Genomic DNA, 57,671 nt, shown 5'->3' on the forward strand with positions numbered 1-57,671 from the left:
AAGTAATGTAAAATAGTTGTATTTTAGTGTTATTAAATATAAAGTCCTGGAAACGGGACTTTTTTATTTATCAGAAGTCTATTATAGAAGTAATAGAACCGGACTATAACCCTATCTTCATTATAGATTATTATAATAAAATAAAAAATAAAAATAAGAATCACTAATAGCGTTTTCACATATATATATTATCTTTACAAATTGATAGCAAACTACCCTTACTGCTTGTAATGGTGCTATATGGGGTTGATATTCAGTGCATATTAACATTTGCGAATGTTTGAGATATGTTAATTAGCCTCGCTAAGACAGAAGAAAGAAAAAACGATATAAAATGATTTACAAATGGAATTACGAAGCCCTAACAACCCAGCAAAAAGAGCAGAGAGATGATCTTGCTAAGAAATTAGGCATTAGCCCTGTTCTTTGTCAGCTCTTGATACAGAGAGGAATATCATCTACCGAAGATGCATATAAATTCTTTCATCCAAACCTGAAAGATTTACACGATCCTTTCCTTTTGCCCGATATGGACAAAGCTATCAAGAGAATTGAGAAGGCGTTGGGACAAAAGCAGCGTATATTGATATACGGTGACTATGATGTGGACGGAACAACTGCCGTCGCACTTGTGTATAAATTTCTGCGGAAATTCACAACTAACCTCGATTATTATATCCCCGATCGCTACGATGAAGGCTACGGAATATCGGAACAAGGGATAGATTACGCCGAAGAGACAGGTGTGAAACTCATTATTGCTCTCGATTGTGGTATTAAAGCCATTGAGAAGGTCGCCTATGCCAAAAGCAAAGGGATTGATTTTATAATCGGTGATCATCATATGCCGGACGAGATACTTCCCGACGCGGTTGCAGTTATTGATGCCAAACGTGTAGATTCGACTTACCCGTACGAACATCTTTCAGGATGCGGGGTAGGCTTCAAACTGGTGCAGGCATTGGCCCAGAATAATAAGATAGATTTTTCGGAACTGACCGATTTGCTCGATTTGGTAGCTGTTAGTGTAGCTTCGGATATTGTTCCCATCACGGGTGAAAACCGGATACTGACATATTTCGGTTTAAAGCAGATTAATTCCAATCCCAGTCTGGGTCTGAAAGGGATAATTGAGATCTGTGGACTTACTTACAAAAGTATCACCGTGAATGATATTATTTTCAAGATAGGTCCCCGTATTAATGCTTCGGGACGTATGATGAAAGGAAAAGAGGCGGTAGACTTACTGCTGGCCAATACGATAGAAGATGCACGGGAGAAGAGTGCTAATATAGACCATTATAACGACGACCGTCGCGAGCTGGATAAAAGGATAACAGACGAGGCGATACAATTTATCGACGGAACGGTGGATATGTCGAAAAAGAAGAGTCTGGTGATATATGATGAAACCTGGCACAAAGGCGTTATCGGTATTGTAGCATCACGTCTTACCGAAAAATATTTGCGCCCTGCTGTAGTACTGACCAAATCTCAGGGACTAATCACCGGGTCTGCCCGTTCGGTAATGGGTTTTGATGTCTATAAGGCCATAGAAGCCTGTAAAGATATCTTGGAAAATTTCGGAGGGCATACATATGCAGCGGGTTTATCGCTGAAAGAAGAAAATCTGGCCGAATTCCAGCGCCGGTTCGAGGCTTTATCACTTGAAATGATAGCACCCGAAATGATGCGCCCTCAGATTTGTATCGATGCCGAACTTTCATTCAAAGAGATTACGCCGAAATTTATAAGTGACCTGGCCGGTTTTGCGCCTTTTGGGCCGGAGAACCTGAACCCTATATTTGTTACATGGGATGTACAGGATTATGGTACAAGTAAACCTGTGGGAAAAGATAATGTACACCTGAAACTGGAAATGATAGATAAAACGACTACAATTCCGGTGAATGGTATCGCTTTTCGCCAAAGTGCCAATAGTGAGATGGTAAAAAACGACCAGCCGTTTGACATTTGCTATACACTGGAGGAAAATACGCACAATGGAAAGACCAATATCCAGCTTTATGTCAAGGATATAGATACAGGACAGCTTTCGGATTCACACTAAATGACAAGAATATGAAGAGATCTTTAGTATTATCATTAACAATCGCTTTATTTTCCTTTGTTGCCTGCGGGAAGAAGGCCAGTACGGCAAATGCCGGAGATAAAGCTACTGATACATTGAGTATGGAACAGGCGGAATATATAAAAGCTGACAGCTACGAAACGAGCAAAGGCCCGCTGAAAGTAACACTGGTAGGCCATGGCTCGGTTATGTTTGAATTTGCAGGAAAGGTTATTCAGGTAGACCCTTATTCTCAAGTCGCAGATTATTCCAGATTACCTAAGGCCGATCTGATTATCCTGACGCATGAGCATGGCGATCACCTTGATACAGCAGCTATCAACGCAGTAAAGAAGGCTGACACACACTATATAGTATCGAAGGTATGCAACGAAATACTTGGATATGGAAATGTGGTAAATAACGGTGATAAGACCGAATGGAGTGGAATAGCCATCGATGTCGTTCCTGCTTATAATATCGTAAATAAGAAACCTGACGGAGAAGCATACCATCCTAAAGGACGGGGCAATGGTTATATCTTTACATTTGGTGATAAAAAAGTATATGTCGCCGGCGATACCGAAAATATTCCGGAGATGGATAAACTGAAAGGTGTCATCGATATTGCTTTCATACCTAAGAACCTGCCATATACAATGACAGACGACATGTTTGTGGATGCAGCTAAAAAGGTGATGCCGAAAGTACTCTATCCGTATCATATGTCGGAATTCGATCAGGAGAAAATAGGTAAAGCCTTGGATGGTACTGATATTAAGATAGAGGTGCGTCCGATGAAAAATTAATATACTGATTGACTAATGTGCCAATATGCCAATTGAAAACAATCCGATATTGGCACATTGGCATATTAGTTAATTGGCACATAGAAGAATGGATACCTATCACAAAATACTCAAACAGTATTGGGGTTATGAAGAATTTCGCCCTTTACAGGAAGATATTATCCATTCCGTCAGCCAGGGAAAAGATACGCTGGGGCTGATGCCCACAGGCGGAGGAAAATCACTGACCTTTCAGGTGCCGGCAATGGCAATGGAAGGTCTTTGTCTTGTTGTCACTCCGCTTATCGCCCTGATGAAAGATCAGGTGGATAATCTGCGTCAGAGAAATATAAAATCATTGGCCGTATATTCGGGGATGACCCGGCAGGAGATTATCACTACGCTTGAAAACGCCATCTTCGGTGATTATAAATTCCTCTATGTGTCACCCGAACGACTGGCTACCCAACTATTCCTGAGTAAACTTCGCGATATGAATGTTTGTCTGCTGGTAGTGGACGAATCGCATTGTATATCCCAGTGGGGTTATGATTTCCGTCCATCCTATCTCAAGATAGCGGCTATTCGCGAGCATCTGCCCGGTGTGCCTGTTCTGGCTCTCACCGCGACAGCTACCCCGGAGGTGATAGATGATATTCAGGAACAATTGCATTTCAGTAAAAAGAATGTCTTCAGGAAAAGCTTTGAGCGTAAGAATCTGGCCTATATTGTCCGTAATACGGAAAATAAGCCGGAAGAACTTGTCCGGTTGCTTGAGAAAATAAAGGGTTCCACCATCATCTATGTGCGTAGCCGCCAGAAAACGAAGGAGATGTCGGATTTCCTTATACAACAAGGTTTTTCCGCCGATTTTTACCATGCCGGACTGAGCAGTGAAGATAAATCACGGAAGCAGAGCTGCTGGAAGAATAATGAAAAACGGATCATTGTTTGTACCAATGCTTTCGGTATGGGAATTGATAAACCGGATGTGCGGCTGGTAGTGCATACCGACCTGCCCAATTCGGTAGAAGAATACTTTCAGGAAGCAGGGCGCGCGGGACGCGATGGGGAAAAGGCTTTTGCTGTAATCTTATACCATAAGAACGATAGTGTAAAACTGAAAAAGCGTATAAGGGATGAGTTTCCCGAACGGGAATTTATCTCTCAGGTATATGATTCGCTCGCTTACTTTTTCCAGGTGGCCGAAGGTTTCGGGGTGGGTATGGTATATGATTTTAATATACAGCAGTTCTGTGCTACTTACAAATATCCTCTTCTGCCTACTCATAATGCACTCAGGATATTGGATCTGGCAGGCTATATAGAATACACCGACGAGATAGATAACCGTTCGCGGGTGATGTTTACAGTTTACAGAGATGATCTGTATCATTACGATTTTGAGCGGGAATATGAGCAACTTGTAAATACTATCCTTCGTCTTTACACAGGTTTATTTACCAATTATGTAACCATTAACGAGGCCGAAATAGGCCTGAAGACGGACAAAAGCCGGAAAGCTGTATATGAAATGCTGAAAATGCTGGATAAACGCAATATTATCGATTATATTCCTCATAAAAAAACGCCTCTGGTAGCATACACCCGTCAGCGGGTGGACAAGAAATACCTGATTATACCACGTCTTGTAAACGAAGACCGTAAAGACCGTTTCGAAAAGCGGATACTGGCGATGAGTCATTATGCAGAGCAGGATGAGCTGTGTCGCAGCCGTATTTTGTTATCTTACTTCAATGAGAAAGATATCAGCGATTGCGGACAATGTGATGTTTGCCTGGCCAAGAACGATTCGGGAATGACGAATGCAAAGTTCAATAAGATATCATTGGATATAAAAGAATTGCTTAAGGACGGGGAACGATCCATAGATGATATAACAGGTGTATTGTCTGATTACCAGGCGCAGGATGTGACCGGGGCCATCCGTTTTATGACGGATAGGGGAGTCCTTGAAATGCAATCGGGGAAGATAAGAATGAAAAACGAAAAATGAAAAATGAAGAATAACTTGTTTACTCGTATCTTGTATCTCGTTTACTTGTGACTTGTAACCGCCCATAGGGCAAAGTGAAAAGTATTTTGACCCGAAGTCAGACCAGACTCTTCTTAAAACGAACGACAGTTAGCAGATCTTTTACCTGTTCCTGGCTGCTTATATTAAAAATCATCGGGAGCAAACGGCCTGCCGGTTTTGTTATGGCAAATTCATCTTTAACCGTCTTGGCGATATCCAGAGCTGCAATTTTTTCAAGGTGCTTTTCAGTAAAATAGAAACTTGTTTTGAAATATCCTTCCCAGACCGAAAGCCACAATACCGTTTTTTTCTTATAAAGTACTTTGCCGAACCATGCTTTCCCATCATTATAGAACCGCCATTCAATAACCAGCGCATATTCTTCGTCTGTAATCGTTTCAAGGAAAGAAGCCAGCACATGATAGATGCTTTCTCCGAGCACGTTTTCTAGCACTTCTTCGGATGGGAAAATATCCGGGTCTCTCAATAGCATTTTTGGTTCCATGGTTTCAAGATTGGTTAGTTTGTTAACAAAGATATGTTTTTTTCTGATTTTCACAATTTTAGTTGCTGCTATTAAGTAAAATCTCAGATATTAATCTTTATTGTTATCAAAATCCAATTCATTTATCTATAGTAAAAAACGCTGTTAGCTATTGGCCGATAGCTATTCGTTTAATTTATTAATCAATGCCTTTTGTCGCCTCTCCTTTGAGGAAGACGGGAGGCTCAAACCTTTGACATTATGAAATATACCAACAAAACCGCCACACGTATCATTGAAATGATAGAACAAGACCTTTTCGGCGTATCCGAAATCTGTAAGATCGTCAATATCAATCCTAAGACTTTCTACCACTGGAAGAAAACCCGCCCCGAATTTAATGAAGCGGTGGATAATGCCATCACCCTCCGCGAAGAAACACTTGTCGCTTCTGCCCGTATTGGACTGAAACAATTACTGGAGGGTTATGTGCAGAAAATAATAGAACATTAAAAGATAACTACAGATTCGAATTTATAATTGATTTCCGTTACTTTCGTTACATTTTAACGATATATAGTTAATAAATGTAAAGTGTTCTATTTAATATTTATTTATATTTTCGCCGTTGTTTAATTCGTTTTTTGTTAAACGAATACACAATTATATTATCTTTGCACTATTATCATTCATATTAAAATATGGACATTTTCATATCGATTTTAATTACTCTTTTATTCGTATTTCTTAATGGTTTTTTTGTTGCGGCAGAATTCGCAATTGTAAAAGTTCGGTCTTCTCAACTAGAATTGAAAGCTCAGGCAGGCAGCCGTGCAGCTATTCTTTCAAAAAAAATAGTAACACACCTCGATTCCTATCTGGCTGCGACCCAGTTTGGTATTACCATAGCCAGTCTTGCTTTAGGTTGGATCGGTGAGCCTGTGGTATCCAAGATAATCAAAGAAGTAATCGGACTGTTCAATATTGAACTTGCCCCGTCTGTACTGTCTACAGTATCGCTGATTACCGCGTTTATTATAATCACTATATTGCATATTGTATTGGGAGAGTTGGCTCCTAAATCATTGGCTATCCAGCGTTCGGAGCAGACAACGCTTGCTGTTGCATATCCTTTGCATGGCTTTTATTGGATTTGCCGTCCTTTCATCTGGTTATTGAATGGCATTGCCAATCTCGTACTCAAGATGGTTGGGCTGCATACTGTTTCGGAACAGGAAGTATATAGTAGCGACGAGTTGCGCTATCTGGTAGATCAGGCGAAAGAAAGCGGGAAGGTAGACAGTACCGAATTTGATATCATCCAGAACGCATTTGATTTCTCGGAGCGTACCGCCCGCCAGATAATGGTTCCGCGTACACAAGTGGTGGCCATAGACGTGAACGATTACGATGAAAAGACATTGGAATTTGTAATAGAAGAAGGATATTCCCGTGTACCATGTTACGAAGATAATATCGACAATACCATTGGTGTAGTCCATTTGAAAGATATATTGAAAAAGATGCGTATCAGTAGTGGAGATGTGAATATACGCTCTATTATACGCCCTGTTTCATTTACGCCCGAGACAAAACGTATCGGGCAGCTCTTGAAAGAGTTTCAGGTAAAACATCAGCAAATAGCTATGGTGCTGAACGAATATGGTGGAGTAGAGGGTGTTATCTCAATGGAGGATATACTCGAAGAATTGGTTGGGGAAATACAGGACGAATATGATAATGAAATTCCTTTTGTAGAACAAACCGGAGAAAATACATACTCGGTAATAGCTACGGCTGCCATATCCGACATCAATGATGAGTTGCCGCACCCGATAGACAAAGATAAGCAGTATGATACCCTTGCCGGATATCTTATCGATAAATTCGGGCGTATTCCAAATACACATGATAAGCTGGAAGCAGAAGATTATCAGTTTACGGTAATAAAGAAAAATAAGACATCGATTGTTGTGGTTCAACTAAAAGACTTAATAGCAAAAGAGGAAGCAGATGATGCTGAACAATCAAAGACCACTCAAATCTGATTAGAACGGAATAATGGATTTTAAACTTCAATATACTGACGGGCAGACTAAAGCCAGAGCAGGACTTATAACAACCGATCACGGACAGATAGAGACCCCTATTTTTATGCCGGTGGGTACTCAGGGGGCGGTGAAAGCCGTACATATGACCGAACTGAAAAATGATATAGAAGCGCAGATCATTCTGGGGAATACATATCATCTGTATCTGCGTCCGGGCCTGGAAATACTTAAGCAAGCAGGTGGTTTGCATAAGTTTAACAGCTGGGATAAGCCTATACTGACCGACAGTGGCGGGTTTCAGGTATTTTCTTTAGCCGAAAACCGGAAACTGACAGAAGAAGGTGCTATATTCCGGTCTCATATAGATGGTTCGAAGCACTTTTTTACACCCGAATCCGTTATGGATATTCAGAGGGTGATAGGGGCGGATATCATTATGGCTTTCGATGAATGTACACCGGGAGATGCTGATTATGCATATGCAAAAAAGTCTCTTGATTTGACAGAACGATGGCTCGACCGATGCTTTACCCAGTTTAACGGCACTGAATGTGAGTATGGGTATAAGCAAGCCTTATTTCCTATTGTGCAGGGTTGTGTCTATCCTGACTTACGCCGCAGAGCCGCAGAAAATGTAGCTTCGAAAGGTGCAGACGGGAATGCTATCGGAGGATTGGCCGTGGGCGAACCTACCGAGAAAATGTACGAGATGATTGAAGTGGTAAACGAAATACTACCAGCCGATAAACCCCGTTATCTGATGGGAGTGGGCACACCGGCCAATATACTGGAAGCCATAGAGCGGGGTGTGGATATGTTCGATTGTATTATGCCTACCCGTAACGGACGCAATGGGCAACTGTTTACCCGTAATGGTATAATGAATATGCGTAACAAGAAATGGGCTGACGATTTTTCTCCGATCGAAGAAAATGGAGCGTCATTTGTTGATACTTTATATACAAAAGCATATCTTCGTCATCTGTTTATTACGAATGAAATATTAGGATTACAGATAGCTTCTATACATAATCTGGCTTTTTACTTGCAACTGGTTAAAGAAGCACGTGAGCATATTATTGCAGGAGATTTTTCCGGTTGGAAGAAAGAAATGGTAGAGAATGTTTCAAGAAGGATATAAATAATTAATTAAGAATTAAGAATTAAGAATTAAGAATTAAGAATTAAGAATAACTTGTCTACTTGTAACCGCCCATAGGGCAAAGTGATTGAAAATGAAAATACTTTCGATACTCGACAGATATATTATTAAGAAGTTTCTGGGGACTTATATATTCTCCATTATTCTTATTATATCCATTGCTGTCGTATTCGATATAAATGAAAAGCTGGATAAGTTTCTGGATAAAAAGGCTCCGTTGACAGCGATAATATTTGATTATTACGTCAACTTTGTGCCCTATTATACAAACCTGTTTAGTGCTTTGTTTGTATTTATAGCCGTTATATTTTTTACATCAAAACTGGCCGATAATTCTGAGATTATCGCCATGTTATCGAATGGGATGAGCTTCAAACGGCTGATGAAGCCATATATGATATCGGCCGGGATCATTGCGATATTTTCATTCGTTCTCAGTAGTTTTATAATCCCTCCAGCCAATGTGACCCGTATCAAGTTTCAGAATAAGTATGTAAGGGATAAGAGTGTGGAATACGCTTCAGGTATTCAGCTTCAGGTAGATAAAGGTGTTATTTTATATATAGAGCGGTTCGATAATAAGACGAAGGAAGGATACAACCTGTCTCTCGATAAAATTGAAGATAAGGAGCTTAAATCTCGTCTGACAGCTCAACGTATAAAATACGACACTGCATATCACTGGGAACTGTATAACTATAAGATACGTGAATTGCAGGGAATGAAAGAGATTATCAGCAACGGGGATAAGATAGATACTACATTGAATGTAGTGCCCAGCGATTTCCTGATATCTGTAAACGATTTTGAGCAAATGACTACCCCTGTATTATATAAATATATACAGCGGCAGAAAGATAAAGGTATTGCAACTGTGGGCGATGTGAGTATCACTCAGTTCGAGATTGAATTTCACAAACGCTTTGCTTCTGTTTTCTCTGCGTTTATCCTCACTATTATAGGAGCTTCTTTGTCGGCCCGTAAAGTAAAAGGTGGTATGGGGCTGAATATAGGTATAGGATTAGGGCTTAGTGTATCATATATTATGTTCCAGACGGTTAGTTCCTCATTTGCCGTATCGGGGACTATGCCTGCGTGGCTGGCTGTGTGGATTCCGAATCTGGTGTTTATGGCAATAGCTGCATATCTATATTCCAGAGCTCCGAATTAAGAGTTAAAATTTATACATATGAGTACTGTAAATTATGACCTTAGTAAGATTAAGGCATTTATATTTGATGTAGACGGGGTTTTGTCTCCCGATTCTATTCCCTTGTCTCCTGAGGGTGAGCCTATGCGTATGGTGAATATAAAAGACGGGTATGCCATTAACCTTGCAGTAAAACATGGATATGGCGTAGCGATCATTACAGGAGGCGATACGGAGGCTGTAAGGCTGCGTTTCTCCCGCTTGGGGATAAAAGATATCTATATGAAGTCGAAGATTAAGATACATGACTTCAACGACTATATTCAGCGGACAGGCTATAAGCCGGAAGAGATTATGTATGCCGGAGACGATATACCTGATTATCATGTAATGCAATCGGTAGGATTGTCTGTTGCCCCGGCTGATGCGGCACATGAAATAAGAAGCATGGCGCGGTATATTTCACATTGCAAAGGTGGGCATGGAGTCGCTCGCGATATAATCGAGCAGGTAATGAAAGTACATGGTAAATGGATGAGTGAGGAAGCTTTCGGTTGGTAGTAATATATTTGTCTATTGGCTCATTCTGTGAATATTTTCGCTTATTAGCTTATATATTTTCTTTATCTTCTCGTCCTCTATCATTTCCATATGCTTGTCAATGATATTCTTGTCGTAGCGGATGGCGGGACCGGTTTGTGCTTCACCCGGAGTTAATGAATGTACCTTTGATGCGGTTTCATCTATAAGTGGTAAGGCTACATCAAAGGGAAGGTTTACTTTCTTCAGGAACAGTTCGGACAGAGCGTACATATGATTGGTGAAGTTACAAGCAAATACCCCGGTCAGGTGTATATATTTCCTGTCTTCGGATGATAGTTCGGATACTTTACCGGATAGTTGGCTGGCAATAGCATGTAATATATTCAGACTTTTTGTATCGGATGCTTCTACAAAAACAGGAATATTATGCCAATCCACATTTCTGTCTTTACTGAATGTCTGGAATGGATAGATTACTCCATAGTTGTCTGTATATTTACTGAAGATATCCATCGGTACGCTTCCTGCAGTATGGATCCATGTACCATCGTTGTTTGGTAATTGAGAAGCTATACTATCCAGTACAGAATCTTTTACCGAAAAGATATACAAATCGGCATCATTGATTACCGAAGTGATGTCTGTAGTAGGGACAGCATGTACCTGTTCAGCTAAGACGAATGCAGACTCCAAAGTGCGGCTATAAACTTGTATAATATCAAAGGATTTTTTATACAGTTCTGTAGCCAGATGGGTTGCTACATTTCCGGCACCTATGAATACGACTTTCATCAGTTTTTCTTTGCGGTGAGTACCATTGCTACACCTGCTATGATCAGACCTAGTGGTACTATCAGATTGGAATAGTCACTTAGCCATCCGAAAAACAAGTCGGCATTGAGTATGATGCCTATCCCCAGAAATATCCAGCCAAGGATCTTTTTGGGTTGTGTAATCAGAAATACGATTCCTCCTATAAGGAAGAATACACCGACACTAATAAGTTTCTGCCCGTAAGGTATCTGTCTGAGAAACCCTAGCTTGTCTAATAAGAATAATACCCCGAAGATGAGGATGGTTATTCCGTAAGATAGGCGGTCGTTGGATGCTTTATTCGAACTTGTTGCCATAATTTATTCGGCTAATTGGTCTATATTAAATTTACCGATATGTATCTTCTCCCATTGCAGTTTTTCCTGATCGAATGGCGGACGCTCCTGAGCTTTGTGTCCTATTGCTATTACAGATAAGACCTGAAGTTGTAACGGGATATCGAATAGTTCCCTGATATATTCATCAGATGGAGTGTCGCTCATCGTATGTCGTTGGCGTATTTGTACCCAGCAGCTACCCAAGCCTAAGTCTTCGGCTTGTAACTGTATCATAATGGATGCTATAGAAGAGTCTTCTATCCAGACATCACTGGTCAGAGGATCGGCTAATACAACAATAGCCAAAGCGCATCCGGCAATCAGTCTGCTACTCGATTTTTTGCAATACGACAGTTTATCCAGCATTTCCTTATCTTCTACCAAAAGGAATTGCCACGGATTGGCACTTTTGGAAGCAGGGGACATTAATGCGGCCTTCATTATTGTTTCCACCTGTTCCGGGCTAAGCGGCTCGTCCGTAAATTTACGAGTGCTGCGCCGGCTTATTATTAATTGTTGAAAATCAGTCATAAGAGTATACATTTAGTGTCTGGTAAGACGTTCTATCTCATCACCAAGTTCTTCTACACTTTTAACTCCTTCCGTACTGTTGCTACGGAGTAATATATTCAGTGTCTGCATGATTAACTTTATGTCTAGAGCCAGAGAATAACCATTGATATACAACAAGTCATATTTTAATTTGTCCCTTACGGAAGTATTATATTTTCCCTGAACCTGAGCCAACCCTGTCAATCCGGCCTTTACTCTGTGGCGGAGATTATATTCAGGCATTTCTTCGCAAAACTGTTCAACAAAAAACGGACGTTCGGGACGTGGCCCAACAATACTCATATCCCCGATAAGGATATTAAATATCTGAGGAATTTCGTCCAGGCGTGTCGCTCTCAGTATATGTCCCAGTCTGGTGATACGTTTATCTACATCCTGAGCTAAGACAGGACCGGAAATGGCTTCGGCATTCTCAACCATCGTCCTGAATTTGTATATTTTGAATACCTTATTGTCTCGGGTAATTCTTTCCTGTACATAAAAAGCCGTGCCTCCTCCTATTTTTAGAGCCAGGTAAACAAATACAAATGGGATGAAAAATATAACGAGTGCTATGCTCCCTAACAGAACATCAATGATTCTTTTAGTCGTTTCACTTCCTTGCGAAAGACCGAATTCCCTGACATCTAATACTGGAGAGTCGTCTATTTGCAGGAAGTTGGCATTAAATTGTAGTATCTCCAGATTTTTTGGCTGATAGAGAACTGTATGGTCGTTTTCGACACAGTAAAGTATTATTTCTTGTTTCAACGATTCTTCTACATCTTCTGTAATGAATGTAATATCACATTCGTCGATGAGTTCGTACACTTTAGGATATGCCGGTGAACAAACATGCTTGATCTGAGACCACATTCCTCTCGATTCCAGTAGTTTATAGGCGAGGGCCTGAGATTTTTCATAACCAATGACCAGTACCGATTTTCCCTTGTTTACCCGGAAATACATGCGGCTGGCAAATAAATGCCAAAAGGTTATGACTACCACCTGAAAGATGGTCCCGGCCAAAAGGATACTTCGGGGGAATGCAAATTCCCGGATAAAGAAACTGATAGCCATTGTTGTAAACAAAAGTGATCCTACAGCCAATACAACAGTATAACCAACTCCAAAAAGAGTAAAGTCTTTAGGCTTGTCGAGTTCGAATATGTGGCTTAGAATAAGATAGCTGATGATAATGAATGGTATACTCGCTTTAAAAGCATTGTAGTTGAGCGTAAAATTATCCAGGGCATCTTTGAACAGATAAAAGGCTAAGATGTATGAGCCGTAAATCACAGCTAAATCTATCAGGGGAATTATAATTCTATATCCCCTATACCCAAATATCTTTTCTAAGATCTTATTCATTCAATGTGCTTTAATAATCTAAGAACAAACAGAGTTATTACCGCTTATTTCTTTTTCCCTTTTCCTTTAGTCTTAGTAGCTTTTTCTTCTGTAGAGTTTACTATCTTCATTGATGCTTCAAAGTCCAGACTCTCAGGTGCTGTGCCTTTCGGTATCTTGAAATTACTTTTCTTATATGCTATATAAGGGCCGTAACGGCCATTCAGTATTTGCAGGTCGGCATCTTCTGCAAAGGTCTTGATAACCTTTTCCGCATCTTTTTTCCGTTTGTCGGTAATCAGAGGAATTGCCATTTCAATATCTACTTCGAAAGGATCATAGCCTTTAGGTAGCGATATGAACTTACCATCATGCTTAATGTATGGACCAAACCGGCCTGTACCTACACTAACGTCTTTACCTTCGAACTCTCCTATTGAACGGGGAAGTTCAAATAATTTCAAGGCTTCTTCGAGCGTAATAGAGGCTATCGACTGAGTCTTCTGTAATCCTGCGAAAAGAGGTTTGTCTGTGTCTTCCTGCACACCGATCTGTGCCATAGGGCCAAAACGGCCTATCTTTACAGAAACCTGGCGACCCGATTTAGGATCGATACCCAGTATGCGCTCTCCAATTTTATGATCGGTTTGCATATTGGTAGCCGATTCTACTACAGGATGAAATACCTTGTAGAACTTATCTATCAGCTTAGTCCAGTTTTCTTCTCCTTCAGCCACCTGGTCAAACTCTTTTTCTACATTTGCAGTAAAATTATAGTCCAGTATGTCTGGGAAGTATTCTGTAAGGAAGTCATTGACTACCATGCCTGTATCGGTAGGGATCAATTTTCCTTTATCAGTCCCTGTTATCTCGGTCTTTTCAGAATCTGTTATTTTGTCTTTTCTCAGTGTCAATATGTTGTATTGACGCTCCGTACCTTCTATATTTGATTTTTCTACATACTCGCGGTTCTGGATTGTCGAGATAGTCGGTGCATATGTAGACGGGCGTCCGATACCAAGTTCTTCCAATTTACGAACTAGCGAAGCCTCGCTGTAGCGGCTGGGGCGTTGCGTGAAACGTTCAGTAGCAATGCTCTCCTTCATATCCATTGCTTCCTGAGGTTTTACAGGAGGCAACAGGCTGCTTTCACTGTCGATATTTTCATCGTCTGTTCCTTCAAGGTATACATGCAGGAATCCGTCAAATTTGATAACTTCGCCGACAGCTGTGAATTTAAACTCTTTATTATTGGATATGCCTATTGTAATAGTTGTTTTCTCCAATTCTGCATCTGCCATCTGAGATGCGATGGTACGTTTCCAAATGAGGTCGTATAATTTTTTTTCCTGAGCCGTACCGGATACAGTATGTTCCGACATGTATGTGGGGCGAATAGCCTCATGGGCTTCTTGTGCTCCTTTGCTTTTGGTAGAGAATTGACGTACTTTGGAATATTGTTTTCCGTAAACGGATTCTATTTCATTTTTTGCAGTATTGATAGCCAGTCCCGATAGGTTTACCGAGTCGGTACGCATGTAAGTAATCTTTCCGGATTCGTATAGTTTTTGTGCTACCATCATCGTTAGTGATACCGGAAAACCCAGTTTGCGGGATGCCTCCTGCTGTAAAGTTGATGTAGTAAAAGGTGCAGCCGGTGATTTTTTCATCGGTTTTGTTTCTACATCCTCTACTTTAAAACTGGCTTCTTTTAGTTTCTCAAGAAAGTCAAGCGCTTCTTTTTTTGTTTTCAGGCGTTTGCTTAATTCTGTCTTTATTTCTGTTTCTGATCCATTTTCTTTTTTTACAAAAACAGCCGTAACACGATAAGATGCTTCACTTTGAAAAGCCTGAATCTCACGTTCCCGTTCTACGATAAGTCTTACAGCGACAGATTGCACCCGTCCTGCCGATAAAGCAGGCTTTACTTTGCGCCAAAGTACAGGGGACAATTCGAAACCTACGATGCGGTCGAGTACCCGGCGCGCTTGTTGCGCATCTACAAGATTTATATCTATCTGTCGGGGATTTTCTATCGCATGAAGAATTGCATCTTTGGTTATTTCGTGAAATGCGATTCTTTTTGTTTTCTTTTCGTCAAGCTTCAATGTTTTGAATAAATGCCAGGATATAGCTTCTCCCTCCCGGTCTTCATCGGAAGCCAGCCATACTATATCGGCATCTTTTGCAGCCTTTTTTAGTTCATCTACCACCTTCTTTTTGTCTCCCGGAACTTCGTATAAAGGTGTATAGCCGTTCTCCAAGTCTATCCCCAAGTCTTTTTTCTTCAGGTCTCTGATATGTCCATAACTGGACATAACTTTAAAATCTTTGCCCAGAAACTTTTCTATGGTTTTGGCTTTAGCAGGAGACTCAACAATTACTAAATTTTTTTGCATATATTAAGGCTTATCTTGTATTATCAGGATGAATTAAATTATACCTATTCAGAAAGTTATTTTTTCTAATTGAACCGCAAAAGTAATGATTTTGTTTTAAAAAGCAGAATAAAAAGTTTTGAACCCTGACAAAGGCTTGAATATTTAAGTAGTGAAGGCTTATTTTAACTAAAAGATAACAATCTCTAACTTTTTCTGTTTTCTTATGCTGTAACAGTTGCTTTCTATTTTAGTACATAGATAATTCTTTTTTATGAAAATGCTCCGGTGAATTTATTCCCGGAGCATTTTTTTTAGTCAATTAAATATAAGGGGTTTAGTTTCGGCTGAAAAATCAGAGAATCCGGTTTCTTCAAGTTTATAGCCGGATAATATTTCTCTCACTATGGGTATGAAGGTTTCATAGTCGTATATAATGAAATCAATATATGAAAAATGAAAACCTGTAGCACCTCCCAAACTATTGGCTATACCATAAGGAATGGTAGCGGCTGCGATTTTATCTTCTATCTCACCTCTGAAATTAACAACATTCTCGCGGGGTATATTAATGTTTTCGAAGAAGAGAAAACCGAACACTACTCCGTTTTCTTCAGCTTCATCAGATCGTTTGCTTTCCCCGTTGTAGTAATCGTTTAATATCGGAGTACATGAGGTGTAACCCGAGAATATATCTTCACGTAGTTTCCAGTCCTCGCTTTCGGTCGGCTCCATCCTGTAACCGTTATATATTTCGCAGGGATTATCGAATTTTGGCCAGCCATGATCTTTAATAGTTTTGTCGATGAATGGTTTGAGATCGGATATTGTCGAAGACTTTTTGTTTTGTTTTTCTTCTACAAAGTCAATATATCCAATGTATTCCATTGTGTACAACTCTCCGATAAATTGATCGAGGTAAATGAAGAACATCGAATAACGATTGTTTTCATCCAATGTCATCAACTTAGGACTATACAATTCGATGTTTACTTTACTTTTGTCATTATCAATTTCAGGGTAGATGATTATATCGTCTTCTCCAATTCTGATATCGAACATATCTATTATAGCACCTGGTTTGCCGTGGGCTGGTTTTGTTGAATAAAAGTTCCAATGTTTCTGCAGATGTTGCGGTGCATATTGGAGCCAGTAATACAACAGCATCAATCGGGTACGATCCCCTTCAGGCGTTAAAATGAGTTCATACTTGCCTTCATTATTCATTCCCATTTCGAAATAAACTTTATTAAAAGCAATTTGTAAAATACTATCCACAAAATTGAGAAGAGTCTCTCCTTCAACTTTATTATCCATCATTTCCCTAATTTGGTATTCTTCTTCTGAAAAGGATTTCCAGAATTTAGTTACCCTGTTTTTAAAAGAATCTTGCATATTTGTGTCTATATAATGTTCTGAACCAATGGTCAAAGATAGGGATTATAATTGAATGTTAAAATATTTGTTAATTTTTTTTATTTGTTATACTATAACACTCGGTAACACTAAATAGCATAGAGGAAGCATTGAGTTTGTGTTCTTGCATTTACATTTGTAATATCAGACGTTAAAATATGGGTATGAAACAATTGTTATGGGTTTTGCTGTTTTTGATATCTCCATTGGCTTTATCTCAAAACTATTCATAGGGGGTATTCTACTGAATGAATCCAAACTGCCGGAATTCCGACTATACAAACAGGCTTTTTATGCAGGGTATGGATTAAGAGTAAATTAAATTTGTTAGTTGATAAAGGTAAAGTTTAGCAAGAATAAACAATACCTTCTCTTTCTGTTGAGACAAATCTAGTTTTCTTAAATTTTATACAATTCATTTCTGATTTATGGAAATCCGGTTTCTCTTTCTAAATAAATCACAATTATATATTGTAAGACGTAACACATAATTTATAACTCATAACTTTTTATTATCTTTGCCCTCAATTTTTTTAATGCATGTTTTATACACACTATGAGTAAGCAGTTTTCAGAATACAATCGGTTTAACTTGTCTGATATCAACAAAGAGATATTGGAAAAGTGGGATAAGGAGAACATATTCCAACAAAGTCTGGATGTACGCGCTGGAGCACCATCGTTTGTTTTTTACGAAGGGCCTCCATCGGCAAACGGAATGCCCGGTATTCACCATGTAATGGCACGTGCAGTAAAAGATATTTTCTGCAGGTATAAGACAATGAAAGGTTTTCTGGTCAACCGTAAGGCCGGATGGGATACTCATGGCCTACCTGTGGAGCTTTCTGTTGAAAAGAAATTGGGTATAACCAAAGAAGATATCGGTAAAAAAATATCGGTAGAAGAATATAACAACGCTTGCCGTAAGGAAGTAATGAAATATACAGGAGAGTGGGAAAACCTGACCCGCATTATGGGGTACTGGGTAGACATGAACGACCCTTATGTAACATACGACAGCCGCTATATAGAAACGCTTTGGTACTTGCTCAACGAATTATATAAGAAAGGATACCTTTATAAAGGATATACTATACAGCCTTATTCTCCTGCCGCAGGTACAGGACTCAGTACACACGAACTGAACCAGCCCGGAGCATATCGTGATGTGAAAGATACCACTTGTGTAGCGCAGTTTAAGATCAAATCACCTAAAACAGAGATGTCTCAGTTTGGCGATGCTTATTTCCTTGCATGGACCACTACTCCGTGGACATTGCCTTCGAATACGGCTTTAGCTGTAGGGCCGGATATCACATATGTTGCCGTTCAGAGCTACAACCCGTATACAGGTAATAAAATGACTGCTGTGCTTGCAAAATGGCTTATGTTCAGTATGTTCAATGAAAAGGCAAAAGACGTAGCATTGGAAGATTATAAGCAGGGAGATAAACTGATACCGTATAAGATAGTAGGAGAGTGGAAGGGTTCTGATCTTGTGGGTATGGAGTATGAGCAACTGATACCGTGGATGAATCCGGGTGAGGGTGCATTCCGTGTACTGGGAGGAGACTTTGTAACTACCGATGATGGTACAGGTATCGTGCACATAGCGCCTACTTTTGGAGCGGACGACGCCAAGGTTGCCAAAGAAAATGGAGTGCCGGCATTGTTGCTTTTGGATAAAGATGGTAATCAACGTCCGATGGTAGATCTTACAGGTAAGTACTTCCGCCTCGAAGACATCGATCCGGAATATTTGAAAACGAATGTAAACGTAGATTTATATAAGGAATACGCAGGCCGTTATGTGAAAAATGAATATGACGATACACTGCCTGCCGATGCCAATACACTCGATATAGACCTTAGTGTAATGCTCAAGCTGGCTAATCAGGCCTTTAAGATAGAACGTCAGGTGCATAATTATCCGCACTGCTGGCGTACGGACAAACCTGTGTTGTACTATCCGCTGGATAGCTGGTTTATACGCACAACAGCCAGTCGCGAACGCTTAATGGAGCTGAATGAAACTATCAACTGGAAGCCTCAGTCTACGGGTACAGGCCGTTTTGGTAAATGGCTGGAAAACCTGCAGGACTGGAATCTGAGCCGTAGCCGCTATTGGGGCACACCATTACCTATATGGAGGACAGAGGATGGCAAAGAGGAAAAATGTATAGGTTCCATAAAGGAACTCTATGCAGAAATGCAAAAGGCTGTTGATGCCGGATTTATGAAAGAAATACCTTGGAAGGGTTTTGAAATAGGAAATCTGGACAAGGCTAATTATGAGAAAATAGATCTGCACCGCCCATATGTGGATAATATAGTATTGGTTTCGGAGTCGGGCAAACCGATGAAACGTGAGGCTGATCTTATAGACGTATGGTTCGATTCGGGCGCTATGCCGTTTGCACAGGTGTTTTATCCGAATATAAGTGAAGAGAAGTTCTCGAAAGTTTATCCTGCCGATTTCATAGCAGAAGGGGTTGACCAGACCCGCGGATGGTTCTTCACACTGCATGCTATATCTACAATGGTAAAGGACAGTATATCATTCAAGAATGTCGTTTCCAATGGCCTTGTATTGGATAAGAATGGTAATAAAATGTCTAAAAGCCGTGGAAACGGAGTAGATCCGTTCTCTACAATCGAAAAATATGGCTCCGATCCGTTGCGCTGGTATATGATTACCAATGCTTCGCCTTGGGATAATCTGAAGTTCGATATAGAAGGGGTAGAAGAAGTACGCCGTAAATTTTTCGGAACATTATACAATACTTATTCGTTCTTTGCATTATATGCCAACGTGGATGGTTTCACTTTTAGCGAAAAGTTGATACCTGTAAACGAAAGACCGGAAATAGACCGCTGGATAATATCTCTGCTGAACACACTTGTAAAAGATGTGGATGAGTATTATGAAACATATGAGCCAACAAAGGCCGGACGTGCGATCTCTGATTTTGTGAATGACAATCTGAGTAACTGGTATGTCCGTCTGAACAGAAAACGTTTCTGGGGTGGCGAAATGACAAAAGATAAATTGTCTGCTTACCAGACGTTATATACATGTCTTGAGACAGTAGCAAAACTGATGGCTCCTATTTCTCCGTTTTACTCGGATAAACTGTTCTGTGACTTGATCGCAGTGACAGGAAAGGAAAAAGCACCATCGGTACATCTGTCGGATTATCCGGCATATGACGCTTCCGTTGTGGATAAGACTCTGGAAGAACGTATGCAGATAGCACAGGATATATCATCGGCAGTATTGGCTCTCCGTCGCAAAGAGAGTGTGAAGGTACGCCAGCCGCTTATGCAGATAATGATACCTATCCTCAACGATAAGCAGGAAAAGGATATAGAAGCCGTACGCGACCTTATATTGAATGAGGTGAATGTGAAAGAGCTTAAATATGTCGGTGGTTCGGAAGGTATTTTTGTGAAGAAAGTAAAACCGGATTTCAAGAAACTGGGGCCCCGTTATGGTAAGATAATGAAGCAACTGGCTGTTGAGGTGCAGAATATGCCACAGGATGCAATTGCCGCTTTCGAAAAAGACGGCAGCTATACTTTCGATGTGGAAGGCCAAGCAGCTACAATAGAACTGGCTGATGCAGAAATAATATCGGAAGATATACCCGGCTGGTTGGTAGCCAATGCAGGCAAGCTGACAGTAGCACTGGATGTAACCATAACCGAAGATTTGCGAAAGGAAGGTATTGCACGCGAATTGGTGAACCGGATACAAAATATCCGTAAATCGAGCGGTTTCGATATAACAGACCGGATAAATATAAAAATATCTGATCAGGAGCAGGTAAGGACTACAGTATCAGAATATAAGGCATATATAGCATCACAGGTGCTAGCTGATAATATAGAGCTTGGAAATGTGGAAAACGGTCAGGAAATTGACATGGATGATTATATTTTACAGGTGTCTGTAGATAAAGTCAGATAAAAGGATTATCTTTAATAAAATTAAAACAGGATGTTTAACTTTTAAAACGTAAAGTTATGGCAGAAAAGACAAGATACACAGACGAGGAATTGAACGAATTCCGTGATATTATCCTTGAAAAGCTAAATAAAGCTAAGAAAGAATACGAAGAATTGAGAGCGGCTATAACAAATGCCGATGGTAATGATGTTACCGATACTTCTCCTACATTTAAAGTGTTGGAAGAAGGAGCATCTACACTATCGAAGGAGGAAGCCGGCCGTTTGGCTCAACGCCAGATGAAGTTTATACAAAACTTGCAATCGGCACTTATCCGTATCGAAAATAAAACATATGGTATTTGCCGCGAAACAGGTAAGTTGATACCAAAAGAACGTTTACGTGCTGTTCCTCATGCTACTTTAAGTATCGAGGCTAAGAATAGCGGAGTAAAATAATAAGAAATAAGCAGTAGATGAAAAGGAAGAAAAAATAGATTTAACGATATTTCTGTTTTTTCTTCGTTTTCTTTACGGAACTAGTATATCAATTGTATGGATAATAAAAATCGGGGGCTGATCGCAATATTAGTTATTGCATTAATTATAATTATAGACCAGGCATCCAAAATCTGGGTAAAAACTCATATGTCTCTTTACGAGTCTATTGAGATTACCAGTTGGTTCAAGATTTATTTTGTGGAAAATCCCGGTATGGCTTTTGGCTGGAAGCTGGGAGGCAAATTATTCCTCTCCTTGTTTCGTATTGTGGCCATTTTCTTTATAGGCTATTATCTGTACAGATTAGTGAAGCAGGGTTATAAAAGCGGGTACATAGCATGTATTGCGCTTATCCTTGCAGGAGCATTCGGCAATATTATCGACAGTGTATTCTATGGGGAGATATTCTCCGCCAGTTATCAGGGGCATGTGGCATCGTTCGTATCGCTGGGGGAAGGCTATTCCAGCTGGCTTCACGGCAATGTTGTGGATATGCTTTACTTCCCGCTTATAAATGGAACATTCCCGTCATGGTTCCCTGTATGGGGTGGTGAGGATTTTATCTTTTTCAGCCCTATATTTAATATTGCAGATTCTGCTATTACGGTCGGTATTTTTATACTTCTTATTTTCTATCGCAAGACATTATCAATATCTTTGGAGAAAAAAGATAAAGCCTGATTATGCAACAACGTACAGTCATTTATTTCATATTGGCTATAGTGGTACTCCTCTGCTCGTGCGGGAGAAGGCCTCGTTATGTCATGCATGAGGATAAAATGACAGATGTTCTGTATGATATACAACTTGCCCAAGCCATATATCGGAGCGGTTCGGATTTCAGTAATGATGAGAAGAAAGATGCTTTATTGAACGGAATACTTCAAAAGTATAATATTACACAGGCAGAGCTCGATTCTTCTTTGTTATGGTATTCGGATAATATAGAGATATATAATACGATTAACGACTCAGTTGCTTCGCGTTTGAGGGCGGCAAGCAATGTAATGACATCGTCCCGCTCGAATGTTTTGGGCCGCGGTTATTCTAACTATCTGGTACCTCCCCTTTCTTATCTGAATGAGCAAACACCTACAATGTCATTCGATATAGATTCGAATAAGATAAAAACAATCGATTTGCCTAAGTTCTCTTTAAGATTTGATGTGCAGGGCGTGAACTCATTGCAAAATGCAGAAGCCGCAGTCTTCTTTACATATAAAGATACATTGGTGAAAACAATTGTACCTATAGCTGAGAACAGACGCTATATATTTTCAAAACCTCAGTTAGCTGATAGCCTGTTGAAAAATATATCCGGTTATGTGCATGTGAAGAATAAGATAAAAGGTATATCGTCCGATGTTATATTATATAACATTTCATATATAGATTCAATAGCTGATATTAAGCCTGCATCGGAAGAAGTATCGGATACTGCTCCTTTAGCACAGCCTGAGGATAAGCCGGAAATCACTACGGCTACAGATACTCAAATAAAACCTGATTTGTCGAATGATAAAATGGTGACACCGCCACCTGTAACCAATTCTCGGAATAATGACAGGAAAATAGATAACTTACCTGTTGTATCGAGAGATAAGGTAAATCGAAATCCCTCAGTAAATAGAGGAAGAGACCTCAACTCTTCAAAAAAAGAAGAGGGGCTTAAATGAAACGTTATTTCTCCCACTATACATTTATCTATCCGGATATTTATCTTCGAAATCATGTTGTGGAGATAAGTGATGATATGAAGCAGATCAGCTTTTTTCCTTTCGACAGGGAAATAGAAAGGACTGAATTTTACTCAGGTTTACTTATCTTTATTCCCGAAAATACCTCTGATAAAACAGACTTTATTATCTCAAAAGTAAAATCTGCTATGATAACGGCTGCAATCTATTCCGGCAATACCCATATTCAATCGGATACATGTTTTAACTTATACCACGAAGAAAATGTATGATTGTTTTAGGAGACTAACACCTCTTAAAATATAGAACATTCATATAATTTACTACCTTTACATATCAAATTAAGGTCACAGACCTATTTATTACTTGTGTTATATGTAACAGCAACAATTAGCCAAAACTAAATAATGCTATATTGAATACAGTCTTTTACTTAAATAGCTTTCGATGAAAAGGATTCTATACTTCATGCCCTACCTGTCTTTTGAAAATAATGCCGGAAATATAACACGCGTCATATCTTTATTAAAGTATTTTAAGCAGCGTAATTTTAAGGTTGATTATTACGGTATAAAGGACTGGTATAAATGGGAAGACGGGGATGATGAACGAATGATGAAATCCGGCTTGATAGATCGTTTATTCATTGCTTCAACTAAACCTTCTCAGCGTAAGTTTATGCAGCGGTTATTATATAAAGTTCCCGAATATTTTAAACGTAAATTGTATGGGATAGATAATGAAGCTTTGAGCAATTATTCTACATGGTATGTATGCCAGCAATTTGAAAAGGTATTGAAAGAAAATGAATATGATTATATCGTTGTAAATTATGCATGGTGGGCTTACCTTATTCGAGATAAGGCATTATTAAAAGGTGCACGTACGATTATTGATACACATGATTTATTGACAGTGAATCAATATCATTCCGAAAAGAAAGGTTTAGGGCGTACTTTTGAACAAGAGATAAAAAGAATGAGCCTTTTTGATGAGGTTTGGGCTGTATCAGTAGATGAATATTATATATTTTCTCAGTTTTTAGAAAATACGATTCGCTTAGTTCCCAATATATCTTTGTCTAATATAGATAGTTACACTGTGGCATCTGATAAGAAACCAAAGTATGATTTGGTTTATGTTGCAAGTGATAATCACTGGAATCAAGATTCAGCCAGATGGTTTTTTACCGAAGTTTATCCTTTATTACCTACCGATATAACTATGTGTGTGATAGGCAGGATTACAGAATATATCAAAGAGGGGTATCCTAATGTAACAAAAATCAGGTTTATAGAGGATCTGGGGAGTGCCTATGCAGATTCTAAGATTTCCATTTGCCCGATGCTGGGTGGTTCAGGGATAAAACTGAAGGTGATAGAAGCGATGTCGTTCGGTTTACCTGTAGTCTGCACATTGAGAGGAATAGATGGATTGCCGAATAAAATAAATAATGGATGTCTTGTGAGCTTGAATGCCGGAGAATTTGCCTCAAATATCCGGAAACTGCTTGATAACGAAGCATTATACAAAGAGCAAAGCAAGCAAGGTTATGATTTATACAAAGCCTATTTTAATCCGTCTGTAAGGTATAAACAGTTGGATGAGATCTTCGGGGTAGATATTAAATAAATATTACGTATGAAGCTTAAAATTAATATTATACTTCCTTATTTTGGCTCGCGTGCCGGTGGTGGTTTAAAAGTGATGTATGAATATGCTACACGATTATCTAATCGCGGACATGATATTGTTATATACAATAGCATAAAGACAAACTATGGAAAAGACTATGATAAATCGGATTTTGCATTAAAATACAAGTGTTTTATAAAAAGCCTGAAAGGCAGGGAGCGTCCCAAATGGTTCGATCTGCCGGATAATGTAAAGTGTAAAATGATCTCTTATGTATCGAATGATTATATTCGCGATGCGGATATCTGTATTTCCACCTGGTGGGCTACAGCTCACCATATTGCTGAGTTGAATCCATCGAAAGGGATTAAGTTTAATTTTATTCAGGGCTATGAAACGATAATGACATCAGAGTCTGAAGATTTTGTCCATGATTCGTATAAGTTACCATTGATTCAAGTAGTCATTTCGCCTTATTTGTTTGATATTGTTTCACCTTATGCCCGGTATCAGGTCGAAATTATTCCTAACGCTTTAGACTTGAGTATCTACGAATTAGCCAATCCTATTGAAAACAGGAATAATAGAACTCTGATAATGAGATATCTTAGCCTGAAATATAAGGCGTGCCAATATGGGGTAGCTGCATTTGTGGAACTGAAGAATAAGTATCCGGATTTGGAAGTTATCATGTTCAGTTCCGAAAAGAAACCGGAGTTTATACCCGATTGGGTAGCATATTATTATGACAGGAAAGACATTATTCCTTTATATAATGAAGCTGCTATATATGTAGCGACAAGTATAACCGAAGGGTGGCATTTACCTCCTATGGAGGCAATGGCATGTGGCTGTGCATGCGTGTGTACAGATATTCCGGCCCACCTTACATATATGGTTAACGGTGAAAATGCATTGTTGGTGAAACCTGAAGATGTAGATGGCCTTGTGGATAAAATAAGCTACCTGATAGATAATCCAGAGGAAAGAATTCAATTAGCGAAGCGGGCAAATCAGTCAATTAAAAAATATGATTGGGAATGTTCGGTCGATCAGATGGAAGCCCTGTTTCATAAATATATGAATAAAAAATAAAAGATAATGAAGGATTACAATCCTATCGTAAGCGTCATTATACCCAATTATAATCATTCCAGATATTTGAAGCGGAGGATAGACAGCGTGCTGAATCAAACATATCGGGATTTTGAGGTAATTATACTAGACGATTGCTCAACAGATAATAGCGTTGAAATTATTCGGGAATATCTGTCTTCGGATAAGTTTTCGCAAATGGTGGTGAATGAAAAAAACTCCGGATCTACATTTTTGCAATGGGAAAAAGGCTTAAGCCTTGCCCGGGGAAAATACATATGGATTGCTGAAAGTGACGACTATGCCGATCCCGCTTTTTTGGAAACACTTATTAGCTTGCTGGAGAAGACTCCGGGTAGTAGTGTGGCATACAGCTATTCTTATCTGGTAGATGAAAATGGGCATATCTTGCCAGAGGATTGGGACCGCAGTCATTGGACAAATTATAAAGTGAAAATATTTGAAGGGAAAGACTTTGCTAAAGGGTGGATGTTATTTAATAATACTATATATAATACAAGTATGGGGGTATTCCGCAAAGATGCATTCGAGAAGATCGGTAAACGCTATACAGAATATAAATATAGCGGGGATTGGTATTTTTGGAACAGGTTGTGTCTGGAAGGTAAAGTTATAAGGTCTTGCGACAAGCTTAATTATTACCGTCAGCATACAGAAAAAGTAACATCAAAAGCAGATTTAGAAGGCTTAGGTTTTATAGAATCGAAATATACAGTAGATGACCTTATTAAGCAGTTATCTTTGACTTCAATACAAAGGACTGTAGTGATAGGCTGGTTCATAAAACGTATTGTAAGCTCAACGCTTTTTAAAAATAACGAAGTTAAAAAGAACATTCTGAAAGATGTAATGTCATATTTTAAATGTGGAATGTCTTCTCTGTATATCTATAAATTAGATAAACGTCTGAACTTTTCTTCATTGAATATTAAGAAAAACAGACGCTTATAAATCCGGGCTAATGATTTTTTGTTATTATTATCGTATGATTCGCATCGGTGAGTTTTTAATAAACTAAAGAATAAGATAAAATATTATGATAAAGTTATTGATATTGACACCATACATACCCTATCCTATAAATTCGGGAGGGAATCAGGGCTTTTTCCAGTTAGTGGACAGACTCCGGGCGTATGTTGATGTATCAATCATTATTCCTTGCGTCGAATCAGATTCGGATGCGATGAAAGCAATAAGGAAGTTATGGGCAAATGTAAATTTCTACTTTTACCATTTAGATGCCAGGGGTGAATCTGAAGCAGAAAGCACTCTTTCATTTAAGATACTATCGAAGATAAAGGCCTCGGTAGACAGGAAATTGCAGCGTAGATTAAAGAAAGCAGACTCCGGCGATTTGATCTGGTCTAATTCGATCTTAAAATTTAATTCATCGGAGTTAAACGAAGGGTATATTAATTTTGTATATGAAGTGATTCATTCAAACGAATTTGACTTGATACAAGTCGATTTTTTTGGACTTATTGATATTGTGAATATCTTACCCGAAGATATAAAGAAGGTTTTCATTCACCATGAGATAAGGTATGTAAGGGCTTATCAGGAACTCAATTTATTGCAGAACCCTAAGCCTGTCGCTTACTATTTATTCAATTCTTTGAAAAAATATGAGATTGGAAACCTGAATGCTTATGATGCCATCGTTGCTATGACCGATGTAGACAAAGCAAAGTTGTCGGATGTATTGAGGAGCGATATCAAAATAGCTACCTCTCCCGCAATAGTAGAGGTGAAAGATTTTGAAATATCGGAAGCGTTTCAATTCAAAAATAAACTCATTTATCTGGGAGGAAGTGAACATACTCCCAATCTGGATGCTGTGGACTGGTTTCTGAACAATTGCTGGGGCGAAGTTAGAAAGGTGAAGCCCGAACTGGAATTGCATATTATAGGACAATGGAATTCCAAATTGAAAACATTTTATGCAGAAAAGTTTGAGAATATTCTATTCAGAGGGTTTGTGGAAGACCTATCTGAAGAATTATCAGGAGCCATAATGATAGTGCCTTTGCGTATTGGCAGTGGGGTAAGGATTAAGATACTGGATGCAATAAGCAAAGGTGTACCTATTATATCTACGAGCATAGGGGCGGAAGGTATAATGCTGAACGATAAGGAAGATTGTTTTATTGCTGATAACAATGAGGCTTTCATCGAAGCTGTTTTAACCTTGACAGGTGATAATAATTTGTGTAATGACTTTCGCTTAAATGCCCGGAAGAAGATGGAACTAAGAGAGACTCCTGATGAGTTGGCATTAAGAAGATTGCATATTTATGAAGAGATATTAGGTTTGCCATACACTCAAAAGATATCAGATAAAAATGTTATTACCAAAGGTTAGTGTTATTATCCCCAATTATAATCATTCGCAATACTTAAAACAGCGGATAGAAAGTGTTCTGAACCAGACCTGTCAGGATTTTGAACTGATTATACTCGATGATTGCTCTACCGACAACAGCCGTAATATTATTGATGTGTATGCAGCTAACGAAAAGGTGTCCCATACTGTATATAATGAGGTAAATACAGGCTCTACCTTTGCTCAGTGGCAAAAAGGGTTCTCTCTGGCTCGTGGAGAATATATCTGGATAGCAGAAAGTGATGATTATTCGGAACTTACCTTTTTAGAGAAGCTAGTTCCTTTACTGGAGGCTAATCCGGATTGTAATGTCGCTTTTTGTTGTTCCTATGCAGTGGATGGAAATGGAGATATATTACTTGATGACTGGGACAGAAATAGGGAAGAAAGATATACTGTAAACAAATTTGATGGAAGAGCCTTTGTTAAAGGGCGGATGCTATTTAATAACAGTATTTACAATGCCAGTATGACGCTTTTCAGAAAGTCAGTCTTGGATAAGATTGGAAATCAGTATGCAGAGTACAGATATTGTGGCGACTGGTTTTTCTGGAATCGTGTATGCCTGCAAGGCGAAGTAATCAGGTACTGTGATAAACTCAATTATTTCAGGCAGCATTCGAATAAGGCTACGCCGAGAGCTAAGTCGGAGGGGCTGATTTTTACTGAAGGAAAATATGTTATTGAGGATATCTCGCGGAATTTACACCTGGGTTCTTTGCAAAGTTCTATCATTAAAGGACGGTTTTTGAAACGGATTGTAGCCTCGAAGGAGTTTAAGTCATTAGAAGTGAAAAAAAAAGTCTTGAAAGAGGTCGAAGATTATCTCGGGTGTGGACGATTTTCCATTTTCCTTTATGGCTTGGATAAATTGTTGAATTTCTCATCATTGAATATAAGAAAGAACAGGTATCTATGAAGAATAATAAACCAAAAGTATCTCTTATAATTGCCACATATAACTGGCCGTCGGCTTTAGATTTATGCCTTTCTAGTGTAGCGTCACAGACCATCTTACCGGATGAGGTAATAATTGCTGATGACGGTTCTAAAGAAGCTACTACAACATACATACAAGAGATAAGTATGAATTTTCCTTGTCCTGTGGTTCATGTCTGGCACGAAGATATCGGATTCAGGCTTACTGTTATACGAAATAAGGCAATTGTAAAAGCAACAGGAAATTATATTATTCAGATTGACGGCGATGTGATACTGAACAAACACTTTATTGCGGATCACCTGGCAATGGCACAGGATGGATGCTTTGCTACAGGTAGCCGTATTATGATGACGCAGGATTTAAGTCAGGATCTGTTGAAGAAGAAATCTGTAGTATTAAGCCCTTTTACCAAAGGTTTAAGAAATAAGCTGAATGCCTGCAGGTCTTCTTTATTTGCCCATTATTTTCGTTTCAGGTATAAAAAAGACAGTCCCCATTATATAAAAGGATGCAATATGGCATTCTGGAAAAAGGATTTACTCGCTGTGAATGGTTACAATGAGGATATGACAGGGTGGGGGTATGAAGATAATGAGATCTCGGCCCGGCTTATAAATTCGGGAATAAGGAAACAATACCTCAAATTTTACGGTATCGTTTATCATATCTATCATCCGCTTAGCAGCCATGACAGGGAAACGATAAATGCCGATATGTTTAATAATGCAGTAGAAAATAAGGCCGTTTGGTGTGAAAACGGATTGAATAAGTATTTGGATAGAGAAAAATAATTTTCAGCTTTAATAAGGAATTTAATCTGAGGATTATCTATCTGCTGTTTTTATACTGAAATTTTTTAGGTTAAAAATCTTATTTTTTTACTTAAGGATGAAGCATTTCATAAACTTTCATCAGGGCTGACGTACAATCTTTATCGGAGAATCTTTTCACATATTCCAGTCCATCCGTTACCATTTGCTTACACGCATCTTCATCATTGAGCAATCTTTTGATTTGATATGCCAGCTCATTTTCATTACAAGGATCTACGTATACCGAATGTGGACCACCGGACTCTTCAAGACATGAGCCGGTTGCTCCAATTACAGGTACACCTGAACTTTGAGCCTCTATGATTGGTATTCCAAAGCCTTCGTATAAAGAGGGATATATAAATATACGGGCAGATTGCAATATTGCCGGCAGGTCAGTCAATGGTACATTGCTGATAAGGTGTACACGATCCGATAATCCGTGTTCAGCAGCATAATTTAATACAGTTTGAGCATATTCTTTTTGCTTGCCTATAGCTATAAAATGAATATCGGGTACCTCTTTCAGTGCTTTTACTATCAGCAGGATATTCTTACGCTCTTCTATACTGCCGATAGACAGAAGAAATTCAGAAGGAAGATTATATTTGGTTTTTACTTCTTCCTTTTTCATATTATCAGCCTGCTCTCTGAATACAGGGAAGCAACCTTGATAAACAACTTCTATTTTCGATGGCTCTATGCCATAGAATTTGATAATATCTCTTTTAGTGCATTCGCTGACAGCTATGACCTTGTCTGCCACCTTGCATGCATATTTGGCCTTAACATTGTAAATTGTTCTGTCGACCAGAGAATAGAATTCAGGGTATCTCAGAAATATAAGATCATGTATTGTAACAATACTTTTTACTCCGGTTCTGTTTATTCTGAATGGCAACTCATTACTTAGCCCATGATATATATCAATATGTTCTCTCTTAATATCTTTGACAATTCCCATCGTACGCCAGAATGGTTTATGGGTATGTTTTAATGAATAAACAGTTTCATCTTGATGTGTATCATTAATCTTACTCTCATCATGAAGTTTGGGGATGAAAAGTTTATAAATATTATTGGGGTAATATTCCATCAGGTTGGAGATTACAAATCTGCTGTAATTTCCTAATCCGGTAAAATTAGAAACAGCTCGCTTGGCGTCAAATCCAATTCTCATAATATCAGGCATTTATAGTTAACCGAGGTATGGTTTTGTCTCAGGATGTTGCTTAGTATAAGTATCCCAAAATTTTTTACGATATTCAAATGTTTTCCTTAAGCAGGTTGCTTCATCAAAGTTGCGGGCTTTGGCGTATTCTTTTACTATGAAGCTTATCATTTCATCACTTCCCCATAGGCGTCTGAAATTAAAGCAGGCGGTATCGAGATTTATAGGTTTATCAAATTTCATTCTGTTCAGATCCACTAAATAGAAAGTATAGGTATTCCCGTCCTTTTTATAGAGGATATTTCCCGAAGAATAATCTAAATGTAATACTTGCTTTTCGTGTAACTGGGCCGTATATAAAGCAAATTGAGTCAATAACTCTTCGCGTCCTTTTATTTCTCCATGTTGCAATTCACGCATCATTCCATCAAACTCTTCATGTACTGATATATATAAACTGTATTTTAGCAGATTATATTGTTTGAGTTCCATATAAGATACCGGATCGGGTGTGTGGAATCCTCTTCTTTTTAGCATAAATGCATATAAGTATGAGCGCTTTGCCTTCGATTGCCTGATAGTCGAATATGCTATCTGGTTTATAAATAGTGGCTTTTTGAAAGACTTTACATTCAGTTTCACCCCTTCTACATCAAAGGTCTTGATTATATTACGACCCGAATAAATAACTTCTCCGGATTGCAGGAATGCAAGGGGAAGGCCTTCTATGAAGTCTTCTAATTGCCTGTACTCTGCATTTATAACCATTTTTATTTTTGTCATATCTTTTAAATAAAAGAAAGTGAGGTTGCAGACCCGTTTATTCTTAAAATTCCGATGTGAAATGGAATTTGATGTCTTTAAAGTCTTGCTGAGCCATCATTAGCACATAGTTAGAGTCGGCAAGGAATACGTCCCGCCCTTCTTTATCTACAGCCATGTATTGCGCTTTGCGTTTTTTAAAATCATCTAATTGCTGCTTGTTTTCACTTTCTATCCAACATGCTTTATATAAATTGAGGGATTCCCAGCGACACTGGGCTCCGTATTCATGCAACAGGCGGTATTGAATAACTTCAAACTGGAGTTGCCCTACTGTACCTATAATCTTACGCCCGTTGAACTGGTTCGTAAATAACTGGGCAACACCTTCGTCCATTAACTGGTCTATACCTTTTTGCAATTGTTTCGACTTCATCGGATCGGCATTCTCAATGTACTTAAACATTTCAGGGGAGAAGCTTGGTAATCCTTTGAAATGCAGGTCTTCTCCTGAAGTAAGAGTATCGCCGATTTTGAAGTTACCGGTATCGGGAAGTCCTATAATATCACCTGCGTATGCTTCGTCTACAGTCTCTTTTTTCTGAGCCATGAAGGCAGTAGGAGAGGAGAATTTCAGTTGCCTGTTTAGCCGGATATGCTTGTAGTTTACATTTCGTTCGAATTTGCCGGAGCAGATTTTCACGAATGCAATACACGACCGGTGATTAGGGTCCATGTTTGCATGTATCTTAAATATGAATCCGGTGAAAGCATTCTCTTCCGGGTTTACTTCACGCTCTATAGCTTCTATCGGGCGTGGAGACGGCGCTATTTTTACAAAGCAATCCAGTAGTTCTTTTACTCCGAAATTATTTAAAGCCGAACCAAAGAATACGGGGGCTATCTGACCTTTCAGGTATGTATTCATATCCAGCTCCGGATATACTCCGTCTATAAGTTCTATATCTTCTCTTAGTTTCGCTGCAAGCGGGTCTCCGATATGTTTTTCCAGATCAGGACTGTTTATATCTTTGAACCCGATCGATTCGGTTACTGTCTGCTTGCTGGGTGTATACAGGTCTAATTTCTCCTGATAGATATTGTAAACACCTTTGAATCGTTGCCCGCTGTCTATTGGCCAGCTTAGGGGGCGTACTCCGATTTTTAGTTCCTCTTCCAGCTCATCGAGCAGTTCGAAAGGGTCGCGTCCTTCCCGGTCCATTTTGTTTACAAATATCATCACCGGAGTATGGCGCATACGGCAGACTTCCATTAGCTTGCGGGTCTGTGCTTCCACACCTTTGGCGGAGTCTACCACAATAATAACACTGTCAACCGCAGTGAGTGTACGATAAGTGTCTTCTGCAAAATCCTGGTGGCCGGGGGTATCCAGGATGTTTATTTTATAACCGTCGTATTCGAATCCCATAACCGATGTAGCAACAGAGATACCACGCTGTTTCTCTATTTCCATCCAGTCCGAGGTGGCGGTTTTCTTTATTTTGTTTGATTTTACGGCACCCGCTACATGGATAGCACCCCCGAATAATAATAATTTTTCGGTAAGGGTAGTCTTTCCTGCATCGGGGTGACTGATAATGGCAAATGTTCGTCTTTTATGAATTTCTTTTTCCAGTTCGCTCATCGATTACTTTACTTAATAATATCAAGGTCTCAGACCTGTTTGTTGCCCATTAAACATAAAACGAATATGCGCTATGTTTTATTTATGCAACATTAAATATTTTCTTTTTACTTGTAAGGTGCAAAAGTAATAAAAAAAGCGAAGACAATGGTCTATTATCTTCGCATTGGAGTTATTTATTTAGCAATAATTTCTGCTATATTATTTCTAGCCTGACATATAATCTCAGAGCCCGGTTGTATGTCCTAATTGGAGATAAACTTAAATTCGGGGCTTATCTGATATTTCGTTATTGCAGTATCGGCTGTACCTCCCGAATCGCTGTTAATTTCATCGTAGGTGTAGTTGATGGTTTGAACGATTATCTCGTTCGATTTTATTTTAGATGAGACTTCACTGTAATATTCGACCATATCTTCATAAGCGACTATCAGGTTGTCTATCAGATTACCGCTTTTGTCATAACTGAGAAGGTATTCTGTAATTTCTCCGTCCGTAACTACTTGTATTGTAATGATTTTTCCATTTTTATTCTCCAGCAGAGTCTGCCCGAGACAGAGGTCACTGAGCTCGTATCCTTCCAGTCCTTTTACTTTTTCGAGTTGCAGGCTGGTGTATTGTTCAGGTGTAAGCCTTTGTATTTTAGTTAAGTCGATGGTGCTGGAACTGCTGTTTAAAGAGATGTCGGCCAGATCGACTTTTAGCGGGTTAAGTTGTGTTTCATATAAGTTTATTTGCTTTTTCTGACAAGAAACAGAGATAACCGTAAATATAAGCCCAAAAAGATAAATCTTTTTCATTTTGGTTATGGTAGATGTGTAATGTGAATTATTATTACTATATAGATAACAATTCTTTGACACAAATGTTTAAACTATTTTCCCATTCGGGAATCGTGATATTGAATGTGGTTTTAATCTTCGTTTTATCCAGTACACTGTATTTTGGCCTTGTTGCTTTAGTCGGATATTGATCTGTGGTAATTGGATTTACCTTGCAGTTTGTTATTCCGGCATCTTTGTGTATGGCTAATGTAAAATCATACCAGGTAGTAATGCCCTCATTAGAATAGTGATAGATACCGGGTTTGAAGCTGTTGGCCTCGCTATAGTCCAGTATTTTTACGATTGCATTGGCCAGATCGGCTGCGTTGGTCGGTGTTCCCTTTTGGTCGGCAACTACATTGAGCGTATCCCGTTCTTTTCCGTATTTTATCATCGTTTTCACAAAGTTGTTTCCAAATATAGAATACAACCAAGCAGTACGGATGATAATACTGTCAGGACATGCTTTTATCAGGGCAGCTTCCCCTTCTTGTTTCGATTTTCCGTATACCGATTGCGGGTTCACTGTATCCGTCTCTGTATAAGGCTTTGAAGCAGTGCCATCATATACATAATCGGTAGATATATGGATTATCTTGGCTCCGTTATTCGCAGCGGCAATTCCCAGGTTTGCAGCGGCATCCCGATTGATTTTGTAGCATAATTCTACATCATCTTCAGCCTTATCTACGGCAGTATAAGCAGCGCAATTGACAATATATTTAATATTGTTTTCTCTTATAAAGTCTTCTATGGCTTGCAAATCTGTAATGTCGAGCTCTGCAACATCGGTAAAAAAGAAATGGAAATTGTTCTCATGAAGTGAGGCTATGCGCCTGATTTCATTTCCTAACTGCCCGTTAGAACCGGTTATTAGGATGTTTTTCTGCACCAATTCAAACATGAAAATGTTTTTTGCAGTTTCATCCTGGTCATCAGCTTGCTTGTTTCCTGAAAAGAATGCCATATTATTTCAATTATGAGTGATAAGTGAAAAGTGAAGAACTAAAAATGGATTGAAAATCAACGGAGACGAGAGTAAAAAATATGCTCTGTGTTCCGTTTTTCATTCTTCACTTTTCACTTTTGTGCGCTTATTGTTTGCCGCTGGTTGCTACATCCGAAGCGATTTTCTTCACCAGTCCCTGCAGTACATTGCCCGGTCCTAGTTCGATAAATTCTGTTGCTCCGTCAGCTACCATATGCTCTACAGACTGAGTCCATTTTACAGGAGCAGTTAACTGAGCAATAAGGTTTGCTTTTATTGTAGCAGGGTCGGTTTCACCTGTGGTAGATACATTCTGATATACAGGACATGATGGTTTGCTTATCGTTGTAGTATCGATAGCTTCCGATAATTCTACTTTAGCCGGTTCCATGAGCGGAGAATGGAATGCTCCACCTACTTTTAGCTTCAGTGCACGTTTTGCACCTGCAGCAAGTAATAATTCGCATGCTTTTTCTATACCTGCATTTGAGCCGGATATAACAATTTGTCCCGGGCAGTTATAGTTTGCCGGTACCACTACCTCATCGGTAATAGATGCGCATATTTCTTCAACTTTAGCATCGGGTAATCCCAGTACGGCAGCCATTGTTGAAGGATTCAGTTCGCATGCTTTCTGCATAGCAAGCGCACGTTTATATACGAGTTTCAGTCCATCTTCAAATGATAATGCGTTCGCAGAAACCAATGCGGAAAATTCGCCTAAGGAATGGCCTGCAACCATATCGGGTGCAAAGTCAGCCCCCATTGTTTTAGCTAATATTACAGAATGAAGGAAGATGGCCGGTTGGGTTACTTTTGTCTGACGAAGATCTTCGTCTGTGCCTGCAAACATCAGATCTGTGATACGGAATCCCAGTATTTCGTTTGCTTTTTCAAACATTTCTTTAGCAACTGGAGATGTTTCGTACAAATCTTTTCCCATTCCTACAAATTGAGCTCCTTGCCCCGGAAATACAAATGCTTTCATTTTCAATATTTAATAGTTAAAATAAGCGGTTAAATTTCAGCCTGCAAAATTAGTAAAAAATAGAATATGATATGGCAAAATAGATTAAAATAAAAAAGTACAGCATTAAAACCGGTGTCTTATAAAATACTACCATACATATTACAAGTATTGTTATTTGCGGTTTACTTCAATGCCAGGTTGGTCTTGGTATAGGAGGGTGAATTGTTGCTGTTCAGTGCAATGATTCAATTTTATTATTATTTAATACACATTAAAGCTACTAAAAAATTATAAAACACTTACCTTTGCCCCATATATTACATTTTATTACTAAATGAGAAATACTTCAAGAAGAGATATTCCGCTGCAAGAACTGAAAGCATCGCAACCATGCGAATTGTTAGAGTTTCTGATAGATCAGCAAGTTCGTAAGAGTCGTAATGCTATAAAATCACTGCTGGCGCACAAGCAAATAAAGGTAAATGGCAAGCTTGTCACCCAATTCGATCATGAACTCAAGTCCGGAGATAAGGTTTCGGTAATGAAGTTTGACCAATCGCGAAAAGAAAAGAAGCTAAAAGGCCTGAAAATTGTATTTGAAGATGATGAGATCATCGTTATAGATAAAGAAGCGGGGTTTTTGTCCGTATCCACTGATAAAGAGAAGTTGCGTACCGTTTACGGGGCACTGAACGAATATGTGAAGAAAAAAGGAAAGAATAAGGCTGATCGGGTGTTTGTTCTTCAGCGTCTCGACAGGGAGGCTTCCGGGTTGATGGTATTTGCCAGAAGCGCAGAGCTTCAGGAAATATTTCAGAAAAACTGGAACAATCTTGTAAAGGAATATATTTATACTGCGGTTGTGGACGGAAGACCGGAACAAAAAGAGGGAACAGTGACTTCGTGGCTTACCGAGAATAAAAATTATGTGATGATGTCGTCATCTAGCGACAATGGCGGATTGAAATCAGTCACACATTATAAAGTGATTAAGTCGACAGGACGCTATTCGTTGCTTGATTTTGATCTAGAAACCAAGCGTAAAAACCAATTGCGTATACATATGCAGACAATCGGCCATTCTGTAGTGGGAGATAAAAAATACGGTGCATCGAATAATCCGATTAAGCGTATTGCCCTTCATGTACGCGAACTGGTACTGAAGCATCCGGTTACAGGTGAGGTGTTGGAATTTAAAAGCCCGATACCAAAAGCAATGCTGCAATTGGTAACTGTTCAGCCAAAGAGAGAGACATCTGCCGAATCGGATACTAAAGAACAATAAGTTTTGAATTCTTCGAACCTTAAAGTGAATAACTGAAAGGATTTAATAATATGTTTTTAATTGTAACATGCTTTGGCTACTTGTTGAAGCAATAAACAGGTCTGCGACCTTAAAAGTTTTATGAATATAGATATTAAAGAAATAGGTCAACGTCTCAAAGGTTTGCGTGAGGCTTTGGATATGACACAGGAGCAATTTGCCGCTTCTTGTAATATTCCTTTAGAAGAGTATATTAAATACGAGTCGGGTGAAAAAGACTTAACTATCAGTGTGCTGAAAGGCATCGCGTCTGCCCATAATGTAGATGTGTCGGTGTTGATGTTTGCCGACGAGCCCCGCATGAGTAGTTATTTTCTTACACGTAAGGGAAAAGGGTTGGCTGTGAATAGGGTGGAGGCTTATAATTACCAGACGCTGGCCGGGGGATTTAATAACCGGAAGGCTGAAGTCTTTGAAGTAACAGTAGAACCTAAAGCCGATGATGTAGAAATTCATCATAGCATACACACCGGACAAGAATTTAATATGGTGTTGGAAGGGCGTATGCTTTTGCAGATAAATGGAAAGGACCTGATAATGGAAGAAGGGGACAGTATTTATTTCGACTCCAGCCTGCCGCACGGAATGAAGGCGCTTGATGGAAAGAAAGTCAGATTTATAGTTGTTGTTCTATAGATATCATTATTTGTATATATAACCTAATATAACTAACACGCTCATGTTAGAACGATTTTTAAAACAAACTCATTTTGCTTCAACTCAGGATTTTGCAGAGAATTACCATGTTCAGATACCTGAGAATTTCAATTTCGGATATGATGTCGTAGATGAGTGGGCAAAGACAGATCCCACCAAAAGGGCTATCTGCTGGGTGAATGACCAGGGGGAACATATCGATTTTACATTTGCGGATATTAAAGAGCAGAGCGATCGTGCCGCGTCCTATTTTCAATCGTTAGGGATTGGTAAAGGAGATATGGTAATGCTCGTGTTGAAACGTCGTTACGAATTCTGGTTTGCTGTTATTGCCCTTCACAAAATAGGAGCAGTGGCTATTCCGGCTACACATCTGCTGACGAAGAAGGATTTCATTTACCGTAATAATGCAGCCGATATAAAGGCGATTATAGCAGTGGACGATGATGTGGTTGTTCAGCATGTAAATGATGCGATGGCTAATTCTCCAACAGTAAAATTTCGGATTGCCTGTGGTGAAAACATACCGGCGGGCTGGCTCGATTTCCATCAGGGCTTAAGAGATGCAAAGTCATTTGTAAGGCCAGAGCTTGTGAATACGAATGAAGATATCTCTTTATTATATTTTACATCGGGGACGACCGGTGAGCCGAAAATGGTAATCCATAACTTTATATATCCACTCGGGCATATTGTGACAGCAAAATACTGGCATAATCTGAATGAGAATAGTCTGCATCTTACTGTAGCCGATACCGGTTGGGCTAAAGCTGTCTGGGGGAAATTGTACGGGCAATGGATTGCTGGTGCTGCCGTGATGGTGTATGACCACGAGAAGTTTACCCCGCAGGCTATGCTGCATATGATACAGGATTATAAAGTGACTTCGTTTTGTGCTCCGCCTACCGTATTCAGATTTATGATAAGGGAAGATTTGTCTCATTTCGACCTGTCTTCACTTCGGTATGCCACTACTGCAGGAGAAGCATTGAACCCTTCGGTATACAATGCATTCCTCGAAGGTGCAGGTATTAAAATGATGGAAGCATTCGGCCAGACAGAAACTACCCCTACCATAATCACTTTCCCATGGATGGAGCCGAAACCCGGTGCGATGGGAGTGCCTAATCCGGCTTATGATATGGACCTTATCGCCGCAGACGGACGTTCCGTCGAAGATGGAGAAGTAGGAGAGGTGGTGATTAAAACCGATAGATGGAAACCTTTGGGCTTGTTTATGGGATATTATCGTGACCAAGCTCTTACCAGGCAGGTGTATTATGATGATGTTTACCATACAGGCGATATGGCCTGGCGTGACGAGGATGGATATTACTGGTTCGTAGGCCGTAGCGACGATGTTATCAAAAGCTCCGGTTATCGCATAGGACCATTTGAAGTAGAAAGCGCTCTGATGACGCACCCTGCCGTTGTGGAATGTGCCATTACAGGTGTGCCCGACGACGTCAGAGGGCAGGTAGTAAAAGCTACTATTGTGTTGGCGCAGGATTATAGAGATAAAGCGGATGATCATCTGAAGCATGAGATTCAGAATCATGTGAAGCAGGTTACTGCTCCATATAAATATCCCCGCATTATCGAATTTGTTGACGAACTGCCGAAAACGATCAGCGGAAAGATAAAGAGAGCAGAGATAAGGAAGCAATGATTTAATGTGATGATATGCCAATGTGCCAATGTTTTCGATTATTGACATATTAGTATATCGGCATGTTGGCACATTAATTAATCGGCACATTTTCTTATATATTATTATGATATGTAAAGAATAAAAGATTATATTTGCACGCCTGAAAGTGTGTATATGTCTAAGCTTGGCCTCGTTTCGAAGGAAGAGGACTCTGGATATATGCGTATTTTATTTAGTTTGAATGAAATAGAAATAATATAAGTAAATAACAAAAAGTAAAATCTAAAATGCAAAACAAAGGATTTGTAATCACATTTTCCATTCTCCTTACGTTGGTGTGCTTATTTTACCTGTCTTTTACATTCGTAACCAAAAGTTATGATAATAAAGCGGATGAATTTGCCACAGCCTACGCAGTCGCGAATGCTAAAGGTGATCAACTACTGCAAGACGAGTTGTACAACAAACAATACACTCACTATCTTGATTCAATGTCGACTGAAAGAGTTTGGTTAACCTTTGGTACCGACGATATGGGTTATACCCTTAAACAATGTCGCGAAAAAGAAATCGGGCTGGGACTTGACCTGAAAGGTGGTATGAGTGTTATCGTAGAAGTAGATGCAGCAGCTGTACTCCGTTCATTGGGTGACCCTGAGAACGAAGCGTTTAATACTGCTTTGACTGAAGCTTCTGCTGAAAATAAAAAAGGTAGCAACCGTGACTATATCACTCTCTTTGTCGATAAGTTTAAAGCAGCGAATGGCAATGATAAACTAGCCGGCGTATTTAGTACTAAACTTAGAGATCAGGTAGGACCTCAAGACAAGGATGATAAAGTTATTTCTGCACTGAGAACAGAACTTCAGAGTGTAGCCGATAACTCGTTTAACGTACTTCGTACACGTATCGACCGTTTCGGGGTTGTTGCTCCTAATATTCAAAAATTGGACAACCGTGCAGAGCGTATTATGATAGAGCTTCCGGGTATCAAGGAACCGGACCGTGTAAGAAAACTATTGCAGGGTAGTGCAAATCTTGAATTTTGGAAAACATATAATCTGAACGAAATACAGGGATATATAAGTGCCCTGACAGAACGTTCGAGAGAAGCATTAGCTGCTCAGAACGTTCAGGGTGCAACAGATACAACTGCTGTAAACGATTCTTTGAAAGTTCAGGAAGTTGGAAACTTAGGATTCACCAAACCATTTATTGAGAATTTTATCAGTGGTGGTATGGGAGCTATTGTCGGTATTGTTCATAAAAACGACACAGCAGCCGTTAATGCAATCCTTAGAAGATTCCAGGACGCATATCCTCCTGACCTGAGATTTGCCTGGGGCTTCAAGGCTGAAGATATAAGAGAAACTCAGATTACATTATATGCTTTGCGTGGCGACGGTCTTAAAAAAGGCCCGGCATTGGACGGGGATGTGGTTATTTCAGCAAAGGCTGACCAGTCTCAACATGGTGCAACGTGGGAAGTAAGTATGCAGATGAATTCTGTAGGTACACAACGTTGGGCTACTATTACCGGAGCAGAGAAAGGCAGAAGTATAGCTATCGTACTCGACGGTTCTGTATATTCAGCGCCTAATGTAAATGACAAGATCGAAGGTGGACAGTCTCAAATCACAGGAAACTTTACACCGGAAGATGCAAAAGACTTAGAGAACGTGCTGAAATCGGGTAAGATGAAAGCCGGAGTACACATTGTACAGGAAGATATTGTAGGTCCTTCGTTGGGTCAGGAAGCTATTAAAGCCGGAGTTATATCTTTCGTACTAGCATTGGTGCTTCTTATGGCATACATCTGCTTGGTTTACGGTTTGATCCCGGGCTTGATTGCCAATGCGGCTGTTCTTGTCAATCTGTTCTTTACAATTGGTATATTGGCGGCCTTTGGGGCGGTAATGACCCTGCCGGGTATAACGGGACTTGTGCTCTCGCTCGCTCTTGCGGTCGATGCTAATGTATTGGTTTATGAGCGAACAAAAGAAGAATTAAGAGCCGGAAAGAATACGAAAGTAGCCGTAGTAGATGGTTACAGACATGCATTCTCCGCTATTTTCGACGGACACGCATCACAGGTAATTACTGCTATTATATTAGCGTATTTCGGTACAGGTCCGATACAGGGTTTTGCAACTACATTGATTATCGGTATCGTTGCATCATTCATCACCAATGTATTCCTTACACGTATATTCTATGAATATATGCTTGATAAGGGTCATTTCAGAAATCAGACATTCACTACTGCTATCTCACGGAAATTGTTTGTTGATACAAAAATCAATTTCTTGGGTATGACTAAGAAAATCGTGATCTTATCAGCTGTATTATTAGTAGCAGGTGTAGGCTCTCTATTCATTAACGGTTTGAATGGCGGTATTGACTTTACAGGAGGACGTAACTATCTGGTTCGTTTCGATAAGAATGTAAATGCCGATGCTATCGAAAAAGTGTTGGTTCCCGAATTTGAAGGTTCTACTGTACTTGTACTTACCAGTGGTTCTGCAAGTCAGTCATCTACTACAAGTCAGGTCCGTATTACTACAAACTATAAGATCGAAGAGGCTACAGATGAGGTTGAAGATGAGATAAGGGCAAAAATGACTCATGCTCTTACAGCAGCCGGATTCCTTACTGATGGAAAAACTATAGATGACTTTGTTCAAAGTTCTCAGCGTGTAGGCCCTAGTGTGGCTGATGACCTGAAAACGGCGGCTACTATAGCAGTATTGATTGCTGTAGTCTGTATGGCTCTGTATATCTTATTGCGTTTCCGCGACATTGCCTTCTCTTTGGGTACGCTGATAGCTGTGGCGCATGATGCCGTGATGGTTATCTTCCTTTACTCACTGTTGTATAAGATAATGCCGTTCTCTATGGAGATAGACCAGTCGTTTATTGCAGCTGTACTGACAGTGGTAGGTTACTCTATCAATGACAAGGTTGTGATCTTTGACCGTATCCGCGAAATCAGGAATATGTATCCGAAACGTAATATCACCGAAACTATTAATGAAGCGCTGAACTCTACATTAGGACGTACATTGAATACCTCAATAAGTACGATGTTGGTTGTGTTCTGTATCTTCCTTTTAGGTGGTGATACTATCCGTAGCTTTACATTTGCTATATTTATCGGTATTGTGATCGGTACTTATTCTTCTGTATTCGTAGCAACTCCTATTGCCTGGGGTATATTCAAGAAAGAAGGGAAGAAGAAAGAAGCTCAGCTAAAAGAAGCTAAATAAAACGTAGAACATTTCTAAATATATGAGAAGAGGTTAGTTTAATTGGCTAACCTCTTTTTTTATTATAAGATCCTTTAAAGTTTATCTATGTGTATAGCTGATGGCCTTTAGTTGTTAGCTTATAGTTCTTTGAAAGATTGAATACGCTCCCTGACGTCTGAAAGGGAAAAGGAGTAAGAATGGTGCAAAATAAAAAGCTGAAAAGGTTGTTACCTTTGTTACCTTTTAATAAGTAGTAAGTCTTGAGTAATAAGTTGAAAGTTATATGAGATACGAGTAGACAAGACACGATATACAAGTTGTTAACTGATAACTGTTGACTGTTAACTGATATTTCTGTTACCTTTGTTACTTTTTCTCTTTTGTGCTTAACTGGTATAGGGATTCAAAAAAAAAGTAACAGTTACGAATAATATAGATAACTGTTACTTTTGTTACTTTATATAATAGAAGACTTATCAGAATGGCACGAAATCATTTCCTGCACCTTGCATTGGCTGAAAGTCCTGACCCGAACTTGGAGCCGAAGCGTCGGTGTTGATTTTAGAAGAGAAATTCTGCCCTGCACCGAAATTGTAGTCATCGTCAACATTCTGGAAGCGGGCAAATTCACTCTTAAAGCGTAGCAATACATCACCGGTTGCCCCATTACGGTGTTTGGCTATGATAATCTCGGCCAGACCAATAAGTGAATTTCCTTTGTCATCTTCCAGTATTTTATAATACTCTGGACGGTGAATAAAGCAAACCATATCGGCATCCTGCTCTATGGCTCCCGATTCACGGAGGTCGGACAATTGTGGTCGCTTCCCTTCTGCTCCCGCACGGCCTTCCACACCACGGTTGAGCTGCGACAGGGCAATGATGGGAATATTTAGTTCTTTAGCCAGTCCTTTCAATGAACGGGAAATCATACTCACTTCCTGCTCACGGCTTCCATAATTCATACCGCTGGCATTCATCAACTGAAGGTAGTCGATGATGATCATCTTAATACCGTGTTCGCGAACCAGACGGCGGGCTTTTGTCCTTAATTCAAATACGGATAAGCTGGGTGTGTCATCAATGTATAAAGGAGCATCGTATAACTCTTTTATCTTAAAGTCGAGTTGTTCCCATTCGTAAGGCAGCAGCTGACCGTTCTTTATCTTCTCACCTGGAATTTCGCAGGTGTTTACGATCAGACGGTTAACCAACTGTACATTTGACATTTCAAGAGAGAACAAAGCCACAGGATAGCCATAGCTTACCGCCATGTTTTTTGCCATAGACAACACGAATGCAGTTTTACCCATTGCTGGACGGGCAGCTATGATAACAAGGTCGGAATTCTGCCATCCCGATGTTATTTTATCCAGAGGGGTGAATCCGGTTTGCAGGCCACTAAGTCCCTCGGGACGGTTAGCCGCTATTTCAAGCAGGTTTAAAGCTTCTTTTATTACGGGATTGATCTGGGTTACGTCTTTCTTTACATTACCCTGAGAGATTTCGAAAAGCTTGCTTTCGGCTTCCTGCATCAGGTCGTCTACATCGGATGTTTCATCGAAAGCTTTATTGGTGATCGTGGATGAAAAGGAAATAAGCTCTCTTGCCAGATATTTTTGGGCAATGATACGCGCATGGAACTCGATGTGTGCAGCCGATGCTACTTTCTCGGTCAGTTGGGCTATATAGACCGGTCCGCCAACCGTTTCCAGTTCACCGTCTTTTTTTAGTTGTTCCACAACAGTGAGCATATCGATAGGTGCCTGACGGACAGCCAAGTCAACTATTGCTCTGTATATTATCTGATGAATAGTGTCGTAGAAGCTATCCGGTTTTAAGATGTCACTAACAAGCGAATATGCATCTTTCTCAAGCATTAGAGCTCCGAGTATGGCTTCTTCCAGTTCCCTCGCCTGAGGCTGTACTTTGCCTATGTCAGGTAATAAATTCGTTTCTTTTGGTTTTCGTCTCCCCTGATTCTTGTTATTTGCGTCAGCCATTTTAGTTTTACCTCTTCAATTTTTTATTCAAAGATAACAGAAATAACGTTCAAAGACGAGTTAAGTTTTGAACATGGTGTTAATAAGTCCGGGGATTTAAGAGATAATTATTATCTGTTCGCTTTTTTTAGTCATTGATGCTGTTGATAATTGGCTGAAAACGCTATTGTTATTAGTGTTTAAGGGTTGTATTTAGCTTCCTTTAATATTGTCTGGGCATCCATATCTATAATGTTTTGAAGAGAAGCACCTTTCTTTTTTGCGTATTGCTCTATTATTTGCCAGCCAGTCCAGGCTCCGATTCTTCCGGGAGAATCTTTTGATACAATTGCTGTATATGCGCCATCGTTTATAAAACGGGTGATAATCATGTGATCGGTAGAATAGAGGTAGTTCTGTTTTACAATATTCTGCCACGTTGATTTTTCATTCTGTTTGCACCAGTCCATCTGGGCTTTGGTGTATCCTATAATCTCGTCCGCATTCTTTTCAGGGAGTAAAAGGGACAATGCATATAGTATTTTTCCTTCATCTACCATAGCTGATAGAAGAGTCTGGTCTTCGATATCCGATTTCACAACATCGCTCATTAGCCATGCTTTCAGATAATCCCTGACTAAATATTCAGGTTGCATTTGTTGGCGCTCGAATGGTTGGAAAAAATCCTTATATGCAGTGTAATTATATCCAAGATATTTATCTACAGATATAGATATAAGATTATTTACGATGATAGTATTCTCTCTGAAACCCGATACATGCATGGCAAATACAGGGAATTTTTTTTCCGGCAGATTTTGTGATATGAGTGAAGATACATTGGATAACTCTTCTTCGTATGCAGAGATATTATCGAAAGTAGTTAATGCATCTTTGTATATTTGCATCAGTGCAGGATGGGAAAAGTAATCTCTGAGGGTAGGGAAGAAAGTGGCAGGATCACTATTGTCTATGGCTATACGTCCGAAGGCAGGAAGCAGGAGTGGATATTTCTCTTTCAATCCGGATTCTTTTACGGCGTCAGGTTGCTGAAGATAATTGTATACATCTTTGTCGAAACGTAAGATGGTTATTTTTTCTTGTTGCGATAACCCGCTGTTTTTCTTTGTTGTGCCTGAGCATCCAATGAAAGACAGGATGATAAAAGTCAGCAGATATACTCTATTTCTCATTTGTATCCTTTTATGAATTCTTCTTTGCGAAGGTAATTTATATTTCTTAATTTTGTACCACTTTTACAAGCCATATAATTAAAAAACGCACAATATTATGCTTTATTTTAAAGAAGATATCCCAAACAAGGATAATAAACTGATATATATTTATAAGGGTATAACAGTCGTTCAGATGCAGAACGAAGTAGAAATGCTAATGTTATCATTAGGCTATAAACATCTGGGACAGGGATTATTCGAAAAGGGAAGCCGGATGATGCGTTTGTTGTTCGGGGCATTCTGTAAATACTTTAAATTCAGAGTGCGTATAGAGGATTATAACAATGGTGAAGTGAAAGTGACTGTATCGAAAGATACGACAGGATTGTCGGGTGGTGCAATTGGGGCGAATCAGGTGAAAAACGAATTTTACAATTTATCCCGGGCATTCCAAACAATATAATGGAAACGATGTTATAAGTCTTTGGATTTATAATATATAAAATACAATATTTGAATGATAACCATACTAGGCATAGAGTCGTCTTGTGATGATACTGCGGCAGCAGTTATCAGGGACGGTTTACTTCTATCTAATATAATTTCCAGCCAGAAAGTGCATGAGAACTACGGAGGTGTAGTTCCCGAACTGGCATCACGCGCACATCAGCAGAATATAATACCGGTTGTAGACCAGGCATTGAAAAAAGCGGGGGTAAACAAGAACGAACTGACGGCGATAGCTTTCACGCGCGGTCCCGGTCTGATGGGATCCTTGCTGGTAGGTACTTCTTTTGCTAAAGGACTATCTTCCGCGTTGAATATTCCGATGATAGATGTAAATCATCTGCACGCTCATGTGTTGGCTCATTTTATTAAGGAGGATAAAGATGATAACAATCAGCCTCAGTATCCTTTCCTGTGCCTGTTGGTGTCGGGTGGTAATTCACAGATTATCCTTGTCAGATCGTACAAGGAAATGGAGATCATAGGCCAAACAATAGATGACGCAGCTGGTGAAGCTTTCGACAAATGCGCCAAGGTGATGGGGCTGGGATATCCCGGAGGGCCTGTTGTTGACCGCTTGGCTAAAGAGGGTGATGCAGATAAATTTAAATTCAACAAACCTCACATATCGGGTTATGATTATAGTTTCAGTGGTCTGAAAACTTCTTTCCTGTATTTGCTCCGCGATGAATTGAGAAAGGATCCTGACTTTATAGATAAGAATAAAGCTGACCTTTGTGCTTCCCTTCAAAAAACGATTATCGATGTATTGATGGAGCAATTACGTAAAGCGGCCAAAGATCTGGGAATTAAAGAGGTTGCCGTAGCCGGTGGTGTGTCGGCGAACTCGGGACTTCGTGCTGCATTTGAAGATCATGCAAAGCGTTTCGGTTGGAAAATACATATACCTCCGTTTGGCTATACGACGGATAATGCAGCCATGATAGCTATGACAGGCTATTTCAAATATGAAGACAAAGAATTTTGTCCGATGGAGGCAGCGCCGTTTTCGAGAGTGGTAATGTAATAACTACATTTTCTCCGCATCTGATAGATTGTTCTCCACTTTTGCCAACAACTTAAGAAAGATATTTATTTCATCTTCCGATAATCCGTTGGTGAATATTGCCGTAGCTTCTGTCCAGCAGGTAATTACTTCTTGTCTGATGCTCTCGGCGCGAGGCAATAGAAATATGTTATAGCTACGGCTGTCAGTTATGCTTTTTTGCTTGACCACATATTTAGCGGTGCATAATTTGTCTATAATGCGTGTTGTATTAGCAAAATCTTTCTTTGATTTCTTTGTAAGTTCACTAAGAGACAGGCCATCATCGAGCCATAGATAGTATAAGATTACCCATTGCTCAGGGGTGATATCTAATCCTTTTTCACTGATAAGTCTGAATGCCAGTCGCCGGAGTTGGGCGGCAACAGATGCTATCTGGTGATTGATACTGTTTTCGAAATTATATTCCATCATTGATTCGCGCTTTAACTTTGCCCCATGCATGGGTATCTACAAGGCAGGATTCTTCAAATGTATTGTACATCTCTTTCAGGCGGGACATTGGTATTGCAAAACTTAATATATTTGCTTCTACATGAGGACGTACCGATGGGTCGAACAGTCCGAGAAATGACCGTTTGCCGTTTCTTTGATTTTCGGCAACTACCTGTGAAATAGTGGAGCTGCATCCGGAACCAAATGGAGCAGATACCGCATCTGGTTCATTGGTGTCGAATAAAGTCCATGAAATCAATCCTGTTAATACATCAGGCGTGGCGAAGAATATAATACCTTCGATATCGTCTAATATATCCAGATTATCTATTCGTGAAAAATGAAGGTATGCTTTGCCTGTAGGAGAGAAGCCAATATTTTCTACAAACTCTTTGACCATCTCCGGAGTCTTCTTGTATCTTTCTTTTAGTGAGACGAAAGACGGAATCCGTTCTTCCGGAAATTCAGAGAATCCGGTGTAAAACTTGCCACCCATACAACCGATTGTTTCTCTATCCAAACATATTGGTGCGCCTTTACGTACAATATCAAGTGCTTTAAAATAGCACCCATTTACTCTTTGTGGCACAGGTTCGGCTATGTCTGAATACCAGAAAGCTATAGGTAATTCTATATTCTCACCAAATGCATATTGCAGTTTATTTATTAAATCAGTAGATTTCATGATCTTGTAATTTATTTGTTATGACAAATATATTTACATTGTTTGTTATGACAAATAAATTGACGTTGATAATTCTTAGACTTTATATCTTTTATTGATAATTGTAAATTATCACTCATAATTATAAATCTTATCTTTGTAGAAAAAACGTATCTATGTCTCTATACTTAAGCATTATCCTACTTGTAGTTGTCCTCGATTTTGTCTGGACGCAATACTTGGCGTATCGTAACCGTAAGCGGATGAGCCCCGAAATTCCTCCATTACTGGAAGGGATTTACGATAAAGACGAATATGCCAGACAGCAAGCCTATCAAAAGATAAACAGCCGCTTTGGCTTGTATACAAGCCTTTTCTCTTTTATCGTAATGTTACTGGTCCTGTCTTTGGGTATTTTTGGCTGGCTCAACGAGTTGCTGAGACAATTTATAAATAATGAAGTCATTCTTACTCTGGTTTTCTTTGGTATAGTATATATTGTGAACGATATTATCACTTTGCCATTCAGCTATTATGCTACCTTTGTGATTGAAGAACGCTTCGGATTCAATAAATCGACTAAAGCTATTTTCTGGTTCGACCAGTTGAAAGGTTTACTGCTCACAACTGTTCTAGGGGGCATTATACTGGCTCTTCTGGTATGGTTTTATGAAACTCTGGGTACATATGCATGGTTGTACGCCTGGGGGGCAGTAACCGTATTTTCTTTATTTATGACCTTGTTCTATTCCAATATTATAGTGCCTTTATTCAATAAGCAGACTCCGTTGGAAGATGGCGAACTCCGGGATGCAATCGAGGCCTTTTCCCGGGAAGCAGGTTTTTCGATAAAGAATATATACGTAATGGATGCATCTAAACGTTCCAGTAAAGCAAACGCTTATTTTACCGGCTTTGGAGTTAAGAAACGTATCGTATTGTTCGATACATTGATTAATGATCTTAGTACGAGTGAAATAGTCGCTGTACTGGCACACGAAATAGGTCATTATAAAAAGAGGCACACATTGCAGGGTATGTGCATATCCATCTTATATACAGGAATTATTCTTTTCCTGTTATCATGGTTCCTCGATAATGAAGCCATTGCTTTGGCATTGGGAGGGAAAGAGGCTTCCTTTCATTTGGGTCTGATTGCTTTCTCTGTTCTATTTACTCCGGTTTCGATGATTATAGGTCTGTTTTCGAGTATGCACAGCCGTAAGAATGAATATCAGGCAGACGCCTATGCTGCCGGTTTTGGCTTGGCAGATTCATTGATAAGCGGATTGAAGAAGCTATCGGTAAAGTCACTGAGCAATCTGAATCCTGATCCGCTATATGTATTTTTCTATTATTCACATCCGACTTTGCTGCAACGGATGGAGGCATTAATGGAAATTGATGATAAAAAGTAAATTTTTATAAAGTATCATTAAACCTTTTAATTTTATTATATTCATATAATATAAACGGGGCTGAAAAACAGCTATTCATAATCTAAAAAATAATGCCTATGAAACGCTTTTATATAATTATCATTTCGTGCCTGATATTATTGCCTGTAAATATATATGCCCAGGGAGGAAAGAAAGAAAAGGTTAGCAAAGATATTTTCGGTAATACCATTATCGAAGATGAAGACGGAAGTAAAACAACAATAAAGAAAGATATTTTCGGAAATACTGTGATAGAAGATAATAAGGGCAATAAGAAGACTATCAAAAAGGATATTTTTGGAAATACTGTGATAGAAGATAACAAGGGAAATAAAGAAACGATCAAAGAAGATATTCATGGGAATACTGTAATCGAAGATAACAAAGGGAATAAGAAAAGAGTAAAAGAGGATATTTTCGGGAATACTATCATTGAAGACAATAAAGGAAATAAAACGACCATACGAGAGAATATTTTCGGTGATAAAGTAATAGAAGATAATAAGGGGTATAAGAAAACTATCAAAAAGGATGTATTCGGAAATACTATCATTGAAGATAATAAAGGAAATAAAACAACTATCGAAGAGGATGTCTTTGGCGATAAAGTGATCGAAGACAACAAAGGGAACAAAACGAAAATAGGAAAAGATATCTTCTATAACATGATTGTTGAAACGAACCGGAGAAAAGTAAAAATAGGCCGTGATATATTTGGTTATCTTCAATATGAAGAGAATAATAGAAGGAAGGCATATCTGAAAAAAGATATTTTCGATGCCTGGATTTTTACGGATGATAATAATAATGAAATAAAGTATTCCATGGAGTTTTGGGAAGATATTCAGCGTGATTTCAGAGGTGATGAAGAAGAGACCTTTTTCTGGCTGATGGATATGTGCCATGGATTGACGGACTACAAAGAAGAATATAAAGTTGATATTTTCGGACATCTTCAATTCAGCAACAACAAGAATGAACGGGCGTCACTGTCTAAAAATATTTTTGATGAGATGGTTTATGAAGACACCAAAGGGAGTAAAATGATATATCCGCAGAATTTTTGGAATAAGATGCGCAAACATAGTTCGGATAAAAAAATATTTATGGATCTTATACAACGCTATCTGTTCGAATAGGGAAATTTATTTATGGAATTTCAGTATTTTCATACTCTATTTAATATCAGAATGAAAAACACGATTGAGTATGAGAATGTATTTCACTTTTCCTCTATTTTTGTCTTTTTATTTGTGCATATATTCCCAACAGAATAAAGAAGTCAGACCATTTTACGTGAAAAATGATACACTCATAGAGAATCGGTTACTTTTGGATTCAAAGCAATTAAACGAAATAAATATTGAGGAATTCACGGAACCACCAATCTTTATAAGTACAGAAATACTCCCTCAATTTGTAGGCGGAGATAGTGTGATGGAGGCATTCTTTAATAAGAATATCCGGTATCCCCGTACAGTAACCAAAGGGGAAGTGCAGGGTTTTGTTATTGCAAGGTTTGTTGTATTAAAAGATGGCAAAATTGATCCACGAAATATAAAAATAATAACATCTCTTTCGCATGATTGCGACAACGAGGTTGTGCGTCTACTACACAAGATGCCTTCTTGGATGCCTGGAAGACAAGGAGGATTTCCAGTCCCTTTTTATCAGACTATAGGCGTTTATCTGGGAAAGAAAAAACTTAAGACAGTAAGGCGTTTGGTGCCAGGCGAAATTAATGTGGATGAATGCAAATGGAACGGTTATCACGAAATTATAGAAAAACGATATTAATAATAGCCAAAACCTTTATACCATGTTGAAAAAACTACATCTTACCTGTTTTGCTTTTGTTTTATTATTTCCTCTTTTTGCTCAGGAACCACAGACTATTCATGTGATGGTGGCTTTGTGCGATAATAAATATCAGGGCATAGTGAAAGTACCGAAAGGAATAGGTAACGGGCAAGATCCGAATTCGAATCTGTACTGGGGATGCGGATATGGCATTCGTACTTATTTCAGAAAAAGTTCTGACTGGAAGGAGGTGAGGCGGCTAAAGGCTGACGATATCCGTCTCGAACGTATTGTCTTCAAACATAAAACGAAAGATTACTACCTTATCGCCGATGCTTATGACGGACAATACATAAAGAACTGTACAGAAGATTTCCTCAGCTCATGTTCAGGGAGTAAGAAGGATACTGTAATGATCGGGAAAACGGTTGTCGGACTCAATGGGAATGCTAAACTACTCGCTTATATAGGGCATAACGGGTTAATGGATTTTTCGTTGGCAAATACTTATAGCACTGTAGATGGTAAAACGCGTGATGCGATAATCCTTGCTTGCTATAGTAAGCGGTATTTTACACCGTATCTGCGTTCAGCTAAAGCCAATCCATTGCTTTGGTCTACCCATCTGATGAGCCCCGAAGCATACACATTACATGATGCAATCGCTACATACATCGCAGGAGGGACGAATGCTGCTGTGCGGGAAAGTGCTGCTGCCGCTTATAATAAATATCAGAAATGCGGGATAAAAGGCGCCAGAGGATTATTGACTACCGGATTCTGAATTATGTGAATCAGTATTTGAAAACTTTATCTATGTATATAGCTGATAGCCTTTAGCTGTTAGCAGATGGTTCTTTGAAGTATTGATCGGCCCCTCCAACCTCCCCAAGGGGAGGCTACAAAGAGGGTAAAAGTAATAGGTAGAAAAAGTGTTACGTTTGTTACTTTTTAACAAGTAGTAAGCTGAAAGTTATATGAGATACGAGTAGACAAGACACGAGATACAAGCTGCTAACTGATGACTGTTCATTGTTCACTGATAACTGAACTGTTATATGTGTTACCTTTGTTACTTTTTATATAGTGTTCTTTGTGCTCCTCGTGGTAAAGATATTAACCACTAAGTGCACGAAGGAAATCACAAAGGGATAAAAGGATAAAAAACTGTTACCTTTGTTACCTTTTTGCACGTTAGAGCCTCTGTGTGAGAATACTGTTTACTGAAACGTTGATAATTTTCGGGTTTGCCCTAATTCTTAATTCTTAATTATTCGTTCTTCATTAATTCCTGTTACCTTTGTTACTTTTTAACAGTAAATAAGGCAAAACTTATATTTGTAATAACTGATAGAATAGAAATGAAAGCAGCAATAATTACAATCGGCGATGAAATTCTCATCGGGCAGATTGTCGACACCAATTCGGCATGGATAGCGCAGAAACTTACACTCGCAGGATTTGAAGTAGAAGAAATGCAATCGATAGGAGACGATGCACAACAGATAAAGGTTACCATAGAAGAGGTATTTTCCCGTGTAGACGTTATTCTTATGACCGGTGGACTGGGCCCGACGAAAGATGATATAACCAAGAAAACACTTTGCGACTATTTTGGTACGACGATGATTTTTGATGACTCTGTTCTCGAAAATATACAGAATGTAATATCCAGTTTTACGACTTTGAATGAACTGACCCGCAATCAGGCCTATGTGCCAAAAGATTGCACAGTGATACAGAACAGGGTAGGGACGGCTCCGATTACGTGGTTCGATTATATAGGCAAAGTGCTTGTGTCTATGCCGGGAGTTCCCCACGAAATGCGGTATGTGATGGAAAATGAGATCATTCCCCGTCTACAAGCTAAATATGATCCGGATGCATATCTCAAACGTGTATTCATTGTAAAGGGATATACCGAATCGGCATTAGCGATGTATATTGCCGACTTTGAAGATAATCTGCCCGAGGGTTTCGGATTGGCATATCTGCCTTCTCCCGGATTGATGAAGCTGCGTCTGTTTGTTCGGGGAGAGCATCGTTTGGAGGAATTGAATGAGCAGGTAAAAAAACTTCAGGATATATTAGGAAGTGCTATTTTGGCAGAGAAAGATATTACGGTAGAGAAGTTGCTGGGAGAACGCCTTTTCGAAAAGGGCTTGAGCCTGGGTACAGCCGAAAGTTGTACAGGAGGTAATATTGCTCATACCATTACTTCTATTCCGGGTTCGTCCCGTTATTTTAAAGGTTCTGTCATATCATATGCCAATGAAGAAAAAGTGAATATATTGCATGTATCACAGGATTCATTGGATCGCTTTGGTGCAGTGAGTGAGGCTGTCGCTGAGGAAATGGCCAAAGGAGCACAGAAGATACTGAATGTGGATTGCTCTATTGCAACTACCGGTATTGCCGGCCCTGATGGAGGTACGGAAGAGAAACCGGTAGGTACAGTCTGGGTTTGTACAACTTATAAGGATAGATGCGTGGCCCGGAAATATCAACTGGGACAATTTCGCGAAGCAAATATTGTACGTGCGACCAACATAGGAATGTTACAATTGCTGGAAATGCTGGAATGACAGCAAATTAATAGTTCTCGTGTTATTTTTCAATAAAATTATTGCTTTTAGCTTTTGTTTAATAAATTTATGAAGCTATATAGTGTTATTAATTTATATCCATATTATATTTATAAAATAATACACATACTCACAAACAATAATATGTACTGTCTATGAAACTTAACGACGAATCTGACAATAAGCCTGTAATAACCACACGCTATGTTTTGGATGCCAATTCTTTGATTACATATGTAGTATATGATGAAGATGGTGACTGGCAGTTTTTTAGTGATGAGGATATTACGGAAAGTGATGCCTGCGTAGTTTCTGTAAAGCAAATATTGGAGCTGGATGATAGTCTTAACGAACTCGAACTGAAGCCGGGGCAGGCAGCTGAAAGAAGTGATGCTGATGCACCCTGGCAAACAATCAAGCAGAAAAGTAGCCGGAATAATTCATTTGCAGAAGATGATGAAAATTAACTGTCTGGCTATTGTTAATGAATCGATCGGATAATATTTTTAGTAGCATAGGAGACATCTTTTCAAATAATCCTGCTTTTTATGGGATATTTATAGTCGTTTTGGGGATCATATTTCTGCTTACGGCTATATACGATGCTAAGTGGATTTTTGGAAATACTACATCTTTCAATATACAAAAAGTACAGGGGTGGGTAAATCTTTTCGGTCGAAAGACAACCCGGATTGCTGTCGGGATAATGAGTCTTGTGCTCATCTTAACAGGTTTGCTAATAACATACATTTATGCCTTCGGATAAAAAGCGTAGCCTCCGCACGACATCCCGTCTGTAGAGGCTACTTTGTAAACACAATCAATATTAAGTTTAGCCCTAATATTATTCTCTTGTGAAGAACCCTTATTTCTTAGTGCCCGACATGATGCCGGCATCTGTATCGTCGTTATTCAGGCGTTTGTTTGCAGCCTTGTACTGGCGTCCGAAGTTCAGGTTGAGCGTGAAGTTTACCATCACTATCTGTGCCAGATCATCGGAGTAGACATTCGATACATTCGGCGCAAGCCAGGAATAGTTTTTACTACCCTGTGTATAGTCTTTGCTGAATGGATTGAACATACCTGCTGACAGGCTCCATTTTTCGGCATTATATCCAACCATAAGAACATGAAATTTCTCTCCTATATCCTGCGTTTCTCCCCAGTAATTGTTCCAGCGGGTCATTAGTTCAAAATTGAGCATCCACCGTTTATAATTAGCGGTTAGAGATGTGCGCATCCGCCAGTTAGTATATGTATGGGTGTAATCGTTTCCAAGGCTGATGTAACGGTTCAGACCGGGTGATACACTGAGGGTGATATAGTCTTTCCAAGGCTTTAACTTGAATGTTGTTTCCATATTTATACGATGGAAACCTTTATGGTTCACATTTGAGCGGACAAACTTGCCATCTTCGAATGTTATCTGTTCCATAATCGGTTTGTGATCGTAGCTGTATCTCATATAAAACTCGGCTCCGAATATGCCTTTATTGAATCCGGCGTTTAATGTATTGGAATAGAACAGTACAGTTTTCAGGTTAGGATTTCCTCTTCGGATTTGCAATGAGTCTATTTCCTGCTCCACATTATTCAGGTCGGACAAAGACGGTGAATATCCCGATATATACCCGTTGTAGCGTATATAGGCGTTATCGTTTATGTTGTATGCTACACGCAAAGTAGGACGGAATATATACTTCTCGTTTTTGCCATCACCTTGACTGTTGTATGTCCGCATCACTCCCAGTCCTAATGTATAGTTGAATTTATCTTTCCTCCACTGGAACTCACCATAACCATACGTTTCAGCAAAGTTGAGACCTATGTTTGTCGATACGTTCCCATCGTATACATTGCTGGTATAGCTTTGGGTATGCTTGATTCCTCCTGATAACTTTCCTGTCTTAAGTTTCTTCTCGTAAATACCTTCCATTATGAATGAGTATTTATCTCCGGTTACTGATGAGAATATGTCTGTAGTCAGTTCCTCATTCCTGCGTTCTTCGTACAGGCGTGTCGATTTGGAGTCTATATATGTACCTACGGCATTGAATATAATCAGCTGGTCATTCTTCAGGTTACGCTGATAATATAAGTCTAAAGACGGCGTGTTGTTATTCCATGTCGAGTGATCCAATATAGATAGCGGCGTATTATTATCAGATGAGTATATGATACTTTCTCTGTCCGAAAATTGATTAGGGGTTTTCTGATAGTTGTATCTTAAAGTAGCATTGAACAAATATTTGTCCGGCTCATTCAGATTATAGTTCACAGCCATATTCAGGCGGTCATCTTTAAATTTGGTAGGTTGTCCCTCTTCTATCCGTTGCAGTGTTTTATCGGGCAATACAAACGTTTCCTGATTTTCGCGGGTCCAGTCTATACCTCGGCGCGACCAGTATGCATTAACTCCGAACTCCGATTTCTTATTGTTCACTTTTGCTGAAGCGAAGTTCTCACCCCATCCCATGATAGAGGGCGGCACATTTGCGAGGTTTGCAGACACACTTCCGCCCGATTCCCTGCGGCGGGTAATATAATCGATTACAGCAGCCGCATTGTTATGTCTCATTCCCGGATCGTCATGATACTCGATGCGGATA

50 protein-coding genes and 1 pseudogene (2 of these 51 only partly in view) are annotated in these 57,671 nt (G+C 39.3%); 33 read left to right on the plus strand and 18 right to left on the minus strand.

Annotated features, from left to right (window positions below):
• The 4 genes from proC to QZL88_RS18395 form a co-directional block, all read left to right on the plus strand.
• On the plus strand, positions 1-16 hold the 3' portion of the coding sequence (proC, locus tag QZL88_RS18380; protein WP_296943712.1) for a pyrroline-5-carboxylate reductase. The gene continues 770 nt to the left of window position 1, outside the view; the window shows 16 of its 786 coding nt (coding positions 771-786); its start codon lies off the left edge, out of view; the stop codon is at positions 14-16.
• A gap of 318 nt (positions 17-334) precedes the next feature.
• Positions 335-2,071 carry a single-stranded-DNA-specific exonuclease RecJ gene (gene recJ / locus QZL88_RS18385; protein WP_296943715.1) on the plus strand — a complete coding sequence of 579 codons (1,737 nt, stop codon included), beginning with the start codon at positions 335-337 and terminating at the stop codon, positions 2,069-2,071.
• Positions 2,072-2,082: 11 nt separating this feature from the next.
• On the plus strand, positions 2,083-2,880 hold the full coding sequence (locus QZL88_RS18390) for an MBL fold metallo-hydrolase (protein WP_296943717.1): 798 nt from the start codon (positions 2,083-2,085) through the stop codon (positions 2,878-2,880).
• 88 nt (positions 2,881-2,968) lie between these two features.
• Positions 2,969-4,876, plus strand: a complete 1,908-nt coding sequence (locus tag QZL88_RS18395; protein ID WP_296943719.1) for an ATP-dependent DNA helicase RecQ — start codon at positions 2,969-2,971, stop codon at positions 4,874-4,876.
• Between the two features lie 97 nt (positions 4,877-4,973).
• On the opposite strand, the gene QZL88_RS18400 is transcribed toward QZL88_RS18395, so the two are convergent.
• Entirely contained in the window at positions 4,974-5,402 is a 429-nt protein-coding gene (locus tag QZL88_RS18400; RefSeq protein WP_296943721.1) for a DUF3788 family protein, read from the minus strand.
• A gap of 240 nt (positions 5,403-5,642) precedes the next feature.
• Here QZL88_RS18400 and QZL88_RS18405 point away from each other — a divergent pair, with 240 nt between their 5' ends.
• From QZL88_RS18405 to QZL88_RS18425, 5 genes are all read left to right on the plus strand, one after another.
• The gene (locus QZL88_RS18405) at positions 5,643-5,894 is read left to right on the plus strand and encodes a hypothetical protein (protein WP_363927780.1); all 252 of its coding nucleotides are present in this window, start codon (positions 5,643-5,645) and stop codon (positions 5,892-5,894) included.
• A gap of 188 nt (positions 5,895-6,082) precedes the next feature.
• Positions 6,083-7,429, plus strand: a complete 1,347-nt coding sequence (locus tag QZL88_RS18410) for a hemolysin family protein (RefSeq protein ID WP_296943724.1) — start codon at positions 6,083-6,085, stop codon at positions 7,427-7,429.
• 13 nt (positions 7,430-7,442) lie between these two features.
• Positions 7,443-8,573 (plus strand): tRNA guanosine(34) transglycosylase Tgt, encoded by a 1,131-nt coding sequence (tgt, locus tag QZL88_RS18415; protein WP_296943727.1) that lies wholly within the window; start codon positions 7,443-7,445, stop codon positions 8,571-8,573.
• A gap of 88 nt (positions 8,574-8,661) precedes the next feature.
• Positions 8,662-9,765, plus strand: coding sequence for an LptF/LptG family permease (locus QZL88_RS18420; RefSeq protein WP_296943730.1), 1,104 nt, complete (start codon positions 8,662-8,664; stop codon positions 9,763-9,765).
• A gap of 18 nt (positions 9,766-9,783) precedes the next feature.
• Positions 9,784-10,305, plus strand: a complete 522-nt coding sequence (locus QZL88_RS18425) for an HAD hydrolase family protein (protein WP_296943732.1) — start codon at positions 9,784-9,786, stop codon at positions 10,303-10,305.
• Between the two features lie 12 nt (positions 10,306-10,317).
• Here QZL88_RS18425 and QZL88_RS18430 read toward each other — a convergent pair whose 3' ends face one another.
• The 6 genes from QZL88_RS18430 to QZL88_RS18455 all read right to left on the minus strand — a co-directional run bounded on the left by QZL88_RS18430 (position 10,318) and on the right by QZL88_RS18455 (position 17,113).
• On the minus strand, positions 10,318-11,079 hold the full coding sequence (locus QZL88_RS18430) for a Rossmann-like and DUF2520 domain-containing protein (protein WP_296943734.1): 762 nt from the start codon (positions 11,077-11,079) through the stop codon (positions 10,318-10,320).
• A complete protein-coding gene (locus tag QZL88_RS18435; RefSeq protein ID WP_296943736.1) occupies positions 11,079-11,417 on the minus strand; it encodes a hypothetical protein in 339 nt (112 codons plus the stop codon). Before QZL88_RS18435 ends, QZL88_RS18430 begins: the two co-directional genes overlap by 1 nt.
• Before the next feature lie 3 nt (positions 11,418-11,420).
• On the minus strand, positions 11,421-11,969 hold the full coding sequence (locus tag QZL88_RS18440) for a nitroreductase family protein (RefSeq protein ID WP_296943739.1): 549 nt from the start codon (positions 11,967-11,969) through the stop codon (positions 11,421-11,423).
• Between the two features lie 12 nt (positions 11,970-11,981).
• Positions 11,982-13,361 carry a sugar transferase gene (locus QZL88_RS18445; protein WP_296943741.1) on the minus strand — a complete coding sequence of 460 codons (1,380 nt, stop codon included), beginning with the start codon at positions 13,359-13,361 and terminating at the stop codon, positions 11,982-11,984.
• A gap of 44 nt (positions 13,362-13,405) precedes the next feature.
• Positions 13,406-15,739 (minus strand): type I DNA topoisomerase, encoded by a 2,334-nt coding sequence (gene topA / locus QZL88_RS18450; RefSeq protein WP_296943745.1) that lies wholly within the window; start codon positions 15,737-15,739, stop codon positions 13,406-13,408.
• Positions 15,740-16,036: 297 nt separating this feature from the next.
• Positions 16,037-17,113: a hypothetical protein gene (locus QZL88_RS18455; protein WP_296943748.1), complete on the minus strand. Its 1,077-nt coding sequence runs from the start codon at positions 17,111-17,113 to the stop codon at positions 16,037-16,039.
• Positions 17,114-17,690: 577 nt separating this feature from the next.
• Between QZL88_RS18455 and ileS the strand changes: the two genes are divergently transcribed.
• The 11 genes from ileS (at position 17,691) to QZL88_RS18510 (ending at position 30,148) form a co-directional block, all read left to right on the plus strand.
• Positions 17,691-21,104, plus strand: a complete 3,414-nt coding sequence (ileS, locus tag QZL88_RS18460) for an isoleucine--tRNA ligase (protein ID WP_296943752.1) — start codon at positions 17,691-17,693, stop codon at positions 21,102-21,104.
• Between the two features lie 56 nt (positions 21,105-21,160).
• Positions 21,161-21,541 carry a TraR/DksA C4-type zinc finger protein gene (locus QZL88_RS18465; RefSeq protein ID WP_006797689.1) on the plus strand — a complete coding sequence of 127 codons (381 nt, stop codon included), beginning with the start codon at positions 21,161-21,163 and terminating at the stop codon, positions 21,539-21,541.
• A 96-nt stretch (positions 21,542-21,637) separates the two neighbouring features.
• The gene (locus QZL88_RS18470) at positions 21,638-22,264 is read left to right on the plus strand and encodes a lipoprotein signal peptidase (protein WP_296943758.1); all 627 of its coding nucleotides are present in this window, start codon (positions 21,638-21,640) and stop codon (positions 22,262-22,264) included.
• A gap of 2 nt (positions 22,265-22,266) precedes the next feature.
• Entirely contained in the window at positions 22,267-23,259 is a 993-nt protein-coding gene (locus QZL88_RS18475) for a DUF4296 domain-containing protein (protein WP_296943761.1), read from the plus strand.
• A complete protein-coding gene (locus QZL88_RS18480) occupies positions 23,256-23,552 on the plus strand; it encodes a hypothetical protein (protein WP_296943763.1) in 297 nt (98 codons plus the stop codon). Before QZL88_RS18475 ends, QZL88_RS18480 begins: the two co-directional genes overlap by 4 nt.
• Before the next feature lie 175 nt (positions 23,553-23,727).
• Positions 23,728-24,912, plus strand: coding sequence for a glycosyltransferase family 4 protein (locus tag QZL88_RS18485; protein WP_296943765.1), 1,185 nt, complete (start codon positions 23,728-23,730; stop codon positions 24,910-24,912).
• Between the two features lie 9 nt (positions 24,913-24,921).
• Positions 24,922-26,010, plus strand: a complete 1,089-nt coding sequence (locus tag QZL88_RS18490) for a glycosyltransferase family 4 protein (protein ID WP_296943767.1) — start codon at positions 24,922-24,924, stop codon at positions 26,008-26,010.
• A gap of 6 nt (positions 26,011-26,016) precedes the next feature.
• Positions 26,017-26,982, plus strand: coding sequence for a glycosyltransferase (locus tag QZL88_RS18495; protein ID WP_296943769.1), 966 nt, complete (start codon positions 26,017-26,019; stop codon positions 26,980-26,982).
• A gap of 85 nt (positions 26,983-27,067) precedes the next feature.
• Positions 27,068-28,393, plus strand: coding sequence for a glycosyltransferase (locus tag QZL88_RS18500; RefSeq protein ID WP_296943771.1), 1,326 nt, complete (start codon positions 27,068-27,070; stop codon positions 28,391-28,393).
• A complete protein-coding gene (locus QZL88_RS18505; protein WP_296943773.1) occupies positions 28,374-29,333 on the plus strand; it encodes a glycosyltransferase in 960 nt (319 codons plus the stop codon). Before QZL88_RS18500 ends, QZL88_RS18505 begins: the two co-directional genes overlap by 20 nt.
• The gene (locus tag QZL88_RS18510) at positions 29,330-30,148 is read left to right on the plus strand and encodes a glycosyltransferase family 2 protein (RefSeq protein ID WP_296943775.1); all 819 of its coding nucleotides are present in this window, start codon (positions 29,330-29,332) and stop codon (positions 30,146-30,148) included. Before QZL88_RS18505 ends, QZL88_RS18510 begins: the two co-directional genes overlap by 4 nt.
• 91 nt (positions 30,149-30,239) lie before the next feature.
• Here the strand turns inward: QZL88_RS18510 and QZL88_RS18515 are convergent, their stop codons facing one another.
• From QZL88_RS18515 to fabD, 6 genes are all read right to left on the minus strand, one after another.
• Positions 30,240-31,349 carry a glycosyltransferase family 1 protein gene (locus QZL88_RS18515; protein ID WP_296943777.1) on the minus strand — a complete coding sequence of 370 codons (1,110 nt, stop codon included), beginning with the start codon at positions 31,347-31,349 and terminating at the stop codon, positions 30,240-30,242.
• An 18-nt stretch (positions 31,350-31,367) separates the two neighbouring features.
• Positions 31,368-32,123 carry a lipopolysaccharide kinase InaA family protein gene (locus tag QZL88_RS18520; RefSeq protein WP_296943780.1) on the minus strand — a complete coding sequence of 252 codons (756 nt, stop codon included), beginning with the start codon at positions 32,121-32,123 and terminating at the stop codon, positions 31,368-31,370.
• Between the two features lie 43 nt (positions 32,124-32,166).
• Complete coding sequence (locus tag QZL88_RS18525) at positions 32,167-33,747, minus strand: peptide chain release factor 3 (protein WP_296943782.1); 1,581 nt, start codon at positions 33,745-33,747, stop codon at positions 32,167-32,169.
• Positions 33,748-33,992: 245 nt separating this feature from the next.
• Entirely contained in the window at positions 33,993-34,547 is a 555-nt protein-coding gene (locus QZL88_RS18530) for a hypothetical protein (protein WP_296943785.1), read from the minus strand.
• Positions 34,548-34,584: 37 nt separating this feature from the next.
• The gene (gene rfbD, locus QZL88_RS18535) at positions 34,585-35,475 is read right to left on the minus strand and encodes a dTDP-4-dehydrorhamnose reductase (protein ID WP_296945138.1); all 891 of its coding nucleotides are present in this window, start codon (positions 35,473-35,475) and stop codon (positions 34,585-34,587) included.
• A gap of 190 nt (positions 35,476-35,665) precedes the next feature.
• Positions 35,666-36,547, minus strand: coding sequence for an ACP S-malonyltransferase (gene fabD / locus QZL88_RS18540; protein WP_006797705.1), 882 nt, complete (start codon positions 36,545-36,547; stop codon positions 35,666-35,668).
• 316 nt (positions 36,548-36,863) lie between these two features.
• On the opposite strand from fabD, the gene QZL88_RS18545 reads away from it, so the two are divergent.
• The 4 genes from QZL88_RS18545 to secDF all read left to right on the plus strand — a co-directional run bounded on the left by QZL88_RS18545 (position 36,864) and on the right by secDF (position 43,427).
• A complete protein-coding gene (locus tag QZL88_RS18545) occupies positions 36,864-37,814 on the plus strand; it encodes an RluA family pseudouridine synthase (RefSeq protein ID WP_296943788.1) in 951 nt (316 codons plus the stop codon).
• Positions 37,815-37,934: 120 nt separating this feature from the next.
• Complete coding sequence (locus QZL88_RS18550; protein WP_296943790.1) at positions 37,935-38,489, plus strand: XRE family transcriptional regulator; 555 nt, start codon at positions 37,935-37,937, stop codon at positions 38,487-38,489.
• Positions 38,490-38,532: 43 nt separating this feature from the next.
• Entirely contained in the window at positions 38,533-40,179 is a 1,647-nt protein-coding gene (locus QZL88_RS18555) for an AMP-binding protein (RefSeq protein WP_296943793.1), read from the plus strand.
• Between the two features lie 269 nt (positions 40,180-40,448).
• Positions 40,449-43,427 carry a protein translocase subunit SecDF gene (gene secDF, locus QZL88_RS18560; RefSeq protein ID WP_296943795.1) on the plus strand — a complete coding sequence of 993 codons (2,979 nt, stop codon included), beginning with the start codon at positions 40,449-40,451 and terminating at the stop codon, positions 43,425-43,427.
• Between the two features lie 458 nt (positions 43,428-43,885).
• Here secDF and dnaB read toward each other — a convergent pair whose 3' ends face one another.
• Positions 43,886-45,412, minus strand: a complete 1,527-nt coding sequence (gene dnaB / locus QZL88_RS18565; RefSeq protein ID WP_194223168.1) for a replicative DNA helicase — start codon at positions 45,410-45,412, stop codon at positions 43,886-43,888.
• A gap of 179 nt (positions 45,413-45,591) precedes the next feature.
• The gene (locus QZL88_RS18570; RefSeq protein ID WP_296943797.1) at positions 45,592-46,584 is read right to left on the minus strand and encodes a DUF2268 domain-containing putative Zn-dependent protease; all 993 of its coding nucleotides are present in this window, start codon (positions 46,582-46,584) and stop codon (positions 45,592-45,594) included.
• A gap of 97 nt (positions 46,585-46,681) precedes the next feature.
• On the opposite strand from QZL88_RS18570, the gene QZL88_RS18575 reads away from it, so the two are divergent.
• Together QZL88_RS18575 and tsaD are read left to right on the plus strand one after the other, a co-directional pair.
• Positions 46,682-47,029: a hypothetical protein gene (locus QZL88_RS18575; protein ID WP_296943800.1), complete on the plus strand. Its 348-nt coding sequence runs from the start codon at positions 46,682-46,684 to the stop codon at positions 47,027-47,029.
• Between the two features lie 54 nt (positions 47,030-47,083).
• Positions 47,084-48,100, plus strand: coding sequence for a tRNA (adenosine(37)-N6)-threonylcarbamoyltransferase complex transferase subunit TsaD (gene tsaD / locus QZL88_RS18580; protein ID WP_296943803.1), 1,017 nt, complete (start codon positions 47,084-47,086; stop codon positions 48,098-48,100).
• A gap of 3 nt (positions 48,101-48,103) precedes the next feature.
• On the opposite strand, the gene QZL88_RS18585 is transcribed toward tsaD, so the two are convergent.
• The gene (locus tag QZL88_RS18585) at positions 48,104-48,553 is read right to left on the minus strand and encodes a MarR family winged helix-turn-helix transcriptional regulator (RefSeq protein WP_296943805.1); all 450 of its coding nucleotides are present in this window, start codon (positions 48,551-48,553) and stop codon (positions 48,104-48,106) included.
• Complete coding sequence (locus tag QZL88_RS18590) at positions 48,540-49,259, minus strand: DUF169 domain-containing protein (protein WP_296943808.1); 720 nt, start codon at positions 49,257-49,259, stop codon at positions 48,540-48,542. The genes QZL88_RS18585 and QZL88_RS18590 overlap by 14 nt, the downstream gene beginning before the upstream one ends.
• Before the next feature lie 155 nt (positions 49,260-49,414).
• Here QZL88_RS18590 and QZL88_RS18595 point away from each other — a divergent pair, with 155 nt between their 5' ends.
• The 7 genes and pseudogenes from QZL88_RS18595 to QZL88_RS21235 all read left to right on the plus strand — a co-directional run bounded on the left by QZL88_RS18595 (position 49,415) and on the right by QZL88_RS21235 (position 55,828).
• The gene (locus QZL88_RS18595) at positions 49,415-50,656 is read left to right on the plus strand and encodes a M48 family metallopeptidase (RefSeq protein WP_296943811.1); all 1,242 of its coding nucleotides are present in this window, start codon (positions 49,415-49,417) and stop codon (positions 50,654-50,656) included.
• Between the two features lie 98 nt (positions 50,657-50,754).
• Positions 50,755-51,297 (plus strand): annotated as a pseudogene (locus QZL88_RS18600) (hypothetical protein); the annotation flags it as partial.
• Positions 51,298-51,886: 589 nt separating this feature from the next.
• Complete coding sequence (locus QZL88_RS18605) at positions 51,887-52,474, plus strand: energy transducer TonB (RefSeq protein WP_296943813.1); 588 nt, start codon at positions 51,887-51,889, stop codon at positions 52,472-52,474.
• A 22-nt stretch (positions 52,475-52,496) separates the two neighbouring features.
• Positions 52,497-53,261, plus strand: coding sequence for a hypothetical protein (locus QZL88_RS18610; protein ID WP_296943815.1), 765 nt, complete (start codon positions 52,497-52,499; stop codon positions 53,259-53,261).
• A gap of 577 nt (positions 53,262-53,838) precedes the next feature.
• A complete protein-coding gene (locus tag QZL88_RS18615; protein WP_296943816.1) occupies positions 53,839-55,062 on the plus strand; it encodes a CinA family nicotinamide mononucleotide deamidase-related protein in 1,224 nt (407 codons plus the stop codon).
• Between the two features lie 155 nt (positions 55,063-55,217).
• A complete protein-coding gene (locus QZL88_RS18620; protein WP_296943819.1) occupies positions 55,218-55,529 on the plus strand; it encodes a hypothetical protein in 312 nt (103 codons plus the stop codon).
• 17 nt (positions 55,530-55,546) lie between these two features.
• A complete protein-coding gene (locus tag QZL88_RS21235; protein ID WP_363927793.1) occupies positions 55,547-55,828 on the plus strand; it encodes an immunity 17 family protein in 282 nt (93 codons plus the stop codon).
• A 99-nt stretch (positions 55,829-55,927) separates the two neighbouring features.
• Here the strand turns inward: QZL88_RS21235 and QZL88_RS18625 are convergent, their stop codons facing one another.
• A protein-coding gene (locus tag QZL88_RS18625) for a TonB-dependent receptor (protein WP_296943821.1) crosses the window boundary here: on the minus strand, positions 55,928-57,671 show its 3' portion. It continues 578 nt past the right edge of the window; the window shows 1,744 of its 2,322 coding nt (coding positions 579-2,322); the start codon falls outside the window, past its right edge; it ends in the stop codon at positions 55,928-55,930.

The organism is uncultured Dysgonomonas sp., from assembly GCF_900079725.1.
In the GTDB taxonomy this organism is placed as follows: Bacteria; Bacteroidota; Bacteroidia; order Bacteroidales; family Dysgonomonadaceae; genus Dysgonomonas.

What these genes read in the sequence shown, in the direction of transcription:
- QZL88_RS18500 (WP_296943771.1), top strand. Translation starts at nt 27,068, where the DNA reads ATGATAAAGTTATTGATATTGACACCATACATACCCTATCCTATAAAT.
- QZL88_RS18465 (WP_006797689.1), top strand. Translation starts at nt 21,161, where the DNA reads ATGGCAGAAAAGACAAGATACACAGACGAGGAATTGAACGAATTCCGT.
- tgt (WP_296943727.1), top strand. Translation starts at nt 7,443, where the DNA reads ATGGATTTTAAACTTCAATATACTGACGGGCAGACTAAAGCCAGAGCA.
- QZL88_RS18405 (WP_363927780.1), top strand. Translation starts at nt 5,643, where the DNA reads ATGAAATATACCAACAAAACCGCCACACGTATCATTGAAATGATAGAA.
- QZL88_RS18455 (WP_296943748.1), bottom strand. Translation starts at nt 17,113, where the DNA reads ATGCAAGATTCTTTTAAAAACAGGGTAACTAAATTCTGGAAATCCTTT.
- QZL88_RS18505 (WP_296943773.1), top strand. Translation starts at nt 28,374, where the DNA reads ATGTTATTACCAAAGGTTAGTGTTATTATCCCCAATTATAATCATTCG.
- QZL88_RS18510 (WP_296943775.1), top strand. Translation starts at nt 29,330, where the DNA reads ATGAAGAATAATAAACCAAAAGTATCTCTTATAATTGCCACATATAAC.
- QZL88_RS18435 (WP_296943736.1), bottom strand. Translation starts at nt 11,417, where the DNA reads ATGGCAACAAGTTCGAATAAAGCATCCAACGACCGCCTATCTTACGGA.
- QZL88_RS18610 (WP_296943815.1), top strand. Translation starts at nt 52,497, where the DNA reads ATGTTGAAAAAACTACATCTTACCTGTTTTGCTTTTGTTTTATTATTT.
- topA (WP_296943745.1), bottom strand. Translation starts at nt 15,739, where the DNA reads ATGCAAAAAAATTTAGTAATTGTTGAGTCTCCTGCTAAAGCCAAAACC.
- QZL88_RS18400 (WP_296943721.1), bottom strand. Translation starts at nt 5,402, where the DNA reads ATGGAACCAAAAATGCTATTGAGAGACCCGGATATTTTCCCATCCGAA.
- rfbD (WP_296945138.1), bottom strand. Translation starts at nt 35,475, where the DNA reads ATGTTTGAATTGGTGCAGAAAAACATCCTAATAACCGGTTCTAACGGG.
- QZL88_RS18480 (WP_296943763.1), top strand. Translation starts at nt 23,256, where the DNA reads ATGAAACGTTATTTCTCCCACTATACATTTATCTATCCGGATATTTAT.
- tsaD (WP_296943803.1), top strand. Translation starts at nt 47,084, where the DNA reads ATGATAACCATACTAGGCATAGAGTCGTCTTGTGATGATACTGCGGCA.
- QZL88_RS18520 (WP_296943780.1), bottom strand. Translation starts at nt 32,123, where the DNA reads ATGACAAAAATAAAAATGGTTATAAATGCAGAGTACAGGCAATTAGAA.
- QZL88_RS18550 (WP_296943790.1), top strand. Translation starts at nt 37,935, where the DNA reads ATGAATATAGATATTAAAGAAATAGGTCAACGTCTCAAAGGTTTGCGT.
- QZL88_RS18515 (WP_296943777.1), bottom strand. Translation starts at nt 31,349, where the DNA reads ATGAGAATTGGATTTGACGCCAAGCGAGCTGTTTCTAATTTTACCGGA.
- QZL88_RS18490 (WP_296943767.1), top strand. Translation starts at nt 24,922, where the DNA reads ATGAAGCTTAAAATTAATATTATACTTCCTTATTTTGGCTCGCGTGCC.
- QZL88_RS21235 (WP_363927793.1), top strand. Translation starts at nt 55,547, where the DNA reads ATGAATCGATCGGATAATATTTTTAGTAGCATAGGAGACATCTTTTCA.
- QZL88_RS18475 (WP_296943761.1), top strand. Translation starts at nt 22,267, where the DNA reads ATGCAACAACGTACAGTCATTTATTTCATATTGGCTATAGTGGTACTC.
- QZL88_RS18590 (WP_296943808.1), bottom strand. Translation starts at nt 49,259, where the DNA reads ATGAAATCTACTGATTTAATAAATAAACTGCAATATGCATTTGGTGAG.
- QZL88_RS18525 (WP_296943782.1), bottom strand. Translation starts at nt 33,747, where the DNA reads ATGAGCGAACTGGAAAAAGAAATTCATAAAAGACGAACATTTGCCATT.
- QZL88_RS18445 (WP_296943741.1), bottom strand. Translation starts at nt 13,361, where the DNA reads ATGAATAAGATCTTAGAAAAGATATTTGGGTATAGGGGATATAGAATT.
- QZL88_RS18555 (WP_296943793.1), top strand. Translation starts at nt 38,533, where the DNA reads ATGTTAGAACGATTTTTAAAACAAACTCATTTTGCTTCAACTCAGGAT.
- QZL88_RS18495 (WP_296943769.1), top strand. Translation starts at nt 26,017, where the DNA reads ATGAAGGATTACAATCCTATCGTAAGCGTCATTATACCCAATTATAAT.
- dnaB (WP_194223168.1), bottom strand. Translation starts at nt 45,412, where the DNA reads ATGGCTGACGCAAATAACAAGAATCAGGGGAGACGAAAACCAAAAGAA.
- QZL88_RS18530 (WP_296943785.1), bottom strand. Translation starts at nt 34,547, where the DNA reads ATGAAAAAGATTTATCTTTTTGGGCTTATATTTACGGTTATCTCTGTT.
- QZL88_RS18545 (WP_296943788.1), top strand. Translation starts at nt 36,864, where the DNA reads ATGAGAAATACTTCAAGAAGAGATATTCCGCTGCAAGAACTGAAAGCA.
- QZL88_RS18595 (WP_296943811.1), top strand. Translation starts at nt 49,415, where the DNA reads ATGTCTCTATACTTAAGCATTATCCTACTTGTAGTTGTCCTCGATTTT.
- QZL88_RS18585 (WP_296943805.1), bottom strand. Translation starts at nt 48,553, where the DNA reads ATGATGGAATATAATTTCGAAAACAGTATCAATCACCAGATAGCATCT.
- QZL88_RS18410 (WP_296943724.1), top strand. Translation starts at nt 6,083, where the DNA reads ATGGACATTTTCATATCGATTTTAATTACTCTTTTATTCGTATTTCTT.
- QZL88_RS18430 (WP_296943734.1), bottom strand. Translation starts at nt 11,079, where the DNA reads ATGAAAGTCGTATTCATAGGTGCCGGAAATGTAGCAACCCATCTGGCT.
- QZL88_RS18575 (WP_296943800.1), top strand. Translation starts at nt 46,682, where the DNA reads ATGCTTTATTTTAAAGAAGATATCCCAAACAAGGATAATAAACTGATA.
- QZL88_RS18615 (WP_296943816.1), top strand. Translation starts at nt 53,839, where the DNA reads ATGAAAGCAGCAATAATTACAATCGGCGATGAAATTCTCATCGGGCAG.
- QZL88_RS18570 (WP_296943797.1), bottom strand. Translation starts at nt 46,584, where the DNA reads ATGAGAAATAGAGTATATCTGCTGACTTTTATCATCCTGTCTTTCATT.
- QZL88_RS18605 (WP_296943813.1), top strand. Translation starts at nt 51,887, where the DNA reads ATGAGAATGTATTTCACTTTTCCTCTATTTTTGTCTTTTTATTTGTGC.
- recJ (WP_296943715.1), top strand. Translation starts at nt 335, where the DNA reads ATGATTTACAAATGGAATTACGAAGCCCTAACAACCCAGCAAAAAGAG.
- secDF (WP_296943795.1), top strand. Translation starts at nt 40,449, where the DNA reads ATGCAAAACAAAGGATTTGTAATCACATTTTCCATTCTCCTTACGTTG.
- ileS (WP_296943752.1), top strand. Translation starts at nt 17,691, where the DNA reads ATGAGTAAGCAGTTTTCAGAATACAATCGGTTTAACTTGTCTGATATC.
- QZL88_RS18485 (WP_296943765.1), top strand. Translation starts at nt 23,728, where the DNA reads ATGAAAAGGATTCTATACTTCATGCCCTACCTGTCTTTTGAAAATAAT.
- QZL88_RS18395 (WP_296943719.1), top strand. Translation starts at nt 2,969, where the DNA reads ATGGATACCTATCACAAAATACTCAAACAGTATTGGGGTTATGAAGAA.
- QZL88_RS18470 (WP_296943758.1), top strand. Translation starts at nt 21,638, where the DNA reads ATGGATAATAAAAATCGGGGGCTGATCGCAATATTAGTTATTGCATTA.
- QZL88_RS18425 (WP_296943732.1), top strand. Translation starts at nt 9,784, where the DNA reads ATGAGTACTGTAAATTATGACCTTAGTAAGATTAAGGCATTTATATTT.
- QZL88_RS18390 (WP_296943717.1), top strand. Translation starts at nt 2,083, where the DNA reads ATGAAGAGATCTTTAGTATTATCATTAACAATCGCTTTATTTTCCTTT.
- fabD (WP_006797705.1), bottom strand. Translation starts at nt 36,547, where the DNA reads ATGAAAGCATTTGTATTTCCGGGGCAAGGAGCTCAATTTGTAGGAATG.
- QZL88_RS18440 (WP_296943739.1), bottom strand. Translation starts at nt 11,969, where the DNA reads ATGACTGATTTTCAACAATTAATAATAAGCCGGCGCAGCACTCGTAAA.
- QZL88_RS18620 (WP_296943819.1), top strand. Translation starts at nt 55,218, where the DNA reads ATGAAACTTAACGACGAATCTGACAATAAGCCTGTAATAACCACACGC.